The sequence below is a fragment of the Hydrogenophaga sp. IBVHS2 genome (assembly GCF_002127215.1).
In the GTDB taxonomy this organism is placed as follows: domain Bacteria; phylum Pseudomonadota; class Gammaproteobacteria; order Burkholderiales; family Burkholderiaceae_C; genus Hydrogenophaga.
On sequence record NZ_NFUT01000001.1, the window covers coordinates 1 to 55,506 of the forward strand.

General features: G+C 68.1%; 60 protein-coding genes and 1 tRNA gene (1 of these 61 only partly in view). 27 read left to right on the top strand and 34 right to left on the bottom strand.

Annotated elements, in window-relative coordinates:
* From CAP38_RS00005 to CAP38_RS00015, 3 genes are all read left to right on the top strand, one after another.
* The coding region (locus CAP38_RS00005; protein ID WP_256924265.1) for a flagellin at positions 1-106 on the top strand (106 nt) is incomplete at its 5' end.
* A 204-nt stretch (positions 107-310) separates the two neighbouring features.
* On the top strand, positions 311-721 hold the full coding sequence (gene fliS, locus CAP38_RS00010) for a flagellar export chaperone FliS (RefSeq protein ID WP_086118856.1): 411 nt from the start codon (positions 311-313) through the stop codon (positions 719-721).
* Positions 722-723: 2 nt separating this feature from the next.
* Positions 724-1,026, top strand: a complete 303-nt coding sequence (locus CAP38_RS00015; RefSeq protein WP_086118857.1) for a flagellar protein FliT — start codon at positions 724-726, stop codon at positions 1,024-1,026.
* 20 nt (positions 1,027-1,046) lie between these two features.
* Here CAP38_RS00015 and fliE read toward each other — a convergent pair whose 3' ends face one another.
* Positions 1,047-1,376, bottom strand: a complete 330-nt coding sequence (gene fliE / locus CAP38_RS00020; RefSeq protein WP_086118858.1) for a flagellar hook-basal body complex protein FliE — start codon at positions 1,374-1,376, stop codon at positions 1,047-1,049.
* A 172-nt stretch (positions 1,377-1,548) separates the two neighbouring features.
* Between fliE and fliF the strand changes: the two genes are divergently transcribed.
* The 13 genes from fliF (at position 1,549) to fliR (ending at position 12,636) form a co-directional block, all read left to right on the top strand.
* On the top strand, positions 1,549-3,240 hold the full coding sequence (gene fliF, locus CAP38_RS00025; protein WP_086118859.1) for a flagellar basal-body MS-ring/collar protein FliF: 1,692 nt from the start codon (positions 1,549-1,551) through the stop codon (positions 3,238-3,240).
* A gap of 18 nt (positions 3,241-3,258) precedes the next feature.
* Positions 3,259-4,254: a flagellar motor switch protein FliG gene (gene fliG / locus CAP38_RS00030; RefSeq protein WP_086118860.1), complete on the top strand. Its 996-nt coding sequence runs from the start codon at positions 3,259-3,261 to the stop codon at positions 4,252-4,254.
* Positions 4,238-4,969: a flagellar assembly protein FliH gene (locus CAP38_RS00035; protein WP_086118861.1), complete on the top strand. Its 732-nt coding sequence runs from the start codon at positions 4,238-4,240 to the stop codon at positions 4,967-4,969. The genes fliG and CAP38_RS00035 overlap by 17 nt, the downstream gene beginning before the upstream one ends.
* Entirely contained in the window at positions 4,962-6,425 is a 1,464-nt protein-coding gene (fliI, locus tag CAP38_RS00040) for a flagellar protein export ATPase FliI (RefSeq protein WP_086118862.1), read from the top strand. Before CAP38_RS00035 ends, fliI begins: the two co-directional genes overlap by 8 nt.
* Positions 6,422-6,895: a flagellar export protein FliJ gene (gene fliJ, locus CAP38_RS00045; RefSeq protein ID WP_086118863.1), complete on the top strand. Its 474-nt coding sequence runs from the start codon at positions 6,422-6,424 to the stop codon at positions 6,893-6,895. Before fliI ends, fliJ begins: the two co-directional genes overlap by 4 nt.
* On the top strand, positions 6,892-8,232 hold the full coding sequence (locus CAP38_RS00050) for a flagellar hook-length control protein FliK (protein WP_086118864.1): 1,341 nt from the start codon (positions 6,892-6,894) through the stop codon (positions 8,230-8,232). The genes fliJ and CAP38_RS00050 overlap by 4 nt, the downstream gene beginning before the upstream one ends.
* A gap of 153 nt (positions 8,233-8,385) precedes the next feature.
* Positions 8,386-8,970, top strand: coding sequence for a flagellar basal body-associated protein FliL (gene fliL, locus CAP38_RS00055; protein ID WP_086118865.1), 585 nt, complete (start codon positions 8,386-8,388; stop codon positions 8,968-8,970).
* A 27-nt stretch (positions 8,971-8,997) separates the two neighbouring features.
* Complete coding sequence (fliM, locus tag CAP38_RS00060) at positions 8,998-10,002, top strand: flagellar motor switch protein FliM (RefSeq protein ID WP_086118866.1); 1,005 nt, start codon at positions 8,998-9,000, stop codon at positions 10,000-10,002.
* Positions 9,992-10,417, top strand: coding sequence for a flagellar motor switch protein FliN (fliN, locus tag CAP38_RS00065; RefSeq protein ID WP_086118867.1), 426 nt, complete (start codon positions 9,992-9,994; stop codon positions 10,415-10,417). Before fliM ends, fliN begins: the two co-directional genes overlap by 11 nt.
* The gene (locus CAP38_RS00070) at positions 10,414-10,803 is read left to right on the top strand and encodes a flagellar biosynthetic protein FliO (protein ID WP_086118868.1); all 390 of its coding nucleotides are present in this window, start codon (positions 10,414-10,416) and stop codon (positions 10,801-10,803) included. Before fliN ends, CAP38_RS00070 begins: the two co-directional genes overlap by 4 nt.
* Positions 10,790-11,575, top strand: a complete 786-nt coding sequence (fliP, locus tag CAP38_RS00075; RefSeq protein WP_143435721.1) for a flagellar type III secretion system pore protein FliP — start codon at positions 10,790-10,792, stop codon at positions 11,573-11,575. Before CAP38_RS00070 ends, fliP begins: the two co-directional genes overlap by 14 nt.
* 19 nt (positions 11,576-11,594) lie before the next feature.
* Entirely contained in the window at positions 11,595-11,864 is a 270-nt protein-coding gene (gene fliQ / locus CAP38_RS00080) for a flagellar biosynthesis protein FliQ (protein ID WP_086118869.1), read from the top strand.
* A gap of 4 nt (positions 11,865-11,868) precedes the next feature.
* Positions 11,869-12,636 carry a flagellar biosynthetic protein FliR gene (gene fliR / locus CAP38_RS00085; RefSeq protein WP_086118870.1) on the top strand — a complete coding sequence of 256 codons (768 nt, stop codon included), beginning with the start codon at positions 11,869-11,871 and terminating at the stop codon, positions 12,634-12,636.
* Here fliR and CAP38_RS00090 read toward each other — a convergent pair.
* From CAP38_RS00090 to CAP38_RS00100, 3 genes are all read right to left on the bottom strand, one after another.
* Entirely contained in the window at positions 12,623-14,602 is a 1,980-nt protein-coding gene (locus tag CAP38_RS00090) for a ShET2/EspL2 family type III secretion system effector toxin (RefSeq protein WP_086118871.1), read from the bottom strand. The genes fliR and CAP38_RS00090 overlap by 14 nt on opposite strands.
* Positions 14,603-14,731: 129 nt before the next feature.
* Positions 14,732-15,361: a response regulator transcription factor gene (locus CAP38_RS00095; RefSeq protein ID WP_086118872.1), complete on the bottom strand. Its 630-nt coding sequence runs from the start codon at positions 15,359-15,361 to the stop codon at positions 14,732-14,734.
* Positions 15,358-16,464, bottom strand: coding sequence for an ATP-binding protein (locus CAP38_RS00100; protein WP_256924153.1), 1,107 nt, complete (start codon positions 16,462-16,464; stop codon positions 15,358-15,360). The genes CAP38_RS00095 and CAP38_RS00100 overlap by 4 nt, the downstream gene beginning before the upstream one ends.
* 143 nt (positions 16,465-16,607) lie before the next feature.
* Here CAP38_RS00100 and CAP38_RS00105 point away from each other — a divergent pair, with 143 nt between their 5' ends.
* From CAP38_RS00105 to CAP38_RS00140, 8 genes are read left to right on the top strand one after another with little or no spacing between them, the layout of a single operon-like run.
* Entirely contained in the window at positions 16,608-17,009 is a 402-nt protein-coding gene (locus CAP38_RS00105; protein WP_256924154.1) for a hypothetical protein, read from the top strand.
* 60 nt (positions 17,010-17,069) lie between these two features.
* A complete protein-coding gene (locus CAP38_RS00110; RefSeq protein ID WP_086118875.1) occupies positions 17,070-17,432 on the top strand; it encodes a response regulator in 363 nt (120 codons plus the stop codon).
* A 20-nt stretch (positions 17,433-17,452) separates the two neighbouring features.
* On the top strand, positions 17,453-19,654 hold the full coding sequence (locus CAP38_RS00115) for a chemotaxis protein CheA (RefSeq protein WP_086118876.1): 2,202 nt from the start codon (positions 17,453-17,455) through the stop codon (positions 19,652-19,654).
* A 52-nt stretch (positions 19,655-19,706) separates the two neighbouring features.
* Complete coding sequence (locus tag CAP38_RS00120) at positions 19,707-20,591, top strand: CheR family methyltransferase (protein ID WP_086118877.1); 885 nt, start codon at positions 19,707-19,709, stop codon at positions 20,589-20,591.
* Entirely contained in the window at positions 20,578-21,240 is a 663-nt protein-coding gene (gene cheD / locus CAP38_RS00125; protein ID WP_179188406.1) for a chemoreceptor glutamine deamidase CheD, read from the top strand. Before CAP38_RS00120 ends, cheD begins: the two co-directional genes overlap by 14 nt.
* Positions 21,241-21,252: 12 nt before the next feature.
* A complete protein-coding gene (locus CAP38_RS00130; RefSeq protein ID WP_086118878.1) occupies positions 21,253-22,359 on the top strand; it encodes a chemotaxis response regulator protein-glutamate methylesterase in 1,107 nt (368 codons plus the stop codon).
* Between the two features lie 56 nt (positions 22,360-22,415).
* Positions 22,416-22,925 (top strand): hypothetical protein, encoded by a 510-nt coding sequence (locus CAP38_RS00135; RefSeq protein WP_086118879.1) that lies wholly within the window; start codon positions 22,416-22,418, stop codon positions 22,923-22,925.
* Positions 22,922-25,186, top strand: a complete 2,265-nt coding sequence (locus CAP38_RS00140; protein ID WP_086118880.1) for a sensor histidine kinase — start codon at positions 22,922-22,924, stop codon at positions 25,184-25,186. The genes CAP38_RS00135 and CAP38_RS00140 overlap by 4 nt, the downstream gene beginning before the upstream one ends.
* Positions 25,187-25,198: 12 nt before the next feature.
* Here the strand turns inward: CAP38_RS00140 and CAP38_RS00145 are convergent, their stop codons facing one another.
* The 7 genes from CAP38_RS00145 to CAP38_RS00175 form a co-directional block, all read right to left on the bottom strand.
* Complete coding sequence (locus CAP38_RS00145; RefSeq protein WP_143435722.1) at positions 25,199-25,711, bottom strand: hypothetical protein; 513 nt, start codon at positions 25,709-25,711, stop codon at positions 25,199-25,201.
* Between the two features lie 110 nt (positions 25,712-25,821).
* Positions 25,822-26,268, bottom strand: coding sequence for a response regulator (locus tag CAP38_RS00150; RefSeq protein ID WP_086118882.1), 447 nt, complete (start codon positions 26,266-26,268; stop codon positions 25,822-25,824).
* On the bottom strand, positions 26,265-28,913 hold the full coding sequence (locus CAP38_RS00155) for a PAS domain S-box protein (RefSeq protein WP_086118883.1): 2,649 nt from the start codon (positions 28,911-28,913) through the stop codon (positions 26,265-26,267). The genes CAP38_RS00150 and CAP38_RS00155 overlap by 4 nt, the downstream gene beginning before the upstream one ends.
* Positions 28,910-29,911 (bottom strand): ABC transporter substrate-binding protein, encoded by a 1,002-nt coding sequence (locus CAP38_RS00160; RefSeq protein WP_086118884.1) that lies wholly within the window; start codon positions 29,909-29,911, stop codon positions 28,910-28,912. Before CAP38_RS00160 ends, CAP38_RS00155 begins: the two co-directional genes overlap by 4 nt.
* A complete protein-coding gene (locus CAP38_RS00165) occupies positions 29,908-31,125 on the bottom strand; it encodes an ATP-binding protein (RefSeq protein WP_179188407.1) in 1,218 nt (405 codons plus the stop codon). Before CAP38_RS00165 ends, CAP38_RS00160 begins: the two co-directional genes overlap by 4 nt.
* Positions 31,122-37,448 (bottom strand): PAS-domain containing protein, encoded by a 6,327-nt coding sequence (locus CAP38_RS00170; RefSeq protein WP_086118886.1) that lies wholly within the window; start codon positions 37,446-37,448, stop codon positions 31,122-31,124. The genes CAP38_RS00165 and CAP38_RS00170 overlap by 4 nt, the downstream gene beginning before the upstream one ends.
* A gap of 157 nt (positions 37,449-37,605) precedes the next feature.
* Complete coding sequence (locus CAP38_RS00175) at positions 37,606-38,016, bottom strand: response regulator (protein WP_086118887.1); 411 nt, start codon at positions 38,014-38,016, stop codon at positions 37,606-37,608.
* Positions 38,017-38,105: 89 nt separating this feature from the next.
* Between CAP38_RS00175 and CAP38_RS00180 the strand changes: the two genes are divergently transcribed.
* Together CAP38_RS00180 and CAP38_RS15555 are read left to right on the top strand one after the other, a co-directional pair.
* Complete coding sequence (locus CAP38_RS00180; protein ID WP_086118888.1) at positions 38,106-39,083, top strand: NADPH:quinone reductase; 978 nt, start codon at positions 38,106-38,108, stop codon at positions 39,081-39,083.
* A gap of 111 nt (positions 39,084-39,194) precedes the next feature.
* A complete protein-coding gene (locus tag CAP38_RS15555; protein ID WP_086118889.1) occupies positions 39,195-40,763 on the top strand; it encodes a methyl-accepting chemotaxis protein in 1,569 nt (522 codons plus the stop codon).
* A gap of 2 nt (positions 40,764-40,765) precedes the next feature.
* On the opposite strand, the gene CAP38_RS00190 is transcribed toward CAP38_RS15555, so the two are convergent.
* Positions 40,766-42,430, bottom strand: coding sequence for a PAS domain S-box protein (locus CAP38_RS00190; RefSeq protein ID WP_086118890.1), 1,665 nt, complete (start codon positions 42,428-42,430; stop codon positions 40,766-40,768).
* An 88-nt stretch (positions 42,431-42,518) separates the two neighbouring features.
* Here CAP38_RS00190 and CAP38_RS15285 point away from each other — a divergent pair, with 88 nt between their 5' ends.
* Entirely contained in the window at positions 42,519-42,680 is a 162-nt protein-coding gene (locus CAP38_RS15285; RefSeq protein WP_179188408.1) for a hypothetical protein, read from the top strand.
* Here CAP38_RS15285 and CAP38_RS00195 read toward each other — a convergent pair.
* The 22 genes from CAP38_RS00195 to CAP38_RS00300 form a co-directional block, all read right to left on the bottom strand.
* Positions 42,659-42,735 (bottom strand) — tRNA-Met (locus tag CAP38_RS00195). The genes CAP38_RS15285 and CAP38_RS00195 overlap by 22 nt on opposite strands.
* Before the next feature lie 17 nt (positions 42,736-42,752).
* Entirely contained in the window at positions 42,753-43,151 is a 399-nt protein-coding gene (rplQ, locus tag CAP38_RS00200) for a 50S ribosomal protein L17 (RefSeq protein WP_086118891.1), read from the bottom strand.
* Between the two features lie 80 nt (positions 43,152-43,231).
* Positions 43,232-44,215, bottom strand: a complete 984-nt coding sequence (gene rpoA / locus CAP38_RS00205; RefSeq protein ID WP_086118892.1) for a DNA-directed RNA polymerase subunit alpha — start codon at positions 44,213-44,215, stop codon at positions 43,232-43,234.
* 94 nt (positions 44,216-44,309) lie between these two features.
* Positions 44,310-44,933 carry a 30S ribosomal protein S4 gene (gene rpsD / locus CAP38_RS00210; RefSeq protein ID WP_086118893.1) on the bottom strand — a complete coding sequence of 208 codons (624 nt, stop codon included), beginning with the start codon at positions 44,931-44,933 and terminating at the stop codon, positions 44,310-44,312.
* Between the two features lie 183 nt (positions 44,934-45,116).
* Positions 45,117-45,521: a 30S ribosomal protein S11 gene (gene rpsK / locus CAP38_RS00215; protein ID WP_086118894.1), complete on the bottom strand. Its 405-nt coding sequence runs from the start codon at positions 45,519-45,521 to the stop codon at positions 45,117-45,119.
* An 18-nt stretch (positions 45,522-45,539) separates the two neighbouring features.
* The gene (gene rpsM, locus CAP38_RS00220; protein ID WP_086118895.1) at positions 45,540-45,905 is read right to left on the bottom strand and encodes a 30S ribosomal protein S13; all 366 of its coding nucleotides are present in this window, start codon (positions 45,903-45,905) and stop codon (positions 45,540-45,542) included.
* Positions 45,906-45,927: 22 nt separating this feature from the next.
* The gene (gene rpmJ / locus CAP38_RS00225) at positions 45,928-46,041 is read right to left on the bottom strand and encodes a 50S ribosomal protein L36 (RefSeq protein ID WP_084236402.1); all 114 of its coding nucleotides are present in this window, start codon (positions 46,039-46,041) and stop codon (positions 45,928-45,930) included.
* Positions 46,042-46,083: 42 nt separating this feature from the next.
* Entirely contained in the window at positions 46,084-46,302 is a 219-nt protein-coding gene (gene infA / locus CAP38_RS00230; RefSeq protein WP_086118896.1) for a translation initiation factor IF-1, read from the bottom strand.
* A gap of 6 nt (positions 46,303-46,308) precedes the next feature.
* Complete coding sequence (secY, locus tag CAP38_RS00235) at positions 46,309-47,628, bottom strand: preprotein translocase subunit SecY (protein ID WP_086118897.1); 1,320 nt, start codon at positions 47,626-47,628, stop codon at positions 46,309-46,311.
* A 23-nt stretch (positions 47,629-47,651) separates the two neighbouring features.
* Complete coding sequence (gene rplO, locus CAP38_RS00240) at positions 47,652-48,083, bottom strand: 50S ribosomal protein L15 (protein ID WP_086118898.1); 432 nt, start codon at positions 48,081-48,083, stop codon at positions 47,652-47,654.
* A gap of 14 nt (positions 48,084-48,097) precedes the next feature.
* Positions 48,098-48,280 carry a 50S ribosomal protein L30 gene (rpmD, locus tag CAP38_RS00245; RefSeq protein ID WP_086118899.1) on the bottom strand — a complete coding sequence of 61 codons (183 nt, stop codon included), beginning with the start codon at positions 48,278-48,280 and terminating at the stop codon, positions 48,098-48,100.
* A gap of 11 nt (positions 48,281-48,291) precedes the next feature.
* Positions 48,292-48,810 (bottom strand): 30S ribosomal protein S5, encoded by a 519-nt coding sequence (gene rpsE, locus CAP38_RS00250; protein WP_086118900.1) that lies wholly within the window; start codon positions 48,808-48,810, stop codon positions 48,292-48,294.
* A gap of 17 nt (positions 48,811-48,827) precedes the next feature.
* Positions 48,828-49,193, bottom strand: a complete 366-nt coding sequence (gene rplR, locus CAP38_RS00255; protein ID WP_086118901.1) for a 50S ribosomal protein L18 — start codon at positions 49,191-49,193, stop codon at positions 48,828-48,830.
* 11 nt (positions 49,194-49,204) lie between these two features.
* Entirely contained in the window at positions 49,205-49,738 is a 534-nt protein-coding gene (gene rplF / locus CAP38_RS00260) for a 50S ribosomal protein L6 (protein ID WP_086118902.1), read from the bottom strand.
* A 23-nt stretch (positions 49,739-49,761) separates the two neighbouring features.
* Positions 49,762-50,157: a 30S ribosomal protein S8 gene (rpsH, locus tag CAP38_RS00265; RefSeq protein ID WP_086118903.1), complete on the bottom strand. Its 396-nt coding sequence runs from the start codon at positions 50,155-50,157 to the stop codon at positions 49,762-49,764.
* 18 nt (positions 50,158-50,175) lie between these two features.
* The gene (rpsN, locus tag CAP38_RS00270) at positions 50,176-50,481 is read right to left on the bottom strand and encodes a 30S ribosomal protein S14 (protein ID WP_086118904.1); all 306 of its coding nucleotides are present in this window, start codon (positions 50,479-50,481) and stop codon (positions 50,176-50,178) included.
* Between the two features lie 8 nt (positions 50,482-50,489).
* Positions 50,490-51,029 (bottom strand): 50S ribosomal protein L5, encoded by a 540-nt coding sequence (gene rplE, locus CAP38_RS00275; RefSeq protein ID WP_086119684.1) that lies wholly within the window; start codon positions 51,027-51,029, stop codon positions 50,490-50,492.
* Positions 51,030-51,031: 2 nt separating this feature from the next.
* Entirely contained in the window at positions 51,032-51,352 is a 321-nt protein-coding gene (gene rplX / locus CAP38_RS00280; RefSeq protein ID WP_086118905.1) for a 50S ribosomal protein L24, read from the bottom strand.
* Positions 51,353-51,361: 9 nt separating this feature from the next.
* Complete coding sequence (gene rplN, locus CAP38_RS00285) at positions 51,362-51,730, bottom strand: 50S ribosomal protein L14 (RefSeq protein WP_056268999.1); 369 nt, start codon at positions 51,728-51,730, stop codon at positions 51,362-51,364.
* A gap of 175 nt (positions 51,731-51,905) precedes the next feature.
* Complete coding sequence (locus CAP38_RS00290) at positions 51,906-53,468, bottom strand: glycerol-3-phosphate dehydrogenase/oxidase (protein ID WP_086118906.1); 1,563 nt, start codon at positions 53,466-53,468, stop codon at positions 51,906-51,908.
* A gap of 16 nt (positions 53,469-53,484) precedes the next feature.
* The gene (locus CAP38_RS00295) at positions 53,485-55,218 is read right to left on the bottom strand and encodes an ABC transporter substrate-binding protein (protein WP_086118907.1); all 1,734 of its coding nucleotides are present in this window, start codon (positions 55,216-55,218) and stop codon (positions 53,485-53,487) included.
* Positions 55,219-55,321: 103 nt separating this feature from the next.
* Positions 55,322-55,506: the 3' portion of a DUF2160 domain-containing protein gene (locus CAP38_RS00300; protein WP_086118908.1), read on the bottom strand. Its footprint extends 124 nt past the window's final position; the window shows 185 of its 309 coding nt (coding positions 125-309); the start codon falls outside the window, past its right edge; it ends in the stop codon at positions 55,322-55,324.

The window sequence follows — 55,506 nt, forward strand, 5'->3', positions numbered from 1 at the left end:
GGAAACCTCCTCGCTGTCGCGTGCCCAGATCCTGCAGCAGGCCGGCACCGCCATGGTGGCCCAGGCCAACCAGGCCCCGCAGGGCGTGCTGTCCCTGCTGCGCTGATCTCCTCGTGGCTCCATCCGGGTGCAGGGCGCGCCCGGATCATGGCGGCAGTGTCTTCGGGCGCTGCCGCTTTTTTTCGTCCGCAAGCCGCCTGAACAGTGTTCGAAAAGGGGTGTGAAACCGGCTGTTTCCGGGGCGTAGCAGCCCTACAGTCCGCGCGCCGATGGCCGATACATGAAACATCAAGCACAAGGAACCGACGCCATGTACACCCCCGTCAGCACCCGATCCGCCTCCGCCTACAAGCGCGTTGCCGTCGACACCGGCGTGCAGTCGGCCGACCCGCACCAGCTGGTGGGCATGCTGTACGACGGCCTGCTGCAGAGCCTGCACCTGGCGCGCGGCGCCATGGCCCGCCAGGACGTGGCGGCCAAGGGTGCCGCACTGATCAAGGCCATCCGCATCCTCGAAGAAGGCCTGAAGGCCGGCCTGAACCCGGCCGAGGGCGGCGAGCTGGCGCAGAACCTGCGCGCCCTCTACGACTACAGCGTCAAGCGCCTGACCGAAGCCAATCTGCGCAACGACGACGCCGCCGTGGCCGAGATCGTGGCGCTGATCGAACCCCTGGCCCAGTCCTGGAAGGACATCCGCGCCCAGGTGGTCAAGGGAGCCTGAGCATGGAACACGGACTGCTGGACTACTACAAGGCCATCGAGCGCACCAGCCGCGAAATGCTGGAAGCGGCCCAACAGGAAAACTGGGATCAGGTGGTGCGCCTGGAAGGCGCCTGTGCGGTGCTGATCGAGCAGCTGCGCTACCGCTCGCGCAGCCTGCAGCTGGCCCCCCAGGAGCGCAAGGAAAAGGCGCTGATCATGCAGCGCATCCTGCGCACCGATGCCGAGATCCGGCACCTGGCCGAGCCCTGGCTGCAGGACCTGGCCCAGCTCTTCCACAAGAGCAGCCCGGCGCCGATGCACTGAGGCACCAGCGCATGGCCTGCTCAGACGCTCATGTTCATGATGTCGGTGTAGGCCTGCACCATGCGGTTGCGCACATGCAGCGTGGCCTGGAAACCGATCTGGGCCTTCTGCATGGCCAGCATGGTCTCTTCCAGGCTGACCTTGGGGTCGCCCATCTGGACCCGGGTCTGCAGGCTCGATGCCTCGTTCTGGGCCTTGCTGACTTCGCGCAGCGCGCTCTTGAAGCTCTCGGCCACACCGCCGCCGGCGCCGGTGGCACCCAGACTTCCGGCACCGGCTGACTTGCCGGCGGAAAGCGGTTTCAGACCGCCGAGGGTCTGGCTGGAGAGGGGAGAGAGTCGGACGTCCATGGCATGTTCCTTCCGCAAAAGGGAATGCACCGACTCTAGGGAAACGGCCTGCGGCGCGTGGCCGGAATAAGGGGCCAAAGCCGGGGCTTTTCGCCGCTATGGCGCAGGGGGTGGAACTCCATACTCGGTCGCAACGGGGAATGTCTCCCCGATCGATTGCACCCACCCTGCCATGAGCACCACCGTTGCCGAATTGGACATCCAGCCCGCACGCCGCAGCGCGTTCGGCGAGGGGCTGTCCCGCATGGACAACAACCAGAAGATCAAGCTCGGCCTGGGCGCCGTGGCCCTGCTGGCCCTGGCCCTGGCCGCCTTCTTCATGGGCCGCCAGCCGGACTGGAAGGTCCTCTACAGCAACCTGGGCGACAAGGACGGCGGCGCCATCGTGGCGCAGCTCTCGCAGATGAACGTGCCCTACCGCCACGCCGAGGGCGGCGGCGCCATCATGGTGCCGGCCGACAAGGTGCACGACACCCGGCTGCGCCTGGCCTCGCAGGGCCTGCCCAAGGGTTCGGTCAACGGCTTCGAGCTGATGGAGAGCAACCGCTTCGGCATGACCCAGTTCCAGGAGCGCCTGACCTTCCAGCGCGGCCTGGAGGGCGAACTGACCCGCTCCATCCAGTCGCTGTCCTCGGTGCAGAACGCCCGGGTGCACCTGGCCCTGCCGAACCAGAACGGCTTCTTCCGCGAGCAGCAGAAGGCCAGCGCCTCGGTGCTGCTGACCCTGCACCCCGGCCGCACGCTCGACCGCGCCCAGGTGGCCGGCATCGTGCACCTGGTGGCCAGCAGCGTGCCGGAGATGAATCCCAAGGCCGTGAGCATCGTGGACGACGCCGGCAACCTGCTGTCGGCCCCGCCGGATGCCGCCGGCCAGGCCCAGGGTGCCGACGTGCAGAAGCTGCAGTACGTGACCCAGATCGAACAGCTGCACACCCGCCGCATCCTGGACATGCTCGAACCCCTGGTGGGCGCCGGCAACGTCAAGGCGCAGGTGACAGCGGACGTGGACTTCTCGCTGGTGGAGTCCACCTCCGAGCAGCATGCCCCCAACCAGGGTGGCGCCCCCAGCGCCGTGCGCAGCCAGCAGCTGGTGGAGGACGGCACCGGCGCCTCCAGCCAGCCCTCCGGCGTGCCCGGCGCCGTGAGCAACCAGCCGCCAGCCCCCAGCGCCGCGCCCATCAACGGCGCAGCCGCTCCGGTGGGCGTGAACCCGCAGGGCGCCGCCAGCACCGACAAGGGCTCGATGCGCCGCGAGTCCACCGTGAACTACGAGGTGGACAAGACGGTGAAGGTGGTGCGCGAGGCCACCGGCACGGTGCGCCGCCTGAGCGCCGCCGTGGTGGTGAACCACCGCACCTCGGTCAACCCGCAGGGCAAGGCCGTGACCCAGCCCATCCCGCCCGAGCAGCTCGAGCAGATGACCGCCCTGGTGCGCGAGACCATCGGCTTCAACAAGGAGCGCGGCGACTCGGTCAACCTGGTGAACGCCGCCTTCAACGCCGTCAAGCCACCGGAAGCCGAGGACCTGCCGCTGTGGAAGCAGCCCGAGATGATCGACCTGGCCCGCAGCCTGGCCTGGCCGGCCGGCATGGTGGCCGTGGCCCTGCTGGTGCTGCTGGGTCTGGTGCGCCCGGTGCTCAAGCAGATGAAGAACCCCGCGCCGCGCCTGACGCCGCTGGAAGCCCAGCCGCTCAACGCCGTGCTCAATGACACACCGGAGCGCCCGGGCCTGCCGATGCCGGCGACCGAGGAAATCACGGCCGAACAGCAGCGCCTGGCCGATGCCAAGCGGCTGGCGCTGGAGAACCCGGCGGCGGTGGCCAACATCGTCAAGGGTTGGGTCAACGGCGAATCGCCGGCCTGACGCGCAGAGGAACCACACATGGAAGACCAGGGAATCCAGGACGCAGCCATCTTCCTCATGTCGCTGGGCGAAGAGGAAGCGGCCGAGGTGTTCAAGCACCTCAGCCCGAAGGAAGTGCAGAAGCTGGGCGAGACCATCGCCAAGACCCGCGCGGTGTCGCACGACCGGGTCGATCAGGTGATGCAGCGGTTTGCCACCGAAGCCTCGTCGCAGAGCCTGCTGGTGAGCGACACCGACAACTACGTGCGCTCGGTGCTCAAGCGGGCCCTGGGGGACGACAAGGCCTCGCTGCTGATCGACCGCATCCTGCAGGGCGGGGATGTCTCGGGCATCGAGAGCCTGAAGTGGATGGACCCGCTGTCGATTGCCGAACTGCTGCGCAACGAGCATCCGCAGATCGTGGCCGCCATCCTGGTGCACCTGGAGGCCGACCAGACGGCGGGCGTGCTCAAGAACTTCAGCGAACGCACCCGCAACGAGGTGATGCTGCGCATCGCCACGCTGGAGGGCATCCAGCCCACCGCGCTCAAAGACCTCAACGAGGTGCTCTACAAGGTGCTGGCCGGCGGCGACAAGATCCGCAAGACCAGCATGGGCGGCGTGAAGACCGCGGCCGAGATCATCAACATGATGGGCACCCAGATCGAGGGCTCGGTGATCGAGTCGATCCGGGGCTTCGACCCGGACCTGGCCCAGAAGATCATGGACAAGATGTTCACCTTCGAGGACCTGCTCAAGCTCGACGGCAAGTCGATCCAGCTGGTGCTCAAGGAAGTGGCCACCGACCAACTGGTGGTGGCGCTCAAGGGTGCCAGCACCGAGCTGCGCGAACTGGTGCTGGGCAACATGTCCAGCCGGGCCGCCGAGGCGCTGCGCGAGGACCTGGAGTCGCGCGGCCCGGTGCGCCTGTCGGAGGTGGAGACGCAGCAGAAGGACATCCTCAAGGTGGTGCGTCGCCTGTCCGACGAAGGCCAGATCATGATCGGCGGAGGCGAAGATGAAGCCTTTGTCTGAACGCATCGCCGCCATGGAGGCGCAGGCCGCCAAGCCGGCCGGCAGCGTGCACTCGCGCTTCATCCCGCGCGAGGAGATCGACGGCGTGGCCGCCTGGCAGTTCGACGCGGTGGACGGCAGCCAGCCCGCCGCGAGCACCGACAACGGTCCGGGCATCAGCGAGGACGCGCTGCACGAGCTCCGCCAGCAGGCCTATGCCGAGGGCTTTGCCCACGGCCATGACGCCGGCAGCCAGGAGGTGCGCGATGCGCTGGAGGCACCGCTGCGCCACCAGGCCGAAGAAGCCGGCGTGCGCCTGGCCCAGATGCTGCAGAGCACCCGCAACAGCCTGATCCGCAGCGAGCAGCAGATCTCGCAGCACATCCTGGAGCTGGCCTGCGACCTGGCGCGCCAGGTGGTGCGCCGCGAACTGCAGGCCGATCACGCGGCCCTCAAGCCGGTGATCGACGAGGCCCTGCGCGAACTCATCATCGACGGCCTGCCCGCCACCGTGCGCCTGAACCCGGCCGACCTGCAGGCCATGGGCGGCGCCCTGCGCGAGACCCTGGCCAGCCCGGTGCCCGAGCTGGTGGCCGACCCCTCCATCAGCCCCGGCGGCTGCGTGGTCGAGACCGCGGCCACCTCGGTGGACGCCACGGTGGAGAAACGCTGGGCCCGCGCCGTGGGCAACCTCGGCATGAACGTGCCCTGGGACCCGGAGAACGCCGATGTCTGATTCCATCCTGCCCGACCTGGACGGCCCCAACCACTGGGACCGCTACATGGAAGACCTGCGGGCCCATGCCTCGGTGCCGACGTCGCTGGAGGTCAGCGGTACCCTCACCCGCCTGGCCGGGCTGGTGCTCGAGGCGGTGGGCCTGAAGGTGCCGGTGGGTTCGCAGTGCCTGATCGGCAACGGCCAGAAGACGCCGGTGCTGGCCGAGGTGGTGGGCTTCTCCAACGACCGCGCTTACCTCATGCCGGCCGGCGATGTGCACGGCCTCTCGAGCGGGGCCAGCGTGACCCCGCTGCCGCCCTACCGTGCCGTGCCCCGGCTGGGTCAGGAGAACCGTCCGCCGTCGGCCGACGACCGCGGCACCCTGCAGCTGCCCATGGGCCGTGGCCTGCTGGGCCGGGTGGTGGATGCGCACGGCCACCCGCTCGACCACATGGGTCCCATCGTCGATGTGGACATCGCCCCCATGGACCGGGCGCCGCTGAACGCCATGGACCGTGACCCGGTGCGCGAACCGCTGGACACCGGCGTGCGCGCCATCAATGCCCTGCTCACCGTGGGGCGCGGCCAGCGCATCGGCCTCTTCGCCGGCTCGGGCGTGGGCAAGTCGGTGCTGCTGGGCATGATGGCCCGTTACACCAAGGCCGACGTGATCGTGGTGGGCCTCATCGGCGAACGTGGCCGCGAGGTCAAGGAATTCATCGAGGACATCCTGGGCGACGACGGCCGGGCCCGCTCGGTGGTGGTCGCGGCGCCGGCCGACGCCCCCCCGCTGGTGCGCATGCAGGGCGCGGCCTACGCCACCGCCATTGCCGAACGCTTCCGCGACGACGGCCTGCACGTGCTGCTGCTGATGGATTCGCTCACCCGCTATGCCATGGCCCAGCGCGAGATCGCCCTGGCCATCGGCGAGCCGCCGGCCACCAAGGGTTATCCGCCCAGCTGCTTTGCCCGCCTGCCCCAGCTGGTGGAGCGCAGCGGCAACGGCCTCAACGGCGTGGGCTCCATCACCGCGTTCTACACCGTGCTGTCCGAGGGCGACGACCAGCAGGACCCGATCGCCGATGCGGCACGCGCCATCCTGGACGGTCACATCGTGCTCTCGCGGACCCTGGCCGAATCGGGCCACTACCCCGCCATCGACGTGGAGGCCTCGGCCTCCCGGGTGATGCACAACGTGGCCAGCCGAACCCACCTGGAGGCCGCACGCCGCTTCCGCAGCGCGTACTCGCGCTACCAGAAGACCCGCGACCTGATCCAGCTCGGTGCCTATGTGCCGGGCTCCGACCCCGAGACCGACCAGGCCATCGCCCTGTACCCCGCCCTGCAGCGTTTCCTGCAGCAGGGCATGCACGAAGCGGCCACCCTGGGCGACAGCCTGCAGGGCCTGCAGCACGCCCTGACACCCCCGGCCCGGACCCAGCAACGCCCCAACCCTGAAGGCAGGACCTCATGAGCCGCATACAGACACTGACCAAAGTGGTGGAACTGGCCGAACAGCGCCGCGACGAGGCGCTGTCCGAACATGCCCGCCGCGTGCGTGACCTGCAGATGGCCCAGGAGCAGATGGACCAGCTGCAGGGTTACGTGCTGGAAGCGCAGGCCCGCTGGGCCCAGCGCGGCAGCCAGGGCGTGGACGTGACCCTGCTGCTGCACCACCGCCAGTTCATGCAGAAGATCCACCACGCCATCGAATTCCAGACCGGCGTGATCGCCGACAAGCAGGCCCGCATCGACCAGGCCCTGGCCGATCTGCAGACCGCCGAGCGCGAGCTCGCCGGCCTGCGCCGCTTCACCGAGAAGCAGATCGAGGTGCTGCAGAAGCAGGTCCAGCGCCAGGAACAGAAAGCCAGCGACGAAATGGCCCTCAACGTGTACCTGCGTCAGCAGGTGGCACTCGCCCAGGCCGCAGGAGCACGCCCATGAGCCACACCTCAGCCACCGGCGGCAGCCCGTCCACCGCAGCGGTGCAGAACACCCAGAACACGCAGAACGCCCACCACCCGAACAAGCCGCGCCAGGGTGGCGAAGCGGGAGCCGACCTCTTCTCCAGCCTGCTCTCGCTGCTGGCCAGCACCACGCAGCCCGAGGCCGATGTCCGTGCCGACACCCCCCTGGCCGACGGCAACGCGCCGACGGCGTCCGACGCCCCGCAGGACAACCCGCTGGCCGGACTGCTGGCCAACCTGCCCGGCTGGATGCCACCCAACCTGAAGGGCGCCGCCACGAACGCCGGAGCCGAGCCGGTCGACCGCGCAGGCGCCGGCCCGACCCTGACCCCGCCCGGCAAGACCGATGGCGCCACCCCCCTCACGGCCGAGGCCCGCGCCCTGCTGCAGCCGCTGGAGCCCGGTGCCGCCCGCGAGCGCGGCCTGGAAGCCCGGGTGGAACGCAGCCTGACCAGCGACAAGGCCCGTGCGTCGATGGCCACGGCCGGCCTCTCCGCCCAAGGGGTGCACGCCGGCAGCACCGGCCGGGGCAACGAACAGGCGCCCGGCCTGACCTGGGTGCGCGCCGGTGGCGCCGGCGAGACCGCCGCCCAGGCCCTGGCCAGCTCGCGCCCCACCGTGGCCCTGGACGAACGCTTTGCCGGCGCAGCGGCGCCGACCTGGAGTGCGGTGGCGCGGCGGGAAGCCACGGCGGGCAGCGATGAACTCCGCCCGGGCGAGGCCCTGGGTCTGCGCAGCGCCAGCGGCACCGCCTCGACCGACGCCGGCCCCGGCATCGGAGCGGCCGGCGCGGGCAGCGCCACCAGCGGCGACGGCAGCCTGGGAAGCGACGCCGGCCAGGGCGGCAGCAGCGCCAGCGGCAGCGACACCCCGCGCGAGGACAGCGCCCAGCCCTGGGCCGCTGCCACCGAAGAGACCGAAGTCACCCACTGGGGTGCCGGCCATGTGCGCCACGCCAGCCTGCGCGTGGGCGGCGAAGGCGACGACGCCATCGACATCCGGCTGCAGATGCAGGGCCAGGAGGTGCAGGTGGGTTTTGCCACCGACGATGCCCAGACCCGCGAACTGCTGCGCGAGCAGGCCCCCCAGGTGCTGGGCGAGCTGCTGGGGCGCAGCGGGGTGGAGCTGGGCAGCGTGTCGGTGGGTGCGCAGGGTCAGCCCGGCCAGAACGCCGGTTCGGGGGCATCGGCCGAGCGCTCCGGCGCCACCGAGCGGGCCAGCCGTGCGGGCCGCACCGAGGCCGCTGCGGCCCCGGCCCTGGCGCCTCTGCAGCCCCGCACCGACGGCAACCGCCCGCTGGACGTGTTCGCCTGAGCGCCCGGGCAGGTGCCGGACGCACCGCCGGCATGGCAGCGGATTGAGGCGTTTTTCCCCGGTTTATCCGGCGACCGGTCGATGGGGGGGGCACCCACAATGCCTTTCATGCCCCACCCCCTGAGGGCCCCACCGACCTGAGCGAGAAACACCATGTCTGCCGCTGCCGCCTCCGCCTCCGACGCTCCCGAAGCGCCCAAGAAAAAGAGCAAGAAGCTGCTGTTCATCATCATCGGCGTGCTCGTCCTGGGCCTGGCCGGTGCGGGCGGTGCCTTCTACATCATGAAGAAGAACGCCGCCGCGGCCGAAGGTGCGGACGAGGAAGAGGATGCACCGGCCAAGGTGCACAAGGTCGACCCCAAGCACGCACCCACCTTCCTGCCGCTGGACAACATGGTGGTCAACCTGGCCGACCCCGGGGGCAACCGCTTCATCCAGGTGGGTCTGACGCTGCAGCTGCAGGACGCCGCCACCGGCGAGGCGGTCAAGGCCTTCATGCCCAGCATCCGCAGCCAGATCCTGCTGCTGCTCTCGCAGCGCACCGCCGACGAGGTGCTGCAGGTGCAGGGCAAGGAAAAGCTGTCGGCCGACATCATTGCGGCCGTCTCGGAAACCATGGGCTATCCGGTGCCGGAGGCCGAAGACCACGCGGCCGACGGCAAGCCGAAGAAGAAGCGCAAGAAGGCCGAGCCCAGCCCGCTGCAGGGCGTGCTGTTCTCCAGCTTCATCGTCCAGTAAACCGCACCAGAAACACCGGGGACCCCCATGTCCGAATCGTTTCTCTCCCAGGAAGAAGTCGACGCGCTGCTCGAAGGCGTGACCGGCGAGAGCCAGAAGCTGGAGAAGGAAGACACGCCCACCGACGGCGTGCGCACCTACAACCTTTCCAGCCAGGAGCGCATCGTCCGCGGCCGCATGCCGACGATGGAGATCGTCAACGAGCGCTTCTCCCGCAACCTGCGTCTGGGCCTGTTCAACTTCATCCGCCGCAGCCCGGAGATCTCGGTCGGCGCGGTGCAGGTGCAGAAGTACAGCGCCTTCCTGCGCGAGCTGGTGGTGCCGACCAACTTCAACATCATGGCCATCCGTCCGTTGCGCGGCAACGGCCTGGTGGTGTGCGAGCCGACCCTGCTGTTCGGCGTGATCGACAGCCTGTTCGGCGGCAACGGCAAGTTCCACACCCGCATCGAGGGCCGGGACTTCTCGCCCACCGAGCAGCGCGTGATCAACCGCCTGGTGGAGGTGGTGAGCGAGGAATACAAGAAGGCCTGGCGCGGCGTGTACCCGATCGAGCTGGCCTACCAGCGCTCGGAAATGCAGCCGCAGTTCGCCACCATCGCCACGCCGAGCGAGATCGTGGTGTCCACCAGCTTCACACTGGAGATCGGCGACATCTCGGGCTCACTGCACATCTGCATTCCCTACGCCACGCTGGAGCCGATCCGCGACGTGCTGTATTCCAGCGTGCAGGGCGACGCCATCGAGGTCGACCGCCGCTGGGTCAAGCTGCTGAGCCACGAGATCCAGGCCGCCGAAGTCACGATGGTCGCGGAGCTGGCCCAGACCGAGGCCACGGTGGAACAGCTGCTGGCCATGCAGGTGGGCGACTTCATCGAGCTCGACCGCAGCCCCTCCATCACCGCCCATGTGGACGGGGTTCCCATCTTCGAGTGCCAGTACGGCACCCACAAAGGCAAATATGCGCTGCGCGTGGAACGCAACCTGCGCGGCATCGACATGAACTGGCTGGGAGATTCCTATGTCAACTGACACCACCAACCAAGACGCCATCGCCGACGAATGGGCGCAGGCCCTGGAAGAGCAGGCGGCCACGCCGTCGGCCGACGGCGCACCGGCCTTCGACAGCCACCCGGCCATCACCGCCGAAGCCGCCGCCGCCAGCACCGCCGGCAACGCCATGTCCGACATCCAGCGGGTGCTCGACATCCCGGTGCAGCTGTCGGTGGAACTGGGCCGCACGCGCGTGCCCATCAAGTACATCCTGCAGCTGGCCCAGGGCTCCATCGTCGAGCTCGACGCCCTGGCCGGCGAACCCATGGACGTGCTGGTCAACGGCTACCTGATCGCCCAGGGCGAGGTGGTGGTGGTGAACGACAAGTTCGGCATCCGCCTGACCGACATCGTCACCCCGTCCGAGCGCATGCGCCGCGTCAGCCGCACATGAACCCGATGCTGCAGAACGCCCTGCCCGCCGTGCTGCTGCTGGCCATCATGGTCGGCATCGCACTGGCCCTGAAGTGGGCCCGTGGCCGGGTTCCGGGTCTTCCCGGGCTGCCCGGCGCCAGCGCTGCCCGGGGCCCGTCGCTGCAGCTGCTCACCAGCCTGTCGGTGGGGCCGCAGCAGCGCGTGATCACGGTGCAGGTGGACGATGGCCAGAACCGCACCTGCCTGGTGCTCGGCGTGGCGGCCGGCAGCATCACCGCACTGCACAGCCTGCCCATGCCCGCCACGCCGGCCACCGAAGCCCCAGCCGCCACGCCGCTTCCCGGCGGCTTTGCCGCCCGGCTGGCCCAGCTCACCGGTCGCAAGGATGCCCATGGTCCGCAGTGAATGGCTCTCCCGCGCCGGCGTGCGCGCCCTCGCCCTGCTGCTGGCACTCATGCTGCTGAGCCTGGGCGCCTGGGCACAGGCGCCCATCGCCACACCGCAGGGCCCCTCGCTGCCGCTGATGGTGGGACAGGGAGGCGGCAACAGCTTCTCGGTGCCGATCCAGACACTGCTGTTCTTCACCGCACTGTCCTTCCTGCCGGCCGTGCTGCTGCTGATGACCGGCTTCACCCGCATCGTCATCGTGCTGTCGCTGCTGCGCCAGGCGCTGGGCACCCAGGCCTCGCCACCCAACCAGGTGATCGTGGGCCTGTCGCTGTTCCTGACCCTGTTCGTGATGGGTCCCACGCTGGACAAGGTGTACGCCGATGCCTACGGCCCCTACTCGCGCAACGAGATCAGCTTCGAGGTGGCCCTGGAGCGCGGTCAGGCGCCCATGCGCGAGTTCATGCTCAAGCAGACCCGCCAGTCCGACTTCGAGCTCTTCGCCCGGCTGGCCAAGCTGCCGAACGACGTGACCGCCGCGAACGCACCGTTCCGGGTGCTGGTGCCGGCCTTCGTCACCAGCGAACTGAAAACGGCGTTCCAGATCGGCTTCATGATCTTCATCCCCTTCCTGGTCATCGACCTGGTGGTGGCCAGCGTGCTCATGTCGCTGGGCATGATGATGCTGTCGCCGGTGCTGGTGGCCCTTCCCTTCAAGCTCATGCTGTTCGTGCTGGCCGATGGCTGGAACCTGCTGCTGGGCTCGCTGGCGGCCTCGTTCGCCACCTGACCTCACCGATCGGAACACCATGGACCCCCAAGCCGCCCTCACCCTGGGCCAGAACGCCCTCTTCCTGCTGCTCATGGTCTCGGCGCCGGTGCTGGCCGTGGTGCTGGCGGTGGGCCTGGTCATCAGCCTGTTCCAGGCCATCACCCAGATCCACGAGGCCACGCTGTCCTTCGTGCCCAAGCTGATCGCGGCGATTGCGGTGTTCGCGATTGCCGGGCCGTGGATGATGACCACGCTGGTGGAGTTCATCCGCAACACCATCCTGGCCATCCCCAACTACGCGATCTGACGCCGTGCCCACGTTCACCGAAGCGCAGATCATGGCCGTGGTCAGCCCGGTGTTCTGGCCGTTCCTGCGCATCCTGGCGGTGTTCTCGAGTGCGCCGGTGTTCTCCTCCCGCTCGGTGCCGGTGCGCACCCGCGTGGCCCTGGCCATGCTGGTGGCGTTGTGTGCCCAGGCCGGCCTGCCCGAACAGCCGGTGATCGGCCTGACCGACCCGGGCGCATTCGCCGCCGTGGTGCAGCAGGTGGTGGTGGGTCTGGCCATCGGGCTGGCGGTGCGCATCGTGTTCGCCTCGGTGGAGCTGGCCGGCGAACTCATCGGCCTGCAGATGGGCCTGAACTTTGCGGGCTTCTTTGACCCGGCCACCAGCTCGCAGTCGAGTGCCGTGGGCCGCTTCTTCGGCAACATGACCATGCTGCTGTTCGTCGTGATGGGGGGCCACCTGATGCTGCTGCAGGCGGTGATCGCCAGCTTCGAGACCTTCCCGCTGGGCGGCAACGCCATCGAATCGGTCAACCGGCTGCAGCTGCACGAGCTGGGCGCGGTGGTGTTCCGCTACGGTCTGTGGATCGCGCTGCCCATGATCGGCATGCTGATGTTCATCAACACCGTGCTGGGCTTCATCTCGCGGGTGGCGCCGCAGATGAACGCCTTTGCCATCGGCTTCCCGCTCACGCTCTCGGCCGGTCTGGTGGGCATCGCCTTCACCCTGCCCATGCTGGGCACGCCGGTGGCCGCCCTGCTCAAGCTCGCCACCGACCTGTTCATGGGCGGTTGACGACCACCCCGGGCAGGTCCCGCTCGCGCAGCCCCAGCGTGCGCAGGCCGGCCGCCCACACCGCCAGCACATCGGCATGGCCGCGCTCGCGCGCCAGCTGCAGGCCGCAGCGGTCCTCGCCGCCACAGCGGCGCCGCGTCTGCAGCACATCGACCACATCGCCGATCCCCAGCCGTCCGTCATCGAGCAGGCCGCGCAGCCCGAGCATCCAGGCCGACAAGGCGGCACTGCGACCTTCGGCCAGCACCTCGTGCAAGGGCGCGCTGCAGCCCCTGACCGTGGGCAGCGGTGGCGGGCACAGCACGGCGACATGCTCGGCCGGGGTCAGCGGCAGGCGACGCAAGGCCTGCATGAACAGCGGCAGGCGCCCGGGCTGTCCGGTCAGCAGCCGGTGCAGGACCCGCTCCGGCCGTTCGCCCTCCGGACCAAAGGCCCGCACCAGGGTGAGCACCAGGGTCAGCCCGTGCAACCCCAGATCCTGCAGGACGCCCAGGTAGGCCTTGAGGGCGGCCGGCTGCATGGGCGAGCGCATCAGCAGCGAATGGCCCTGGCGGTCGCGCGCCTCCAGGAACGCCAGCGTCAGGGCCAGATCGCCGCGCCGGGCATGCTGGCGCAGCAGCGCCGCACGCCAGCGGTCGTGGCGTCCGGCCTTGAAGAGCTGACCAATGCACGACGGGGCGAGCAGGCCGTCGCCGGACATCCAGTCCTCGTGCACGTCACCGCTGCCGGGCAGGGGGGTCGCCCGCAGGCACGGCTGCCCGCCCGGGCCGAAGGCCAGGTGGGGGCTGACCGGATACAGACGCCACAGCGGATCGGTCACGCCGGGTGCATGGGCGCGCGGACCGGGCCAGACGTCCCGCTGCAGGCCGCCCAGCCGCAGGTGCTGCAGCTCTCGGCGGTCGTGCGCGAACCACTCCAGGTGGACCGTGGTGTGGTCCGGGTCGTACAGGCGCACCACCCAGCGCGGCACCGCCGGCCCGCCCTGCGCATGCACCTCGGTCTCGATGGCCAGCTCCAGCGCCATGGCATGGTGCAACGACCCGAGCCAGTAGTGGCTGCAGCTGCGGCCCTCGGCCGCCATGCGGTCCATGCGCGCCTGCAGCCATTCGCCGCTGCGCGAATCGGCCACCAGATGCACCGGACGGGATTCATGCCGCAGCAGGACCTTGAGCGCCTGGGCGGCGTCGGCACGGGCCAGCAGGGCGTCGGGGCTGGCCATGGCGCGGTAGTCGAAGGCATCGGGCGAGGCCTCGCCCGAGCGGACCCGGTCCCGGTGCTCCATGCGCTCACGCAGCCAGATGCAGACCAGATCCACGCAGGCCAGCGGGCGGCCGGCCGGGGTACGCACCCGCTGGTTGAGGTTCAGGCGCTCGTCCACCCCGGGCCCGGGATCGGGGTGCACCCGCACCGTCTCGGGCACGGCGGCCCGGGCATGCAGCCGTCGGCAGGTGGTCACCGCCGGCGCATGGACATGGATGTCCAGATCGAACGGACCGGGCTCGATCCAGGAGGTGGCCCGGGCCGGCAGATCGATGCGGCGCAGCCGATGGTCCCCCAGCATGCGCACCTGCCGCAGGCGGGTCAGCGGGCGCAGATCCAGTGAGCCGGCCTCGCAGTCCACCAGTTCCAGCCGCTCCAGACGGGGCAAGGCTGTCAGCCAGGCCGGCAGGTGCCGCACCCGGGCCAACCGGACCCCGTGCACCGCCATGCCCTGTTCGGTGGCCAGCGCGGCGTGCCATTTCAACCAGACCGGCTGCAGCAGCATGACCAGACCGATCGGCCAGGCCGTGAGGTCCAGCACGGGCTGGGCTTGCAGCAGACGGTCCAGGCACTGCTGCCACAGCCGCCGGGCCTGTGGGTCGCGGAAAGGATGGCCGCGCACCGCCTCCAGCAGGATCGCCAGCCGCTGATGGGCGGTGGGCACGGCACCGACAAAACCGGAACGGGGGTGGCGGGTGATGGTCATGGCACATGGCGGTAGCCTGAGGTGCCGATGGGTGGCAGGGCGTTGCCGCCGGTTCACCACCGGCCCGCCGTTGACCGGGGCGGGCGCCGGAAGGAAGCAGACCGGGCACGGACGGTGCCCGGCAGGGCGTCAGACCAGTCCGTTGCGGATGGCGTAGACCGTGAGTTCGGCGTTGTTGGTGAGGTGCAGCTTTTCCAGCACCCGGGCCCGGTACACGCTGACCGTCTTGGGGCTGAGCATGAGTTCCTCGGCGATGTCGGAGAGCTTGCGGCCCGAGGCGATCTTCTGCAGCGTCTGCAGCTCGCGTTCGGACAGGCTGGCGTGCAGCTCCTCGGTCTCGGGCGCGTTGAGGGTGTCCACCAGCATTTCGGCCACGGCCGGCGTGACGTACTTGCGCCCCTGCATCACCACCCGGATGGCCTGCACCAGCTCGGCCGGATCACCGGCCTTGTTGAGGTAGCCGCGCGCGCCGGCCCGCAGGCAGCGGATGGCGTACTGGTCTTCCGGGTACATGGAGACCACCAGCGTCTTGACCGGCGAGCCTTCCTCCTTGAGTGCGGCCAGCACCTCCAGGCCCCCGCGGCCGGGCATGTTGAGGTCGAGCACCAGCACGTCGCAGGGCGACTTGCGCATGAGCTCGCGCAGCTCGGGATAACTGCCGGCCTCGCCCACCACCTGGATGTCCACCGCCTCGGCAATGGTGTCCCGGATGCCGCGGCGCACCACGGCATGGTCGTCACACAGAATCACCTTGATCATGCTGCTCCCTGTTCTGCATCGGCCAGATCGGTCGCCGACGGCAGCGGCACCGACAGGATGACCGAGGTGCCACCCGGCGACGAGCTGATGTCCAGCCAGCCGCCCACCTGCGCCGCCCGCTCGCGCAGACCGAGCAGTCCGAAGGATTTGGACTTGCGCAGCGCATCGCTGTGCAGGCCGGTCCCGTTGTCGCTGACTTCCACCGTGAGCACGCCTTCGCGGTCGCTGAGGTCGATGTCGACCGCCGTGGCCTGGGCATGCTTGATGACGTTGGTGAGCGCTTCCTGCGCCGTGCGATAGGCCACCAGCTGCAGGTGGCGCGGCACATCGATGGTCTCGGCCGACTTGCGCAGCACCACGCGGATGCCGGTGCGGCGCTCGAAGCCGCTGGCCAGCCACTGCACCGCCGCCACCAGCCCCTGGTCGAGGATGGGCGGACGCAGGTTGAGCATGATGCGCTGGCTGGCGTCCAGGGCATGCTGGAGCATCTCCAGCGCCGCCGACACGTGGGCCTGCATGTCGGGGTCGGTGGCGCGGCGGCCGACCCAGGCCAGGTCGAGCTTGACCGCCGCCAGCGCGCCGCCGATGTCGTCGTGGATCTCGCGGGCGATGCCGGCCCGCTCCTGTTCGATGCTGGTCTGCAGGTGCTCGGCCAGTTCGGCGATGCGCCGGCGCGACTCGGCCAGCTCGGCATCGGCCCGGGCCTTGGCCCGCCGGGTCTGTGACATTTCCAGCGCCCGCTCGATCACGTGCGAGAGCCGGTGCATGCTGTCCTTGAGCAGGTAGTCGCTCACGCCCTTGTGCATGGCCTCCACCGCGGCGGCCTCGCCGATGGCACCGGAGAGGATGACGAAGGGCAGGTCCGGGCGCAGCTCCCGGGCCACGTCCCAGGCGTCCAGCCCGGTGAAGCCGGGCAGGTGGTAGTCGGCCAGCACCATGTCGAAACGGTCCTGGACAAGCTCACGCCGGAACTCGTCCATGGTGTCCACCAGCACGAGCTCGGTGGCCAGCTTGCTGCGCTGCAGCGCGAACTTCACCAGCGCGTGGTCGACGCGGGAGTCCTCGAGGTGAAGGATGCGGACCGGAGGGGTGTCGGTGGTCACGGGTGGAAAAGGCTCTGAATTCGGCCCGTTTTCAGCCGATAAGGGGTTTCGAGGCTGTTGAAAATTGTAATACCCCCACCCCATCGAACCACCCGACGACCATGGACCCCCAACCGACGATGCCCCCGCCGCCGTCCGTATCGATGCCGGTCGCTCTGGTGGCCGACGTGCAGGACGCCCTGCTGATGGTGATGACCGACCTCCAGCGCCTCGAAGGCCTGCTCGATCACGCCACCGCCAACCTGCTGGATCGTTTCAACCGCGCGGACGCCGCACTGGGCGCACTGGAAGCACCCCAGACCGCCGAGCTGGTCCGCATCCGCCAGAACCTCAACCAGGCCGTGACCGAGCTGCAGTTCCACGACATGGCCACCCAGCTGCTGGTGCACACCGGCCAGATGCTCAAGTCGTGCGCCTGGCGGCTGGGCGCCGAAGTGATCGATGCCGAGGAGGACGAGGTGCCCCTCAAGCTCGACCCGATGCCCGGGCGGCCCAGCCCGGTGACCCAGAACGAGATGGATGCCGGGTCCATCGAGCTTTTCTGACGCTTGCCCATTCAAGCCCTCGCCCCAGCAGTCGATAACAGACGAAACACGGAGTCCCCCATGCGATCCATTCTTGCCGTAGACGACTCGGCTTCCATGCGAAAAATGGTGTCATTCACCCTGACCGGCGCGGGCTACCACGTGGTGGAAGCGGTGGATGGACAGGACGCCTACGAGAAGGCGCAGAACCACACCATCGACCTGGTGCTGACGGACCAGAACATGCCCGGGCTGGACGGCCTGACGCTGACGCGCAAGCTGCGGGAGCACCCGCGCTTCAAGACCATCCCGATCCTGATCCTGACCACCGAGTCCAGCGACCTGATGAAGCAGGCCGGACGCAACGCCGGTGCCACCGGCTGGCTGGTCAAGCCTTTCGACCCGGCCCGGCTGATCGAAGTGATCGAAAAGGTCATCCGCTGAGTGCGGGCAAGGAGCAACCCATGGGTGAACTGATGAACGAGGGCCAGAACCTCGGCAACGATTTCGACCTGACCCAGTTCTATGCCATCTTCTTCGAGGAAGCCGGCGAGAACCTGGACCAGATGGAGCAGATGCTGCTGGCGGTGGACGTCAACGCCGCCGACGACGAAGAGCTCAATGCCATCTTCCGCTGCGCCCACTCCATCAAGGGCGGTGCCGCCACCTTCGGCTTTGCCGACGTGGCCGAGCTCACCCACCAGATGGAGTCGCTGCTGGACAAGCTGCGCCGCCACGAGCTCAAGCCCACCGCCGCCATGGTGGACGTGCTGCTGGAGTCTTCGGACGCGCTGCGCGGCCTGCTCGGCCGGCACCAGACCGGCGGCGGCGAAGGACCGTCCAACCAGGAGCTGGTGGCCCGCATCTACGCCCTGGCCAACGGCGGTGACGCCGCCCTGCCGCCGGAACTGCCGGCCCCGCCCGTCACGCCCGTGGTCGCGCCGGCACCGGTGGTGCAGGCCGTGGCCGAGCTGGTGACCGACCCGGCCCTGTCCGCGCCGCTCACGCCGGCCGGCATGCCGGCGGCCCGCCCCTCGCAGGGCGAACGGCAGCTCGACATCCAGATCGGCCCGCTGTCCAGCCTGTCGCTGGCCGACGGCATTGCCGAACTGTTCCGCGACATCCCGGGCCTGGGCCAGATCGAACGCGAATCGGTCCAGGGCGGCACCCACCGCACCTTCCATGTCCGCACCAGCGCCAGCGATGCGGACCTGATGGACCTGTTCACCTTCCACGTGGGCAAGGACCAGATCCGCATCGACGCCGCCGGCGGCACCGCGCCGGTCGCCCCCGCAGCAGCGGCCGCTCCTGCCGACTTCGGGTTCTTCGAAGGCGCCCCCGGCGTGCCTGCGAGTGCGCAGGCCCCGGCGGGTGCGCCTGCCACCGTGCCCGATGCCGCCGGCAGCGCGCCGAAGGCGGCAGACACTGCGCCGTCCGCCGGCAGCACCGCTGCGGCAGCCGCAGCCAAGCCGGACAACCGCACCGGCGCCGCGGCCGGTCTGGAATCGACCACCCTGCGCGTGTCGGTGAGCAAGGTGGATCAGCTCATCAACCTGGTGGGCGAGCTCGTCATCACCCAGGCCATGCTGGCCCAGAAGAGCCGCGACCTGGAGCCCAGCGTGAACCAGGCGCTGCTGGCCGGCCTGGCCGACCTGGACCGCAACACCCGCGACCTGCAGGAAGCGGTCATGTCGATCCGCATGATCCCCATGTCGGTGGTGTTCAACCGCTTCCCACGCATGCTGCGCGACCTGGCCAGCAAGCTGGGCAAGAAGGTGGAGCTGGTCACCCACGGCGAGGCGACCGAACTCGACAAGGGCCTGGTGGAGAAGATCACCGATCCCCTGACCCACCTGATCCGCAACAGCTGCGACCATGGCATCGAACTGCCGGCCGACCGCCGCGCCAAGGGCAAGAACGAGACCGGCACCATCACCCTGTCGGCCACCCACCAGGGCGGCAGCATCCTGATCGAGGTGCGCGACGACGGCCGTGGCCTGTCGCGCGAGAAGCTGCTGACCAAGGCGCGCGAGAAGGGCATCGACGCGCCGGACTCGATGTCCGACGCCGAGGTCTGGGGCCTGATCTTCGCCCCGGGCTTCTCCACCGCCGCCGAGGTGACCGATGTGTCGGGCCGCGGTGTGGGCATGGACGTGGTCAAGAAGAACATCACCGCCCTGGGCGGCACGGTGGAGATCGACTCCGCCGAGGGCTACGGCATGCGCGTCTCGGTGCGCCTGCCGCTGACCCTGGCCATCATGGACGGCATGTCGGTGCGGGTCAGCGAGGAGGTCTACATCCTGCCGCTGGCCAGCGTCATCGAGTCGTTCCAGATCAAGCCGGCCGACATCAACACCGTGGCGCAGGGCGCCCGCGTGGTGAAGGTGCGGGAGGAATACATGCCGGTGATCGAGCTGGAGCAGGTGTTCCACGTGCCGCGCTTCGAGCACAACGGCAACAGCCCGATCATGGTGGTGGTGGAAGCCGACGGCTCCCGCGTGGCCCTGATGGTCGACGAACTGCTGGGCCAGCAGCAGGTGGTCATCAAGAACCTGGAGTCGAACTACCGCAAGGTGCCCAACGTGTCGGGCGCCACCATCCTGGGCGACGGCAAGGTGGCCCTGATCCTGGATACCTCGGGACTGGTCCGCCGCTCGCGCCACTGAGTCCCCCGACCCGTCATCACCGGGGCCTGGCCCCGGACTTTGAAAGTCTCCGATGCTGCTGCAGACCACCTCCACCCGGCGCCCGGCGGCCCCACCGGCCCCTCGCGCGCCGGCCGGCGCCGACGGTCCGCTGGCCGAAGGACGCGAATTCGTCTGGTCGGACAGCGATTTCACCCGCATCAAGGCGCTGATCTACCGGCACGCGGGCATCAGCCTGCACGACGGCAAGCACGCCATGGTCTACAGCCGGGTGTCGCGCCGGCTGCGCGATACCGGGCACAGCAGCTTCAAGAGCTACCTGGACTGGCTGGAGAACCACGACGGTCCGGAATGGCAGGAGTTCGTCAACGCGCTGACCACCAACCTCACCGCGTTCTTCCGCGAGTCGCACCACTTCGACATCCTGTCCAGCCTGCTGGCCGAGCGCCGCACGCACGACTGGAAGATCTGGTGCTCGGCCGCCTCCACCGGCGAGGAGCCCTACTCGATCGCCATGACCTGCGCCGAGGTGCTGGGCACGACCGGCCACTACGACATCCTCAACAGCGACATCGACACCAAGGTGCTGCAGACGGCGCAGCGCGGGGTGTACAAGGCCGACGCCAAGGGGCTGTCGCCGGAACGCCTGCAGCGCTTCTTCCTGCGCGGCAAGGGCGCCAATGCGGGACTCATGCGGGTCAAGCCCGAACTGCAGAAGCACCTGCGGTTCCAGACGGTCAACCTGATCCAGGAGCTGCCGCTGCGCGATGCCTTCGACGTGGTGTTCTGCCGCAACGTGATGATCTATTTCGATGCGCCCACCCAGCGCGCCGTGCTGGAACGCATCCACCGGGTGATGAAGCCCGGGGGCATGCTGTTCGTGGGCCATGCCGAGAACTTCAGCGACGCACGCAACCTGTTCGTGCTGCGCGGAAAGACCGTCTATGAACGCCTCTGACGCCGGTCTGATCAAGCGGCCGGTCGCCACCGACCGGTCGCGCCTGGACGCCCTGAAGGCGCGCAAGCCCCGTCCGGGCGAGGCCAGCTTCTTCTACCGCGACCACCACTTCAAGCAGGACGCGGTGAAGGTGCTGCCGGGCGAGTACTACGTGACCGGCGACGACATCGTCATCATGACGGTGCTGGGTTCCTGCATCGCCGCCTGCATCTACGACGCGCGCGCCCGGGTGGGCGGCATGAACCATTTCATGCTGCCCGAAGGGGGTGCCGATTCCGGCGGCCGCTACGGGTCGTATGCCATGGAACTGCTGATCAACGAGATGATGAAGCTCGGCGCCCGGCGCGAGACCATGCAGGCCAAGGTGTTCGGCGGCGGCCAGGTGATGCACACCTTCACCACCATGAACGTGGGCGAACGCAACACCAAGTTCGTGCTGGACTACCTGCAGACCGAACGCATTGCCGTGGTGTCCAAGGACGTGCTGGACATCCATCCGCGCAAGGTGGTGTTCTTCCCGGCCACCGGCAAGGCCATGGTCAAGCGCCTGGCCCATTCGCACCCGGAGACCCTGGAAACCCAGGAGCGCAAGGGCAACGCTGCCGTGGTGGTGTCGACCACGGCCGGCGGCTCGATCGATCTTTTCTGACGGAGATTACCCATGGCCAAGATCCGCGTCGTGGTGGTGGACGATTCGGCGCTGGTCCGAAGCCTGCTGACCGAAATCATCAACCGCCAGCCCGACATGACCTGTGTCGGCGCCGCTGCCGACCCGCTGGTGGCCCGCGAGATGATCCGCGAGACCAGCCCGGACGTCATCACGCTGGACGTGGAAATGCCGCGCATGGACGGGCTGGAGTTCCTCTCGCGCCTGATGCGCCTGCGCCCGATGCCGGTGGTGATGGTCTCCACCCTCACCGAGCAGGGCGCCGAGATCACGCTGCGGGCGCTGGAGATGGGCGCGGTCGACTTCGTGGCCAAGCCCCGCATCGGCGTGTCGGCCGGCCTGCAGGAACTGGCCGGCGACATCGTCGACAAGATCCGGGTGGCCGCTGCCGCCCACGTGCGCCGCCTGGCACCGACGCCGGCGGGCAACACCCGCGTGCCGAACGCCACACCGGCGGCCTCCGCGCCGGCCGAACCGGCCCGTGCCCCCTTGCCGCGGCTGTCCACCGAGAAGATCATCTGCATCGGCGCATCCACCGGCGGCACCGAGGCCATCCGGGAGGTGCTGACCCCCATGCCTGCCGACGCCCCCGCCATCGTCATCACCCAGCACATGCCCGCCGGATTCACCACCAGCTTCGCCAACCGGCTGGACTCCCTGTGCAAGATCCGGGTCCAGGAAGCCCGCGACGGGCAGCGCATCCTGCCCGGCCATGCGTACATCGCACCGGGGGGCCGTCACCTGCGCATCGACCGCAGCGGCTCCAACTATGTGGCGGTGGTGGAAGACACCGAACCGGTCAACCGGCACCGACCCTCGGTCGAGGTCTTGTTCCGCTCGGCCGCCCGCATCCTCGGACCGAATGCCATCGGCATCATGCTCACCGGCATGGGCGGCGACGGCGCCGCAGCCATGCGCGAGATGAAGGACGCCGGCAGCTACAACTATGTGCAGGACGAGGCCTCCTGCGTGGTGTTCGGGATGCCACGCATGGCCATCCAGCACGGTGCCGCGCACGAGGTGCTGCCGCTGGGGCAGATTGCGCCGGCCGTGCTCACCCGCCTGGCCAGCGCCCCGGCCGGGGTGCGGCACCGCATCTGAGCCCCAAAGCGTTACATTCATCCCCTGCCCCCGCCCTGTTTCCCGAAGGTTCTGCCATGGACATGTTTCGCCGCTTCGTCTCCCTGTGCCTGCTGTCCGCCGTCCTGCCGGCGATGGCCCAGACCAAACCCCTGCCGGAGCCCAAAGGTCGGGCCATCCTCACGGTGAGCGGCAAGATCGGGGTGAAGAACCGGGCGGACATGGCGGCCTTCGACATGGCCATGCTCGAAGCCCTGCCCCAGCACAGCTTCACCACCCGCACCCCCTGGTACGACCGGCCGGTGAAGTTCACCGGCCCCCTGCTGTCCGATGTGCTGGACGCGGTGCAGGCCAGCGGCTCGACCATCAGCGCCGTGGCCATCAACGACTACAAGATCGCCATCCCGGCCGACGACACCCGCAAGTTCAAGGTGGTCATGGCCCGCCTGATCGACGACAAGCCGATCTCCATCCGCGACAAGGGCCCGCTGTTCATCGTCTACCCCTTCGACAGCGCCGCCGAGCTGCGCTCCTCCACCTACTACGAGCGCTCCATCTGGCAACTCAAGGCCATGGAGATTCAATGAACAGCGAGCCCACCGGGCTGGCCCGCTGGCGAACCGGCCAGTGGCTGCTGGCCATCGGCGCCGTCCTGCTGATCACGCTGACGCCGCTGACCTGGATCCAGTGGAAGCAGTTCCGGCTCATGGAGTCGGCCAACCGCAACCAGGTGGATGCGCTCATGTGGCAGGCCTACCAGCTCGAACGCGAGTTCGGCCGCCTGGGCTACACCCTGCATGCCTCCCTTGACGAGCCCCACGCGCCCGACATGGCAGGCGAGCTGCAGGAGCGCTACGAGGTGTTCGTCAGCCGCATCGGTCTGCTCACCGAACTGCCCCGGCGCGACCTGCTGGAAGGCACCCCGGCCTACGACGACGGCATCGGCAAGGCCCGCGAGTTCGTGCAGCGGGCCGATCCACTGTTTGCCGATCCGGATGCGCTGATGCGCGACAAGGCGGCCCGACTGGCCCTCACCCTGGAAGTGGAGCAGCTCACGCCCAGGTTCGGCGAGCTCACCCGCGAGGCCAACCGGGCCACCGCCCGACTGTTCGATGAACGCAACCAGCTGCTGCACCAGCAGAGCCTGCTGGTGATCGGCCTGGCTGCAGCCCAGACCGCCCTGCTGCTGATTTTCCTGGGGCTGCTGCTGCGCGAGGTGCGCCGCAAGCAGGCCCAGAACAACCACCTGCGCCAGCTCGGGCGGGAACTGATGGTGGCCCGCGACCAGGCCGAAGCGGCCAACCAGGCCAAGAGCGTGTTCCTGGCCAACATGAGCCACGAGATCCGCACCCCGTTCCAGGGTGTGCTGGGCATGCTCAACCTGCTGGAGGAAAGCGCGCTGGACAACCGGCAACGCGACTACGTCGAAACCGCACGCGATTCGGCCCAGCACCTGCTGGGCGTGATCAACGACATCCTGGACGTGTCGTCCATGGAAACCGGCACCCTGCGGCTGGCGCCGGCCCCGGTGGAGGTCGCCTCCATGCTGCACGATGTGGAAGGCCTGATGCAGGTGACCGCCCAGGAGAAGGGCCTGGAACTGCTCATCGAGACCGACCCGTCCGTGCCCGCCTGGGTCATGGCCGATGCCACACGGGTGCGCCAGATCCTGTTCAACCTGATCAGCAACGCACTCAAGTTCACGACCCGGGGCAGGGTCCATGTGCGGATCGACACGCTGCCGCAGCGGCCGGGCATCGTGCGCATCGAGGTCAGCGACACCGGCATGGGCATGGACGCCGCGACCCTGGCCCAGCTGTTCACCCGCTTTTACCAGGCCGACAACTCGCTGCGCCGGCGCATCGGCGGCACCGGTCTGGGGCTGGAGATCTCGCGCAACCTGGCGCGGCTCATGGGGGGCGACATCGAGGTGGTGAGCACGCCCGGCGAGGGCTCCACCTTCACCGTGACCCTGCAGCTGCCGGCCGCCGAGGCGCCGACCGATGTCGTCGACAGCCGCACCAGCGTGCTCACCTCACGCCGCCTCAAGGTGCTGGTGGCCGAAGACCACCCGATCAACCTGAAGTACATCCACATCCTGCTGGAGCAGATGGGGCACGACGCGGTCTTCTGCGAGAACGGTCAGGAAGCCCTGGAACTGTTGCAGCGCGAGCCCTTCGACGTGGTGCTGCTCGACTACCACATGCCGGTGCTCGACGGCCTGGCCACCACCCAGGCGGTACGCGCCTCGGACGGCCCCAACCGCGACGTGAAGATCATTCTGGTCACCGCCGACGTGGTGAACGACACCCGGCGCCGGGCCCAGGAGGTGGGCGTCAACGAGTTCACCACCAAGCCCCTGCAGGCCTCCGACCTGCGCCGTGCCCTCATCCGTTGTGGCCTGATCGACCCGGCCATCGAACCGGACGACGCCACTGCAGCCCCTGCCACGATGCCGGAAGAATCCCTGATGCTGCGCATGGACCAGTTGCCCGAGGAGCTGTTCGACCGCGAGTCGTACGCCGAGATCCGCTCCATGATGCCGGCCGACACGCTCGACGAGTTGCTGGGCACCCTGTTCGATCCGCCGATCGGCACCGTGCCGGTGCTGCTCGCCGCACTCGACCAGGGTGAAGCGGCCGAGATCGCCTATCAGGCCCACAAGCTCAAGGGCACGTCCATGCTGATGGGATTCCGGGCCATCGTGGCCACGGCCGCCTGGATGGAGCGGCTGGCCAACGAAGGGCTGGCGGCCGACGCCGTGGCCCTCAAGCCGCAGCTGGAAGAGGATGTGCGCCGCACCCGGGAAGCCATCGACCGGCTGGAGCCGGTCCAGCAGACCGACTGACCGGGCACAGGCTCACACCCGCCGGCTGATGATCTGGCCGGTCTGCCCGGCCGCCGGATTCAGGGACGCTTCGTCATAGAGGCTGGCGGCGCGCGACGCGCCTTGGGGACCGGCCACATCCTTCTCGCCCAGGGCCTGCTCCACCACCGCGGCGCTGGCGTCCCACGCATCCACCAGGGCCTGACGAAGGCGTTCGATGGCTTCGCGGTCAGCCTGCTCGCGGGCCTCGCGGGCTTCCTGTTCGGCTTTCTGCTGCTCGGCCTTGGCCTGAACCTCGGCCACGGTCGCGGCAATGCCGCTGCCGTTGCGGTCGGCCGCTGCGGAGGTGGCCGGCGTCGATCCATCGGTGACCGGATCGCCCGGTCCACGGCGCCGGGACCGGGCGGGCTCCTCGTCGGAGCCGGCGGCAGTCACCGACCCCACCGGCGCCACCGGCGTCACCGCGGCCACCGGCCGGGCAGGACCGATCAGCGGTGTGCTGGCGCCCGGCCAGCTGGCCGGCGCCGTGGTTGAAATCTGGATCATGGTCGGTTCCCCCATCGACGGCAGCCGGGAGGCTTTCCCGGCTGTCTGATGGTTGATTCGACCAAAAGCGCCGGAACTTGAGCGCTTTTTCGGGGTTCAGGCCGGTTGGGTCAGTAGGCGCGCTCGTTGGCGCTGCACCAGTAGGCCTCGATCTGGGCCGCGATGTCCAGGAAGCGGGAAAAGCTCACCGGCTTCTCGATGTAGGAATTGGCCCCCAGGTCGTAGGTGGTCTGCAGGTCCCGCGACTCGCGCGACGAGGTCAGCATGACCACGGGGATGCGGCGGTAGTGCGGATGCTGCTTGAGCTGCTGGAGGACCTCGATGCCGTTGACCCGGGGCATGTTGATGTCGAGCAGGATGACCGCCGGCTGGGGCTCCCCTGCGTCCCAGCGGTTCAGGTAAGCGAGCGCTTCCTCGCCGTCTCGGGCTACCTGGATGGGATGGGCACAGGCCCGCCGGCTGAAGGCGCGCAGGGTGAGGTCCAGGTCCATGGGGTTGTCCTCCACCACCAGGATGGGGGCCAGCGGCGTGGTGGACGCAACGGTGGGCGCATTCATGCCGGCAACTCCAGGTGGAAGGTGGCGCCCTGCTCGGGCGCACTCTCGGCCCAGACCCGCCCGCCCATGCGCTGGGCGGCCTTGCTCACCAGGGCCAGACCGACCCCGGTGCCGGGGTAGGCGTCCGAGCGCTGCAGGCGCTGGAAGATACCGAAGATCTTGTCGCTGTATTTCATGTCGAAACCCACGCCGTTGTCCTTCACCCAGAGGTGATGTTGCCCGTTTTCAAGTCGGTTGCCCATCACCAGTTCTGGGTAGACACCCGGTCGGTGGAACTTCAGTGCATTGCCGATCAGGTTGCGCAGGATGACCGCCAGGCCTTCGCGGTCGGTGGTGAGCACGGTGGGCTGCAGCGCCGAGAGGTCGATGCGGGCGCCCAGGCGCTCGATGTCGGCGGCGTATTCCTCCAGCACCCGCTCGACCAGGGGCAGCAGCTCCACCGTCTGCTGCTCGACCGACCGCCGCTCCATGCGGGAATACGCCAGCAGGTCGCTGATGAGCAACCCCATCTGGGCCACTCCCCGCCGGATGCGATCCAGGTAAGCCCGCCCGGTGTCGTCCAGCCGCTCGGCATGGTCCTCCTGCAGCAGCTGGCTGTAACCGTCGATGCCTCGCAGCGGCGCCTTGAGGTCGTGCGAGACGGTGTAGGAAAACGCCTCCAGCTCGCGGTTGGCGGCCAGCAGTTCCTCGGTCCGCTGCTCCACCCGCTGCTCCAGCTCGGCATTGGTCTTCTCCAGCGCCGTCTGTGCCTGGCGCAGCGCGGTGATGTCGAGCACCGTGCCGGACAGCCGATGCCCGCCCTGGGCACCGGGCTCCTTGCGCACGCTGACCCGGAACCACTTCTCCGGACCCAGGTCGGGATGGCGGCGGAATTCCAGGCTCTGGGTCTCGCCGGGCGGGCGCCGGGCCGGCACGAAGGCCGCCACGGCGGCGACGTCCTGCGGGTGCACCAGGGCCAGATGGGATTTCAGGTCGGGCGGCGGTCCGTGTGCCGGATCGATCCCCATGTTGCGGTAGAGCTGGCCCGACCACCAGACCGGCTCGCCGGCGTGCGGGTCGAACGACCAGCTGCCCAGCCCGGCGATGGCCTCGGCCTGCTCCAGCAGCTGGGTCTGCCGGCGCAAGGCCTCGTTGGCGCGGCTGCGTTCGGTCACGTCCTGGACCGTGGACAGCAGGCGCAGCAGACGGCCGTGCGAGTCGCGCACGGCGCGGACCTCGATCTCGGCTTCCACCAGCTGCAGGTCCTTGCGCACGAAGCGTTTGTGCATGCCGTAGCTGTCACGCAGGCCGTCCTTCATCTGCTGCAGCAGGACCAGGTTGTTCTGCAGATCCGGGGACGGCGTCATCTCCGACCAGGTCATCTCCAGCAGCTCCTCGCGCGAGTAGCCCAGGATGTCGCAGAGGCGGTCGTTCACCTGCAGCCAGCGCTTGCTCTCGGGCGACGAGATGGCCATGCCGATGAAGGGCAGGTCGTAGAAGAGCCGCAGCTGCTCGGCCTGCTCGCGCTGGGCCAGCAGCGCTTCCTTCTGCACCGTGATGTCGAGCAGGATGCCGGTGATGCCGACCACCTGCCCGGCGGCATCGCGGTCGACCGCGGACCGGTCTTCCACCCAGATCCATCGACCGTCGCCGGTGCGCAGGCGGTATTCCTGCCGGTACTCGTCCGGACCCTGGGTGCGGTGGTGCTCCGACTGCAGCCAGACCGCATGCCAGTCATCGGGATGCACCAGCTCGGAAAAGGACAGCCGCCGGGCAACCAGGTCATGCGGGCTGTGCTGCCACTGCTCGATCGAGGTGCTGACGAAGCGGACCGCCCGATCGGCCGCCGGCGACCATTCCACGAACACCACCGGCGAGCGCGCCACCAGCGAGCCGAGGTGCCGCAGCTCGGCCTGCTGTGCCTGCAGGCGCTGCGCCATGCGGTCGACCTCGTTGCCGATGCTGGCCAGCTCGTCGCGCCCGGGCAGGGCTGCCCGGGCCTGCAGCTGGCCATCGCCCACCTGCTCCAGCGTGCGGACCAGCCGGCTCGCCCGCTTGAACCACAGCCGGTGCATGAGCAGCGCCAGCAGACCGGCCAGGGCCAGCAGCAGCACGCTCTCGCGCACGACCTCGGTGACCAGCGTGGAACGCAGCCGGGCCTTGGGGAAGGTGAGATCCACCAGGGTGACCAGGCGGCGATCCCCTGAGAAAGGGGCGACGCCCACCAGCGTGGTGCGGTCATCGAGCAGGCGCACCTGGATGCCCATGCGGTCGGCCGCAAACAGCTCGGGCCGGCGCGCCGGGACCGGCATCTGCGCCATGACCTCGTCGAAGCCTCGCCCGATGTCGGCGCGGATGATGGAGGCATCGATGCGACCATCCGGGGCCAGCAGGTAGGCCGACTGCATGCCGGTGTGCAGGCTCAGACCACCGATGATGCGCCGCACCTGCTGCGCATCCTCCAGGGTGGACAGGAAGCTCAGGCGGCTCTGCTCGACGCTCAGGCGCTCCCGCAGGCGGCGCGTCTCCTGTTCCACCACGTCGGCCTGCAGCGTGCGCAGCTGGGAGAGGAAGTTGACGCCGGAGGCCAGCATGGCGAACAGCACCATGATCAGGGGTGCCATCCAGCGCCCGGGCAGGCTGACCAGGGACAGGCGTCGGCTCATCGCCCCCCCGCCGTGATCACCCGCCTCGCCGGGCCGGTGTCGATCATTTGCTGCCAGTCCGGTTCGGTCCGGATCAGTCCCAGCTGCGCCATGAGCCGGGCCACCTCGCGGGCTCCGTGGAGCACCGGGCTGGCCGGATCGGACAGCGCGGCCAGCGATTCGTCCGGGGCAAAGAACTGGAGTCCGCCCATGACGGTGCGGTACTCGGCCACCTTCAGGTCGGTGCCCACGCTGAGGGATTCGGCGGCGCCCGCCGGATCCAGCATCAGCAGGGCCAGACCCCGTTGCCACGCCTGCAGCATGGCATCCACCGCCGCCGGCCGGGACTGCAGCACGTCGTGCCGGACGGCCAGCACGTCGAGCACCTGCCCGGGGATCTGGCGGGAATCGAACACCGGACGGAACCCGGCCGCCGCCATGGGCCCTGCCAGCGGCTGGTACGAGATGGCCGCGGCCACCTGCCCCGCCTTGAGGGCCTGCAGGTGCAGGGTGGCCTCGATGTTGACCTCGCGCACATCTCCGGGCGCCAGACCCGCGGCTTCGAGCAGCCGGTGCAGCATGAGCGTGCCCACCGAAGAGTCCTCCACCGCGATCGCCTGGCCCAGCAGGTCACCGAGCTGCCGGATGCGGGGTGCGACCATGACCACGTCGCCGCCACGGGAGGCGTCGAGCAGGGCCACGATGCGCAGGTCCAGGCCGCTGTCGCGCATGCGCAGCACCTCGTCGAAGGTGAGCGCTCCGGCGTCGAGCAGGTTGTTGCGCAGGTGGCGCTGGGTCTCGGCACCGGTGGCCAGCTCCACCACCTGGAGCAGGCCGCTGTCGAACAGCCGACGGTCCCGCGCCAGCACCAGCGGGTCATACCCGACCCAGGCGTTCATGCCCAGTCGGGCCGGCGGCAGCGGCGTCTCCAGGCAGCCCGCCAGGCAGCCGCCCAGGAAGGCCAGCGCGGTCCGCCTCCCGAACCGCAGCGGGTGATCCGCGCTGACCGGCGGAATCACGCCTCGGCTCCGATCGGCAACACCACGGTGAACACCGAGCCCTCACCCGGCACCGATTCGATCTCGATGCGGCCGCCATGGGCTTCGGCGATCTGCCGGGAGATGGTCAGGCCCAGGCCGGAGCCCTCGAACTCGCTGCGCAGGTGCAGGCGTCTGAACGGCTGGAACAGCTGGTCGACGTGCTGCGGTGCGATGCCGATGCCGTTGTCGATCACCCGGATCCGGACCTCGCCGCCGGCCATGCGGGCATCCACCCGCACATGCGGCACACGGCCCGGCGGGACGAACTTCAGGGCGTTGGACAGCAGGTTCTGGAACAGCAGCGACAGCAGGCTGGGCTGACCCTGCACCACCGGCAGCGGCGACAGGTCGAGCCGGGCCCCGGTGGCTGCCAGCCGCGCCGCCAGCACATCGCGCAGCTCGGCCAGCGTGCGGTCCAGCGCCACGGCTTGCGGCGGATCGCCTTCGGCGTTCTGCAGCCTGGCGTAGCGGACCACATCATCGAGCAGCGTGCGCATGCGCCCGCCGGCGCGGGTGGCCAGGCGCAGGAAATGCCGCGCCTCCTCCGGCAGCACCGGACCATGGTCTTCCTCGACGAGACCGACAAACTGCACGATGGTGTTGAGCGGCTCGCGCAGGTCGTGCGAGGCGATGCGCACGAACTGCAGCAGGCTTTCGTTGGCCACCCTGAGCTCGTCGGCCGTGCGCAGGAGCTCGCGGTGGCTCTGCTGCAGGTCGCGCAGGGCCACATCCAGGTTCTGCCGGTCGGCGACCGACGATTGCTTGAGCACGTCGTTGGCCTGCTTCAGGCGCAGCTGAGTGCGGACACGGGCCTGCACGATGGCCGGACGCACCGGCTTGGCGATGAAGTCGGCCGCGCCCTTCTCGAGGCCGGCCTGCTCGAAGCCGTCTTCGCTCAGGCTGGTGACCATGATCACCGGCAGGTCGGCCAGATCGGGCGTGGCCTTGAGCGTTTCCAGCACCTCGAAACCATTGAGGCCCGGCATCTGGGCATCGAGCAGCAGCAGGTCGGGCGGGCTGTCGTTGATCAGCCGCAGGGCATCGGAGCCATTGGTGGAGAACCGCAGGTGCCCCAGATCGCGCAGCGCCTTGCCCAGCGCGCGGATCATCCCCGGATCGTCATCGACGATCAGGATGTCCGGCGCCGTCGTGCTCTCCTTGCCGGAGATGTCCGCCGGATCCGCTCGTTTCATGCCGTCGATTCTCCCTGCAAAAGCCGGGCGGCGGCAGCGAAATCCAGCGCATCCATGAGCTGACCGGCGGCCTCCATGGTGGCATCCCCCAGGCGGGAACGCAGGCCGTCGGCCTGGGTCTCGAACAGCCCCAGGGCCTCCATGTCGTTGTTCGACAGCAGTTTCACCAGCCGCTCCAGGACGGCATCGCTGGCCGGGGGCACGCCCACCGCCACCGGCCGCTGCCCGGCCTGGCGCCCGATCCAGTCGGCCGACGCCGCCATCAGCCCCGAGAGGGCCTGCTGCAGCGCCAGCCAGGGCTCGGCCAGGGCCTCGGTCGGCTCGCCGTCGCGCAGACCGCATTCGATGCGGTCGGCCCACCGGGCCACCTCCACGGCGTCGATCATGCTGGCCGCGCCGCGCAGCTTGTGCAGCCGGGCGGCCAGCGCCGCGCGCTGGGCCTCGTCCGGCGGTGCCGGCCAGGCCTGGACGGCCATGTCGCCGAAGCCATCGGACAGGCGGGTGAGGGACAGGCGCAGCAAGGACACGTCGTGTCCCAGCCGGGCCGCCGCCCGAGGGCCGTCGATGCCCGCGATGTCCGGCCAGTCCTGGCCGTTGCCGGCCGGACGGGCCTCGTCCAGGGTGAGCACCGGCACCTGCAGCCCGGTGGCGCGTTCGATGGCCTGCCGCACCGTCCGCACCATGGTGGTGGGCTCCAGGGGCTTGGTCAGGAACTCGTTCATCCCGGCCTCCATCGCACGCCGCCGTTCCTGGGCCAGCGCGCCCGCGGTAAGGGCCACCACCGGCAGCCCGGCCAGTTCAGGCTCCTTCCGCATGGCACGGGTGGCCTCCAGCCCGTCCATCTCCGGCATCTGGACATCCATGAGGACGACGTCGAATTCGGCCGGGTCCTGCCGCAGCACGGCCAGGGCTTCGCGGCCGTTGCTGGCGGTGGTGACGGTGGCACCCTCGCGCGCCAGCAGGTGGGAGCCGATCTCCAGGTTGATGTCGCTGTCGTCGACCAGCAGGATGCGGACCCCCGGCAGTGACTGCACCTGCCCGCCGCCGGAGAGCACCGGCGAGGGCAGGACCCGGACCTGGCTGCCCTGGCGCCGCACCACGCTGTGGTTGACGGCATTGAACAGCACCGAGGCGTTGACCGGTTTGGTCAGGATGGCATCGGCGAGTCGACCGACGTCGAGGCCGGCCACCCGGTCCCGGTCGCTGGACGACACCATCAGCGTGGCCGGCAGGTTGGCCGCCCCCATCTGGTCGATGACCTGCTGCAGGGCGGTCAGACCGTCGATGCCGGGCAGCATCCAGTCGACCAGCATGGCATCCGGCATGGGCAGCCCCTGGGCCTGGCGACGGGCCATCCAGGCCACCAGGGCTTCGCCCGACTCGCAGACGTCGGTGCGCCAGCCGAAGGCGCGGGCCATGTCGACCAGCGCCTTGCGTTCGGCCGGCACGTCATCGACCACCAGCAGCTCGAGCGCGCCGCGCCCCCCCTGGTCGACGGCCTGCCGCAACGGCAGTTCGAAACGGAACTCGCTGCCCTGGCCTGGCGTGCTGTCGAGCCCGACCGTGCCGCCCATGAGCTCGACCAGCCGGCGCACGATGGACAGGCCCAGCCCGGTTCCCCCGAAGCGCCGGGTGGTGGAGGCGTCGGCCTGCGAGAACGGCGAGAACAGGCGCTCCTGCACCTCGGCCGGAATGCCCACGCCGGTGTCGACCACCCGCACGCCCAGCTGGATGTCGTCGGCGGCGGACTCCGACGGCAGCGGCAGCCGCTCGAAGTGCACCGTCACCGAACCCTGCTCGGTGAACTTCAAGGCATTGCCCACCAGGTTGGTCACCACCTGGCGCAGACGCAGCACATCGCCCAGCAAGGAGGCCGGCAGGGCCGGATCGAGCCGGAACTCCAGCGCCACCCCCTTGCCCTCGGCCTGCTGCAGGAACACGGCCTCCACCTCGGTGATGAGCTCGCGCAGGCGGAAGGGCTCGGCCTCCAGGGGCATCTCGCCGGCCTCGATCTTGGCCAGGTCCAGCACGTTGTTCACGATGGCCAGCAGCGACTGGCTGGCCATCTGCGACTTGCCCAGCAGCTGCTGCTGCCGCAGGCTCAGCGGTGTGTCGCTCAGGAGGTGGGTCAGGCCGATGACCGCATGCAGCGGCGTGCGGATCTCGTGGCTCATGTTGGCCAGGAACTCGCCCTTGGCGCGCGAGGCCTCCTGCGCCGCCTCGGTGGCCCGCACCAGGTCGGTGATGTCCAGCCGGAAGCCCACGGTGTGGCCGTCCGGCATGCGGCGATCGATGACCCGCACCACCTTGCCGCTGTCGAGCCGGTGCACGCTGGTGTGTTCGCCGGCCCGGAAATCGTCCAGCCGCTGGGCGATCCAGCCCGCCGGATCGCCCTGCGCTTCGGGGTACTGGCCGCGGCCCACACCCACCCGCAGGATGTCCTCGAACCGGCTGCCCGGCACGATCAGGTCGGCGACCGTCTCGTACAGCGCCCGGAACTTGTCGTTGCAGAACACCAGCCGCTCCTGTCCGTCGAACAGCACGAAGGCCTCGTCGATGGCGGTGATGGCGCCGCGCAGCAGGGCCTCGTTGCGTTCGCTGCGGCGCTCTGCCTGCTTGCGGTCGGCCAGGTCGGTGTAGGTGGTGACGAAGCCTCCGCCCGGCATCGGAGTGCCGCGCACCTCGATCGGCGTGCCGTCCGGACGCTGGCGCTCGAAGCGGTGTGGCACCGGCGCACGGGCCCTCGCCACGATCTGCTCGACGGCCTCTTCCACATCCACGCTGCCGTACTCGCCGCGCTCGGCATTGAAGCGGATGATGTCCTCGAAGTTGGGCACGCCGTTCTCGAACAGCGGCTCCAGCCCGAGCAGGGTGACGAATTCCTTGTTGCAGGCCACCAGATTGAGCTGGGCATCGAAGGCGCTCAGGCCGCAGGGCAGGTTGTCGAGGATGCTCTGCTGCAGGTCGTTGACGCGCCGCAGCTCGGCTTCCATGAGGTACCGGGCCGTGATGTCCTGCAGGGCCCCGACGATGCGGGTGGGCCGGCCCTGCTCGTCGAGCACCGGTTCGCCCACGGCACGCACCCGGATCTGACGGCCACGGGCCGTGATGAAGGGCAGCTCCAGATCGAAGGGCTCGGCCTCGCGCATGGCGCGGGCGATGGCGGCCCGGATGCGCTCGCGGGCTTCGCCCTCGGGGTAGAAGCTCAGCAGATGTTCGGGGTCGGGGTGGTAGGCATCGTCCACCTCGTGGATCTCGCGGGTCTGCCGGGTCCACTCCACATGGCCCTCGGCGGGGTCGTACTGCCATCCGCCCACGCCGGCCACGCGGCCGGTGCGCCGCAGCAGTGCCTCGCTTTCGGCCAGGCGGATCTGGGCCTCGCGGGCGCGGGTGACGTCCTGATGGGTGCCGTGCATCCATTCCGGCTTCCCGTCGTCGGTCCAGCTGGTCACCCGGCCCCGATCGAGCACCCAGACCCAGTGGCCGTCCTTGTGCCGCATGCGGGCTTCCACCTCGTAGTTGGGCGTTTCGCCGGCAAAGTGGCGCTGCAGGGCCGCTTCGGACAGCTTGAGGTCGTCGGGGTGGGTCAGGCGCTCCCAGGTCTGGATGCTCAAGGGCCCAAGTTCATCGAGGCGGTAGCCCACGATGTCGGCCCAGCGTTCGTTGAACCGGGTCTCGCCCGTCTGCACGTTCCAGGCCCAGGTGCCGGCATTGGTGCCGCGCAGGACGTCCTGCAGCATGCGGCGTTCGTCCATGAGGGACGCGGTGCGCTCCCGTACCGTGGCCTCCAGGTTGGCATTGAGCTCGGCCAGGGCCCGCTGGGCCGCGCGCTCGGCCGTGATGTCGCGCACCATGGCCGACACCCCGGCCACGCTGCCGTCGAGTTCGCGCAGGACCGACAGCGACATCGAGACCTGCAGGCCATCGCCCTTGCGGGTCCGGCAGGCGGCCTCCAGCACGTGGGCACCGGACTGTTCGGCCAGCCCGTCCAGCGGCAGGTAGCCGGTGCCGATGCGGTCGTCGGGCGCGATCAGGGCTTCCAGCAGACGCCCCACCGCCTGCTCGGCGCTGTAGCCGAACAGCTCGCGGGCGCCCCGGTTCCACGACGTCACCCGGCCCTGGGCATCCATGCCGATGATGGCGTCCGACGTCTGGTCCACCAGATCGGCCAGCCGCAGCCGCTGGCTGCGCGCGTCCAGCCGGCGCCGCACACCCACCCAGTACAGGTAAAGCATCACGCCGCCCACGACACCCACCGCCCCGTACAGGGGCAGGCGGGACAGGGCCTCGTTCCAGGCACGGGCCTCCACCTGGCTGACGGGCAGGGTGGCGATGTAGCGCAGGCTGCCGACGTCGGAATCGGGGTTGCTCTGCAGCACCCGCATGGCGAGCACCACCGGCCCCTCGGGACTGTTCCAGCGGGTGCGGCCGGGCTGTCCGTCCAGCACCTCGACCTGGTAGTCGTCGGTCCACCGACGCACCGGCCCGAACTCGTGGGCATAACGGCGGGCCACGTCGGGATGTTCGAGGTAGTCACCCCGGCTGTTGAGCACCATGGAGGTGATCGAGGTCCGCAACTCTTCCTCCATCATGCTGGTCGGCGAGAGCGCGCCCACCGGCAGGAAAGGGACGCTGTTGACCGCCATCACCAGCACCGCCACCGGCTGGCCGGCGGGGTTGAGCACCGGGGTCGAGAACTGGACCAGCGGCCGCAGCGGCCGGCGCACCTCGCCATGCTCGCGCAGCAGCGTGACATCGGAGACGAACACCTCGCCCTGCCCCAGGCGGGCCGCCTGCACGATTTCCTGGGCCTCGGGCTCGGCCCGCAGTTCCTGGGGGGGCACCGCCAGCACCGCCTCGCCCCGGCGCTCGACGCGGAACAGCTCGCGGGCGCCGTTGCGAAGCCCGGTCAGCCGCAAGGAATGCAGCTCGGGATTGGCCTTGAGGTACGCCGCAAACAGCCGCTCCAGCGCCCGCTGGTCCTGCGCACTGCCGGCGCCGTCCGCCGCACGCTCCTGGGCGACCACCTCCACCTCCGAGGTCGACGCCAGGAACACCACGCTCTTGCGCCGGAAAGCCCGCCGGGCATCCACCGCCTCGGCCTGAGCGGACACCAGGGTCTCCAGCTGGGCCCGGGCTTCCCTCAGGCCTGCGTTGAGGCGGCTGTCGTGGTCGAGCCAGACCAGCACCGCCACCACCAGCAGATAGATCGCCAGGACGCTCAGCGTGAGACGCTGGCGCAGGAAGCCGGACAAGCCGAGCCGCCCGGCATCGGCATTGATCGGGGGGTAATCGACCGGGACCAGCGCCTCACTGGTCTGGCGCTGCCGCATCAGCAGCCAGACCATCAGGGCCAGCAGGGTGCTGACCAGCGCGCCCTGCCAGAAGCGGGTCTTTGCCGAGGAGGTCTGCACCGCCTCCAGCAACGGTGTCAGCGCCTGGACCTCCAGCACCCAGTCGCGCCCTGCCACCGTGAGGTCGAGGCGCAGCGGCGCCATGTCCAGTTCCGACACATCCAGGCCGGTCGTGCGCTGCAGGAAGGGCTGGCCGCCGGACTTGTCGCTCAGACGGACCGACACCTCCCCGGCCATCGGGCCCAGGTCGGCGAGGATTTCCTCGGCCACCAGGGGCGCGTAGGCCCAGCCCACGGTCGCTTCGCGCCGCGCACCGGTCTCGACCGGCACTGCGCCGCTGCGGTAGACCGGCAGCAGCATCAGAAACCCGCTGCCGGCCTTGCCCGATGCCTGCACCAGGGTGATGGGGGCGGTGAGCCGGGCCTCCCCGCTGTCCATGGCGGCAATGGCCGCTTCGCGGCGGTGGATTTCGGAAGCGATGTCCAGTCCGGTGGCCCCGGTGTTGTCGGCCAGCGGGTAGATGTACTGGATGACGAAGCGCTCGCCCTCGTGCGGGCCGATCTCCCGGATGCTGAAGCCCGCCGGCCCCTCGGCGCGCGCAGCGGCCAGGAAATCGGCCTCCGCGGCACGCGGCACCTTGCGGATGAAACCGAACCCGCGCGCGCCGGGAAACTCCCGCCGCATGTCCCGGCTGGCCACGTAGGCCTCGAAGGCAGGCCGGTTGATGCCGTCGGCGCCCGCCGCCATCACCGCGCCGCGGGTGCCCTTGAGCCCGTATTCGTAGATCAGGAACCGGTCGCGGACGTGCTGGGCCACGCTGGTGGCGGCTTCCTGCAGCCGGCGTTCGGCCGCGCGGCGGTTGTCCTGCTGGGTGGACCAGCCCAGTCCTGCCGAGACGAGCAGTCCCAGGATCCACAACAGGATCGCCCAGCGGCGTGGCCCGGCCAGTCGCCCCATCGAATTCGCCATCCTCCGGACCTCCACCCACGAACGGACACGGGCACACCCCGAATGGCCGCCCTCACCAACCCATGCTAGCACCCGTATAGGGGACGCCTGCACCGAAGAACAGGTGATTCGTGGTCTATTTCCTGCCGGTGTCTCGTACCGGTGTCGCCGTCCGCCTTCAGGCGGCGGACCCGCCCGTCACCAGCCCGGCCAGTGCCGGCAGGGCAGCCGCCACCTGGCGTTCCAGGGGTTTGGTCAGGTAGCCCTTGACCGAGGCATGGCGGGCGGCGCGTTCCCGGTCGGTCGGGTCGGACGAGGAGGACAGCATCAGCACCACCGCCCCGCCCTGCTGGGCCGGGGTGAGCGCCTCGAATGCCTCCAGGAACTCGAAGCCGTTCATGACCGGCATGTTGATGTCGAGCAGGATGATGGAGACGCCATGGCACGGCGTGTCGCGCAGGTGGTCCAGGGCCTGTGCGGCGCGTTCGAAGCCCAGGATGTCGTAATCGACCCCGCAACGCTGCAGGATCAGCCGCGTGAACAGCAGGTCGTTGTCGTTGTCGTCGACCATCATCACTCGCAACGTCATGGCTTCTCCGGGGGAACTGGGGGTGGCTCTTGTCTGGGGTATGGTATTGCGGTTTGGGCCGGCGCAGACCGGCTTTCTGGAGACCCGTCATGCAAGCAGCCTGGTATGAACGCAATGGCCCCGCCGAGGAGGTGCTGCAGGTCGGCGAATGGCCGACCCCGGAGCCGGGTCCGGGCGAGGTGCGGGTCCGGCTGGCCTGGTCGGGGGTCAACCCGTCCGATGTGAAGTCCCGTGCGCGGCGCCCCCTGATCGCCCCCCGCATCGTGCCCCACAGCGACGGCAGCGGCGTGATCGACGCCGTGGGAGCGGGCGTGCCGGCCGAGCGGCTGGGTCAGCGGGTCTGGACCTGGAACGGGCAGTGGCAGCGTCCCTTCGGCACCGCCGCCGGCTGCATCACCCTGCCTTCGGAACAGGCGGTGGACCTGCCCCCTTCGGTGTCGCTGGAGGCGGGCGCCTGCCTGGGCATTCCCGGGCTCACCGCGGTGCAGGCGGTTCGGCTGGCCCGGCCGATGGCCGGGCAGACGGTTCTGGTCACGGGCGCGGGCAACGCGGTCGGGCACCTGGTGGTGCAGCTGGTACGCCGGCTGGGCGCCCGCGTGATCGGCACCGCAGGCTCGGCCGCCCGACGGGAACTGGCGCTGCGCTCGGGTGCGACCGAGGTGCTGGACTACCGCCAGGCCGACACGCCGCGTCGGATCCGCGACCTCACCGGTGGCGCCGGGGTGGATCTCGTGATCGACATGGACTTCTCCGGCACGGCGGCCTGGCTGCCGCAGGGCATCCTGCGCCCGCACGGGCAACTGGTCTGCTACGGCTCCAACCAGCCCGGCGAGGTGACGGTCGACTTCCGCACCCTGCTGTTCCAGTCCATCGCCTGCCGGTTCTTCGTGGTCTATGAGCTGACGCCGGCCGATCGGGCCGCCTGCATCGCGGAACTGACATCGCTGCTGGAGGCCGGTGCGCTCGGCATCCAGCCCGGCGACCGTTTCGAGCTGTCGGCCATCGCCGACGCCCACCGGTGCGTGGAGGGCGGCGCATCGCTGGGCACCGTGCTGGTGGCCCCCTGAGCGGCGAAAAGCGGAAGAAACGCACACGGCATCCCCTGTTTGCCGTTTTGTCCCCTCAAGTGGGGACGACGACATCCGACATACCGGCATCACTTCTGGAGGGGATGCCCCATGTTCCGCAACATGAGTCTGGCCCAGCGCCTGCTGGCCATCAATGCCGTGATGATGCTCACCCTGCTCGGCACGGCGCTGACCGTGTGGGTGCTGATGGGCAACCTCAGCGCCGCGGCCAACCGGATCAACACGGTCAACGTGCCGCAGCTGCAGCGCATCGCCGACATCGAGCTCAACGTCACCCGGGTGTCGCTGCAGTTGCGGCACGCCATCCTCTCCCGCAATCCCGCCGAGATGGAAACGACCCTGGCCGACATTGCCGCCAAGCGGACCTTGCTGGAGCGTGAGCTGGAGCGGTTCGGCCAGGCCATGAACGACGAGGCCGGGCGCCAGGCCTTTGCCCCGCTGCCGGGCCTCATGGCGTCGTTCTGGAAGGCCGGCGAAGCCAATCTGGCGCTGATCCGTTCCGGCCAGCGGGCCGAGGCGTTTGCCTATCTGGTCGACACCACCATCCCGGCCCGCAACGCGCTGCTCGCACCGCTGGGTGAGGAGAAGGTGCGTCAGGGTCGCCAGCTGTCGGAGCGGGTTCAGGACATTGATGATTTCGCCGGCCTGGACCGGCTCATGGTGGTGGGTGCCGTGGGGTTCGCCTCGGTGGTGCTGGCCGGCCTGACGCTGTACCTGCGCCGCGTGACCCGGGATCTGGGCGCCGATCCGGCCGTGCTCAAGCAGGTGGCCCGGTCGGTCGCGGCAGGCGACCTGTCCATCGACATACCGCTGCGACCCGGCGACCAGGACAGCACGCTCGCCAACCTGAAGGCCATGGTCAACCAGCTCGAGATCTCGGTGCGGACGGTGCGGCAATGCGCCGATGCGGTGTCGCTGGGCAGCAGCGAGATCGCCAGCGGCAACAGCGACCTGTCCCAGCGCACCGAGAGCCAGGCCAGTGCACTGGAGGAAACCTCGGCCTCCATGGAACAGGTCGGCAGCACCGTGCAGCAGAACGCCGACAACGCCCAGACGGCCAACCAGCTGGCGGTCAACGCCTCCAGCATCACGGCCGAAGGGGGCCAGGTGGTCAACGAGGTGGTCGGCACCATGCGCGACATCGAACAGAGCGCGCGCCGCATCGGCGAGATCATCGGCGTCATCGACGGCATCGCCTTCCAGACCAACATCCTGGCCCTGAATGCCGCGGTGGAAGCGGCCCGTGCCGGCGAGCAGGGTCGGGGCTTTGCCGTGGTGGCCGGCGAGGTGCGCAACCTGGCCCAGCGCAGTGCAGAGGCAGCGAAGGAAGTGCGCAAGCTGATCATCGACAGCGTGGACCGTGTCGAAAAAGGCACGGCACTGGCCGACCGCGCCGGCGCCACCATGCAGGAGATCGTTGCCAGCATCCGCCGGGTGTCCGACATCGTCGGGGAGATCAGCGCGGCCAGCGCCGAACAGAGTTCGGGCGTGTCCCAGGTGGGCGAAGCCATCACCCAGATGGACCAGGCCACGCAGCAGAACGCGGCATTGGTGGAAGAGATGGCCGCCGCTGCCAGCAGCCTGCGCACCCAGGCCCGGCAGATGGTCGATGCGGTCGCCGTGTTCCGGCTGCGCGAGGCCGGCGCCCGCGCGGTCTGATCTCAGCGCAGCAGGTCGGCGATTTCCTTGGCCGACTCGGCGGAACGCCGTGACAGGCTGCGCACCTCCGCAGCCACCACCGAAAAGCCGCGGCCATGCTCCCCGGCACGGGCGGCCTCGATCGCGGCATTGAGCGACAGCAGGTTGGTCTGCATCGCCAGGCCGTTGATGCGGTCGACGGCGGTCTGGATGCGCTCCAGGGTCTGCTTGGTGGCGGTGATGTCGCTGGCATAGAGCACCAGCTTGCGCAGGCTGCCATCCATGTCCAGGGTCGGGTTGAAGCGGCCCGCCAGCCAGATCTTGCGTCCGGTCACCGTGCTGAGTTCCAGCTCCTGGGTGAGGGTGCCCTCCCGCATCAGGCGCGCACGGGCATCGCCGGACAACAGGGATGTGGCGATGCCCTCGAGCAACCGGCGCACCGGCTCGATCGATTCGGTCTGCAGCACGGCCAGCAGCATCGGGCTCACATCGATCAGGCGACCGCGCTCGTCCCAGTCGGCCGTGACCGAGGAGGCGCGGATCGCGGACAGGCGGGTGGCATCTTCCTGGGCCCGCATCTTGGTGGCGGTGATGTTGGCATTGACCGACACGTAGCGCTGCACCTGTCCCTGGGCATCCCGTATCGGGTTCACGGCCAGGGAGACCCAGTGCGGGGTTCCCTGCTTGTCGTAGTTGAGGATTTCTTCGTAAAAGGGTTTGCCCTGGGCCAGCATGGAGCGGATGCGCGCCACGGTGGCGGGATCGGTGCCGCGCCCCTGAAGCACGCTGCCCGGTTTGCGTCCCAGAATTTCCTGTGGCCCGTAACCGGTCAGCCGGGTGAATCCGGGATTGACGTATTCGGTCAGGCCCTGTGCGTCACAGATCAGCACCGCGTTGTCGGTTTCGTTCGCCACCAGCGACAACAGCTCCACCTGCTGACGCTGCACCACCATGCCGGTGATGTCGCTGGCGTACTTCACCACCTTGTACGGCTGGCCTGCCACGTCCCGGATCGGGGTGTAACTGGCCTGGATCCACACATCGCGTCCCGACTTGTGGCGCCGGCAGAACTCTCCCGAACGCGGCTCTCCGTGCCCGAGCTCCGACCAGAAGCGCCCGTACTCAGGACTGCGGGCTTCCTCCGGGTGCACGAACATGCGGTGGTGCTTCCCGATGACCTCATCCGCGGTGTAGCCCAGGGCCGCCAGGAAGTTGTCGTTGGCCTGGAGTATGGTCCCGTCCAGGGCGAACTCGATCACGGCCTGGGTCCGGTGGATGGCCGCCAGCTGGCTCTCGAGGTCATCGTCGCGCTGTTTGCGCAGGGTCGTGTCCTGCGCGAGCTTGATCACCCGGACCACCCGCCCGGTCGCCGAGCGCACCGGTATGTAGCTGGCCTGCAGCCAGACCACCCGGCCCTCGCGGGTGCGGCGTCTGAACTCGGCGCTCTGCGGCTGGCCGGCGGCCAGCGCCTCCCAGAAGCGACGGTAGTCCTCGCTCTCGCGCTCCTGGGGCTCGACGAACATCCGGTGGTGCTGACCCCGGATTTCCTCGATGCGGTATCCCATGAAATCCAGAAAGGCGGCATTGGCGTCCAGGATCACACCCTGCGGCGTGAACTGGATGGACGGCTGTGCGGCCATGATGGCGTCGAGCATGCGGCCGCTCAGGCCGATCGGATTCCAGGACATGGATGGCTCCTTGCAGAAGCCGTGGCTGCGAAGGAAGACGCGCCATGGACTCAGTGCTCATCGACCGGGACGATCCGGAAATGAAGCCTTGTCCGACATCCTGCAGCGCACGATCCGCATACGTCCTGTCATCGGGGGACACGACGGCCCGCCTCGCACCATGGGCGAGCGGGCACAAAAAAGCCCTCGTTTCCGAGGGCTTCATGCCAAGCTGCTGCTTGTCTGGTTTGGTTGCGCGGGCAAGATTTGAACTTGCGACCTTTGGGTTATGAGCCCAACGAGCTACCAGGCTGCTCCACCGCGCGTCAAGCCTTCTAGTATATCACGCCTTTTCGGCTTCACCGGCTGCATCGGCCTTTTCTTCGGCACGATCCACCAGTTCGATGTAGGCCATCGGGGCGTTGTCGCCCACGCGGAAGCCCATCTTCAGGATGCGGGTGTAGCCGCCCGGACGCGCCTTGAAGCGCGGGCCCAGCTCGTCGAACAGCTTGACCACGACATCGCGGTCACGCAGACGGTCGAAGGCCAGGCGGCGGTTGGCCACCGTGGGCACCTTGGCCAGGGTGATCATGCGCTCGACGACGCGGCGCAGTTCCTTGGCCTTGGGCACCGTGGTCTTGATGGCCTCGTGCGTGAGCAGCGAGTTCATCATGTTGCGCAGCATCGCCTGGCGGTGCTCGCTGGTGCGGTTGAGTTTGCGAAGTCCGTGTCCGTGACGCATGGTGATGTCCTTTCAGTGTTTTGCCCCCAGCCGGATCAGGTACTGGGGGGACGTCAGGTGGGGGCGGAAACCCCCGTCTTTCAGTGTTTGTCGAGGCCGGCCGGCGGCCAGTTCTCGAGCTTCATGCCCAAGGTCAGGCCGCGCGAGGCGAGCACTTCCTTGATCTCGTTGAGCGACTTGCGACCCAGGTTGGGGGTCTTGAGCAGCTCGTTCTCGGTGCGCTGGATCAGGTCACCGATGTAATAGATGTTCTCGGCCTTCAGGCAGTTGGCCGAACGCACGGTGAGCTCCAGCTCGTCGACCGGGCGCAGCAGGATCGGATCGAACTGCTGCGGGTTGCGGGTGGGCTCGGACGAGGGGAAGATCTCGGCGCCTTCCAGGTGGGCGAACACGGCCAGCTGCTCGACCAGGATCTTGGCCGATGCGCGCACGGCTTCTTCCGGGCCGATGGAACCGTTGGTCTCGATCTCGAGCACCAGCTTGTCCAGATCGGTGCGCTGCTCCACGCGGGCGCTTTCCACGGTGTAGCTCACCCGCTTGACCGGCGAGAACGACGCGTCGAGGATGATGCGGCCGATGGAACGTGACTGCTCGTCGCCACGGCGCAGGCTGCCAGGCACATAGCCACGGCCCTTTTCCACCTTGATCTGCATGTCCAGCTTGGCGCCGGCCGACAGGGTGGCGATCACGTGACCGGGATTGACGATCTCGACATCGTGCGGCGTCTGGATGTCGGCCGCCGTCACGACGCCCTCACCGTCCTTGCGCAGGCTCAGCGTCACCTCGTCGCGGTTGTGGAGCTTGAACACCACGCCCTTGAGGTTGAGCAGCATGTTGACGACGTCTTCCTGCACGCCGTCGATGGAGGAGTACTCGTGCACCACACCGGCGATCGTCACCTCGGTCGGGGCGTGACCCACCATCGACGACAGCAGCACGCGGCGCAGCGCGTTGCCCAGCGTGTGGCCGTAGCCACGCTCGAAGGGCTCCAGGGTCACCTTGGCGCGGTTGGCCGAGACTTGCTCGACATTGATGGTTTTGGGCTTGAGCAGATTGTTCAGCATTCAGACTTCCTTCAGGACCCTCGGCTCGTTACACCGATAAGGCAGACGGAGCATGGCCCGCCAGGCACCACCGGGGCGCCCGCCGGGAACGGGATTAACGCGAATACAGTTCGACGATCAGCGATTCGTTGATGTCCGAACCGAACTCGTCGCGGTCGGGCGACTTCTTGAACACGCCTTCGACCTTGTCGACCGACACGTCGACCCAGCCGGGGAAGCCGATCTGCTTGGCCAGCTCGAGGGCTTCGACCACGCGCGCCTGCTTCTTGGACTTCTCGCGCACGGCGATGACGTCACCGGCCTTGACGCTGAACGACGGGATGTTGACCGACTTGCCGTTCACGGTGATCGCCTTGTGCGACACCATCTGGCGGGCTTCGGCGCGGGTGGAGGCAAAACCCATGCGGAACACGACGTTGTCCAGGCGGGACTCGAGCAGCTCCAGCAGGTTGGAGCCGGTGTTGCCGCGGCGGCGGTCGGCTTCGGCGAAGTAGCGGCGGAACTGGCGCTCCAGCACGCCATAGGTGCGCTTGACCTTCTGCTTCTCACGGAGCTGCAGGCCGAAATCGGAGGTGCGCTGACCGGAGGTGCGGCCGTGCTGGCCGGGCTTGGAGTCGAACTTGGCCTTGTCGCTGATCGAGCGGCGCGCGCTCTTGAGCAGCAGGTCGGAGCCTTCACGGCGGGAAAGTTTGGCCTTGGGGCCGAGGTAACGTGCCACGTGGATATCCTTGGTTTAATCTGCCGCGACCGGCCCGACACAAGGTCAGAGGTCATCGCGGGAGCCTTCCGCTGAGTGCGGGGGCGGTGGGCTTAACAACAACACCACCGCAGGGGACTGCGGTGGTGATCGGGAAAACCCCGGAGTATAGCGCGGCGACGCGCCACAACCCGGGATGGGGGATCAGATGCGGCGGCGCTTCTGGGGGCGGCAGCCGTTGTGCGGCACCGGGGTCACGTCGGAGATGGACGTGATGCGGATGCCCAGGGCGCCGAGGGCGCGCACGGACGACTCGCGGCCCGGACCGGGACCCTTGATCTCGACGTCCAGGTTCTTGATGCCCTGTTCCTGTGCAGCACGGCCGGCCACCTCGGAGGCCACCTGGGCGGCAAAGGGCGTCGACTTGCGCGAACCCTTGAAGCCCTGACCACCCGAAGAGGCCCACGACAGTGCGTTGCCCTGGCGGTCGGTGATGGTGATGATGGTGTTGTTGAACGAGGCGTGAACGTGCGCGATGCCGTCAGCAATGTTCTTGCGAACCTTCTTGCGGACGCGGGCGGCTGCGCTGCTGGAGGGAGACTTGGCCATGGGGATCCTTCAATCCAATTATTTCTTCAGCGACTGGGCGGCTTTGCGCGGACCCTTGCGCGTACGGGCGTTGGTCTTGGTCCGCTGACCACGCAGCGGCAGACCACGGCGGTGACGGAAGCCGCGGTAGCAGCCAATGTCCATCAGACGCTTGATGTTCATGGTGGTCTCGCGACGCAGGTCACCTTCGATGGTGAAGGTGCCGACCTGTTCACGAACCTTTTCGAGTTCGGCGTCGGTCAGATCCTTGATCTTCTTGTCGTAGGCAATGCCGCAGGCTTCGCAGATCTTGCGAGCACGGGTGCGGCCGATGCCGAAAATGGCCGTCAAGCCGATCTCGGCGTGCTTGTGCGGCGGAATGTTGATACCTGCAATACGAGCCATGATGGTCCTCTAACTTAACCTGTCAGCCTTGACGCTGCTTGTGACGCGGGTCGGTGCAAATCACACGCACGATGCCGTGGCGCTTGATGATCTTACAGTTGCGGCACATTTTCTTGACCGAAGCCGAAACTCTCATTGTCTTCTCCTAGAAATTCAAAAACATTCGTTGCCGAAGCGCTCATTTCGAGCGGAATACGATCCTTGCCCGGGTGAGGTCGTAGGGCGTGAGCTCGACTTTCACCTTGTCCCCCGGCAGGATGCGGATGTAATGCATGCGCATCTTGCCGGATATGTGTCCCAGAACCACGTGGCCGTTTTCGAGCTTGACCCGAAAAGTTGCGTTGGGGAGGTTTTCAATCACCTCACCCTGCATCTCGATCACATCATCCTTGGCCATAACAAATCAATTGCCGAGGGAGGTTTTGAAATTGGCCTTTTTCAACAGCGATTCGTATTGCTGGGACATCAGGTAGTTCTGCACCTGGGCCATGAAGTCCATGGTCACCACCACGATGATCAGCAGGGACGTACCGCCAAAATAGAAAGGCACGTTGTATTCGAGGATCAGGAACTCCGGCAGCAGACACACCGCCGTGATGTAGACCGCTCCGGCCAGCGTCAGACGCAGCAGGATCTTGTCGATGTAGCGGGCCGTCTGGTCGCCGGGACGAATGCCGGGGATGAAGGCGCCGCTCTTCTTCAGGTTGTCGGCGGTTTCCCGGCTGTTGAAGACCAGGGCCGTGTAGAAGAAGCAGAAGAAAACGATGGCGGCAGCGTACAGGGCCACATAGATCGGCTGGCCCGGCGACAGCGCCGACGCGATGTCGCGCAACCAGCGGGTGGAGTCACCGGTGCTGACCCAGCTGACGATGGTGGTCGGCAGCAGGATGATCGACGATGCGAAGATGGGCGGGATCACGCCGGCCATGTTGAGCTTGAGCGGCAGGTGCGACGATTGACCGCCATACACCTTGTTGCCCACCTGACGGCGTGCGTAGTTCACCAGGATCTTGCGCTGGCCACGCTCGACGAACACCACGAAGTAGGTGACCAGGATCACCAGTGCGATGATGAACAGCGACACCAGGATGCTCATGGCGCCGGTGCGCACCAGCTCCAGAAGGCCGCCGATGGCATTGGGCAAGCCCGCAGCAATGCCGGCAAAGATCAGGATGGAGATGCCGTTGCCCAGACCACGCTCGGTGATCTGCTCGCCCAGCCACATCAGGAACATGGTGCCAGCGACCAGGCTGACCACGGCAGTGAGGCGGAAGCCCATGCCGGGGTCGATCACCAGGCCGGCCTGGCCTTCGAGGGCCAGGGCGATGCCCATGGCCTGGAAGATCGCCAGACCCAGGGTGCCGAAACGCGTGTACTGCGTGATCTTGCGGCGACCGGCCTCGCCCTCTTTCTTCAGCTGCTCGAATGCGGGGACCACATAGGTCATGAGCTGCATGATGATCGAGGCCGAGATGTACGGCATGATGCCGAGCGCGAACACCGTGAACCGGGACAGCGCGCCGCCCGAGAACATGTTGAACAGGCTCAGGATGCCGCCCTGCTGCCCCTTGAACAGCTGCTCCAGCTGCGCCGGGTCGATGCCCGGCACAGGGATGTGGGCGCCAATGCGGTACACCACCAGCGCCAGCAACAGGAATACCAGCCGGCGACGCAGGTCACCGAACTTTCCGGTCTTGGCGAGAGAGGGGTTGCCAGTAGCCACAGATGGGTTCCGTCAGATCGGTATCAGGCCACGCTGCCGCCGGCTGCCTCGATGGCGGCCTTGGCACCTGCGGTGGCGGCGATGTCCTTGAGGGTCACGGCGCGGGTGATCTCGCCGGTCTTGATGACCTTCACGCGCTTGGCGAGGTTGGCCACCAAGCCAGCCTGCTTCAGCACGAGCACGTCGATCTCGGCGACATCCAGACCGTTCAGGTCGGACAGGGTCACTTCCGCATTGAACTGCAGCAGGGCGGACTTGAAACCGCGCTTGGGCAGACGCCGCTGCAGCGGCATCTGACCGCCTTCGAAGCCGACCTTGTGGTAGCCGCCCGAGCGGGATTTCTGGCCCTTGTGACCGCGACCGGCGGTCTTGCCCAGGCCGGAGCCGATGCCACGACCCACGCGACGCTTGGCGTGCTTGGCGCCGCTGGCGGGCTTGATGGTGTTGAGTTGCATGTCAGGGGCTCCGATCAGAGGACTTTGACCAGGTAGCTGATCTTGTTGATCATGCCGCGCACGGCCGGGGTGTCCTGCAGCTCGCTCACGCTGTTGAGCTTGCGCAGACCCAGGCCGCGCACGGTGGCGCGGTGGTCCTGCTTGCAGCCGATGGGGCTGCGGACCAGCTGGACTTTGACGGTGGTTTGGGTGGTCATGGTCGTTCCTATCAACCCAGGATGTCTTCCACCGACTTGCCGCGCTTGGCAGCGACGTCGGCGGGAGTGGTCGAGTTCTTCAGGGCGTCCAGGGTGGCGCGCACGAGGTTGTACGGGTTGCTCGAGCCATGGCTCTTGGCCACGACGTCGGTCACACCCAGCACCTCGAACACGGCACGCATCGGACCGCCGGCGATGATGCCGGTACCCTTGACGGCGGGCAGCATCATGACGTTGGCGGCACCGTGCTCACCGGTCACGCTGTGGTGCAGCGAACCGTTGCGCAGGGACACCTTGATCATGTTGCGGCGGGCCTGCTCCATGGCCTTCTGCACGGCCACGGGCACTTCGCGGGCCTTGCCCTTGCCCATGCCGACGCGGCCGTCGCCGTCACCGACCACGGTCAGTGCTGCGAAACCGAGGATGCGACCGCCCTTGACCACCTTGGTCACGCGGTTGATCGCGATCATCTTCTCGCGCAGACCGTCGTCGTTCGCTTCGTTCTTGATGTTTGCCTGAAATTTAGCCATTTTGGTATCCCGTCCGATCAGAACTGCAGGCCGGCTTCACGGGCTGCGTCGGCCAGAGCCTTGACGCGACCGTGGTAGGCGAAGCCGGAGCGGTCGAAGGCGACCTTCTCGATGCCGGCAGCCTTGGCCTTTTCAGCGATGCGCTTGCCGATCAGTGCTGCGGCAGCGGCGTTGCCGCCCTTGCCGGAGGCACCCAGCTGGGCGCGGACTTCGGCTTCGGCGGTCGAGGCCGAAGCCAGCACACGGGAACCGTCGTCGGAAATGACGTTGGCGTAGATGTGCAGGTTGGTGCGGTTGACCGTCAGACGCACGGCGCCCTGCTGGGCGATGCGGATGCGGGTCTGACGGGCGCGGCGCAGGCGTTGCTCTTTTTTGGTCAACATGATCGGCGTCCTTATTTCTTCTTGGTTTCCTTGATCACGACCTTCTCATCCGCATAACGGATGCCCTTGCCCTTGTAGGGCTCGGGAGGACGGACCGCACGGACCTCGGAAGCCACCTGACCCACGCGCTGGCGGTCGGCACCCTTGATGACGATTTCGGTGGGCGTCGGGGTTGCCACCTGGATGCCGGCCGGCATATCGATGACCACCGGGTGGGAATAGCCCACGTTCAGGTTGAGCTTGGTGCCCTGGGCCTGGGCCTTGTAGCCCACGCCGATCAGGGTCAGCTTCTTCTCGAAGCCCTTGCTCACACCGTTGACCATGTTGTTCACCAGCTGGCGCAGGGTGCCGGACATGGCATTGGCCTCGCGGGACTCGTCGACCGGGACGAAGGTCAGCGAACCTGCCTTGTTCTCGATCTTCACCAGCGGGTTCAGGTTCAGGCTGAGGGCGCCCAGGGCACCCTTGACGTTCACCTGCGTGTCGTTCACCGCGACGTCGATCCCTGCGGGAACGACGACGGGCAGTTTTCCAATACGTGACATTCAGTCTCTCCTCAATGCCCGCGTCAGGCGACGTAACACAGGACTTCGCCACCCACGCCGGAGGCGCGGGCCTTGCGATCGGTCATCACGCCCTTCGGGGTGGTGACGATAGCGACGCCCAGACCGTTCATGACCTGGGGGATGGCGTCACGGCCGCGGTAGATGCGCAGGCCGGGACGGCTCACGCGCTCGATGCGCTCGATGACGGGACGGCCGGCGTAGTACTTGAGGGAAATCTCGAGTTCGCTCTTGCCGCCGTCGGTCTTGACCTGGAAGCCGTCGATGTAGCCTTCGTCCTTCAGGACCTGGGCAATGGCAGCCTTGACTTTGGAAGACGGCATCGAAACGGAGGCCTTTTCAACGGCCTGCGCATTCCGGATGCGGGTCAACATGTCGGCGATAGGATCACTCATGCTCATGTGGGTTTCTCCTATGGCTTACCAGCTGGCTTTGGTCACGCCAGGGATCTCGCCGGCAAATGCCATCTCGCGAACCTTGGCACGGGCCAGACCGAAGTAGTTGAAGGTGCCGCGCGGACGACCGGTGATCTCGCAGCGGTTGCGCTGGCGGGTCGGGTTGGCGTTGCGGGGCAGTTTCTGCAGAGCCAGGCGAGCGGCGTCGCGCTCCTCGTCGGAACGCTTGGCGTCGCCGGCGATGGCCTTGAGCTCGTTGTATTTGTTGGCGAACTTGGCGGCGAGCTTCTCGCGCTTGAGTTCACGTTGGAGTAGTGCTTGTTTAGCCACGCGCCACCTCAGTTCTTGAACGGGAAACGGAAACCAGCCAGCAGTGCCTTGCACTCTTCGTCGGTCTTGGCGGTTGTCGTGATGCTGATGTTCAGGCCGCGCAGGGCATCGACCTTGTCGTACTCGATCTCGGGGAAGATGATCTGTTCCTTGACGCCGATGTTGTAGTTGCCACGGCCATCGAAGGAACGACCCGAGATGCCGCGGAAGTCGCGCACGCGGGGCAGGGCCACGGTGACGAAGCGGTCCAGGAATTCGTACATGCGGGCGCCACGCAGGGTGACCATGCAGCCGATGGGCTGCTGCTCGCGGATCTTGAAGCCGGCGATGGCCTTCTTGGCCTTGGTGACCACCGGCTTCTGGCCGGAGATCTTGGTCAGGTCGCCCACGGCGTTGTCCATGACCTTCTTGTCGGCCACGGCCTCGCTCACGCCCATGTTCAGCGTGATCTTGGTGATGCGAGGCACCTCCATGACCGACTTGTAGCCAAACTTGGTGACCAGCTCGGGTGCGACCTTGTCGCGGTAGATGTCTTGAAAGCGTGCCATGGTCATGCCACCTTGATCTCTTCGCCGCTGGACTTGAAGACGCGCACTTTCTTGCCGTCAGCCAGGAGCTTGATGCCCACGCGATCTGCCTTGCCCGTGGCACCATTGAAGATGGCGATGTTGGACTGGTGGATGGGCATGGTTTTTTCGATGATGCCGCCGGTCACACCCTTCATGGGGTTCGGCTTGGCGTGCTTCTTGACGATGTTCACGCCTTCGACGACCAGCTTGCTGTCGTCGGCACGGAGCACGACCTTGCCGCGCTTGCCCTTGTCGCGTCCTGCGATCACGATGACTTCGTCACCACTGCGAATCTTGTTCATGATGATTCCTCAGAGAACCTCGGGCGCCAGCGACACGATCTTCATGAACTTTTCGGTGCGCAGCTCGCGCGTCACCGGTCCGAAGATGCGGGTGCCGATGGGCTCCAGCTTGGCGTTGAGCAACACAGCGGCGTTGCCATCGAATTTGATCAGGGCGCCGTCCTGACGACGGATGCCCTTGGCGGTGCGGACCACCACAGCGTTGTAAACCTCGCCTTTTTTGACGCGGCCACGGGGCGCTGCTTCTTTGATGGTGACCTTGATGACGTCGCCCACGCTGGCGTAACGCCGCTTGGAGCCGCCGAGCACCTTGATGCACATCACGGACTTGGCACCCGTGTTGTCAGCAACATCGAGTCGAGATTGCGTTTGGATCATTTGATTTAAGTCCCAACTTGAATCCCTACAGCCACCGTGGCCGGAGGTGATCAGTCTTGGGCCCGTCGTACAGGCAGCAACCGGTGTTTGACGCCGGCCACCACCCTTCGGTGGGCAGAAAGCTATCCGCTTTTTAAAGCGAAGCCGCGCAGTATGGCATGCCCGCCAGCGGCTGTCAAGCGATGGGCAGGTAGCGCCGGCACAACGCGAGGAAGTCCTCGAGATCGGCCGCCGGCCGGGCCGGCAGGCCGGCACGGGCGGCCTCCGCGGCCAGCAGCGCAGCCACGGCAGGGGCCATGCGGGCGGCTTCGGTCGCGTCCAGGAAGAGGGACCGCCAGCGGCGGGCCAGCACGTCCTCGACGGTGCGGGCATGCTCGTGCCGGAAGGCGTAGCGCACCATGGCGTCGGTGAGGCCCATGCCCAGAGGGGTCGAGTCGCCACAGGCGCTCACCGCCGGCGCTTCTGCACCAAAAATGTGCATTCCGGGTTCGGCATGCAGCGGCATGGCGGGAGCGCCGACGTCGGGAGCCCCCATCAGGGCATGGCGCTGCGTCTGGCCACCGGCGCGGGCGGGCAGCAGGCCGGCCTGGAAGCACCGGGTCATCACATCGTCGGCCATGGCCCGGTAGGTGGTCCATTTGCCGCCGGTGACCGTGACCATGCGCCCGTCGATGACGATGGTGTGCTCCCGGGACAGGGTCCGGGTCTCGCCCTCGTCGGCCGCAGGCGGGGCGACCAGCGGGCGCAGACCGACCCACAGACTGCGGATGTCGCGGCGGCGCACCGGGCGGCTCAGGGCCTTGCCGGCCTCGCTGAGGATGAAATCCAGTTCTTCGGCAAACGCATCGGGCTCCCGGGGCAGATCGCTGCGGGGTGTGTCGGTGGTGCCCAGGATCAGCTTGCCCAGCCAGGGCACGGCGAACAGCACGCGGCCATCTCGGGTCCGGGGCACCAGCAGGGCGTGGCGGCCGGGCATGAAATCGCGGTCGACCACCACGTGCACGCCCTGGCTGGGACTGACCATGCGCGACGGCGTGCCGGCGGCGCTGCGCAAGGCGTCGACCCAGACGCCGGTGGCATTGACGACGCAGCGGGCGCGCACGCTGCGCTCGGCGCCGCCCAGGCGGTCTTTCAGGGTGGCCCGGGTCAGGTCGGCGTCGGGCCGCAGGCCGGTGACCTCCAGGTAATTGAACAGGCGGCCGCCGGCCGCCTCGGCGGTGCGGGCCAGGGCCAGCGCCAGCCGGGCATCGTCGAACTGACCGTCCCAGTACTGCACGCCGCCGCGCAGGCCGCGCTCCTGCACCCCCGGCAGGGCCTGCAGCGCCTCGGCGCGCGAGAGGAATTCGGTGCGGCCCAGACCGGCCTTGCCGGCCAGCAGGTCATAGAGCTTGAGGCCCAGGCCATAAAAAGGCGTCTGCCACCAGCGGTACGACGGCATGACGAAGGGCAGCGGCTGCGCCAGATGGGGCGCCACGCTGAGCACGGTGGCGCGTTCGGCCAGGGCTTCCCGCACCAGCGAGAGGTTGCCCTGGGCCAGGTAACGCACGCCGCCGTGCAGCAATTTGGTGGAGCGGGAGGACGTGCCGCCCGCAAAGTCGTGCGACTCGGCCAGCACGACCGAAAAACCCCGCAGGACCGCGTCGAGCGCCACGCCCAGCCCGGTCGCACCGCCGCCGACGACCAGCAGGTCGACGGGCTCGTCGGGCGACAGGGTGGCGAGGCGCTCTTCGCGGATCATGCGGGTCCCGTGCGGATCAACGGGCCTTGCCGGCCTTCCAGGCGTTGAGCAGCTGCTCGTAGGCGATGGTCTCGCCCTTGGGCTTCTCGTTGGCCAGCTTCTTCCACGGCGCGGCCTTGTCGCTCAGCCACTTGTCCGGGCTTTCCTTCTTGTTGAGCTTGGGCGCGCAACGCTCCATGCCGGCGCGCTCCAGACGTCCCATCACCTGGTCCATCTGCTCGGCCAGGTTGTCCATGGCGGCCTGGGGCGTCTTCTCGCCGGTCACGGCCTGGGCCACGTTCTGCCACCAGAGCTGGGCCAGCTTGGGGTAGTCGGGCACGTTGGTGCCGGTCGGGCTCCAGGCCACGCGGGCGGGCGAGCGGTAGAACTCGACCAGGCCACCCAGCTTGGGCGCCATGTCGGTCATGGCCTTGCTCTGGATGTCGGACTCGCGGATCGGGGTCAGGCCGACCAGGGTCTTCTTGAGCGACACCGTCTTGGCGGTCACGAACTGGGCGTACAGCCAGGCCGCGGCCGTCCTGTTGGCATCGTGGTTCTTGAAGAAGGTCCAGCTGCCCACGTCCTGGTAGCCGTTCTGCATGCCCTGCTTCCAGTACGGGCCGTTGGGGCCGGGGGCCATGCGCCACTTGGGCGTGCCGTCGGCATTGACCACCGGCAGGCCGGGCTTGGTCATGTCGGCGGTGAAGGCCGTGTACCAGAAGATCTGCTGCGCGATCTGACCCTGGGCGGGCACCGGGCCAGCTTCGCCAAAGGTCATGCCGGTGGCCTCTTTCGGTGCGTACTTCTTCATCCAGTCGACGTACTTGGTCAGCGCGTAGACGGCGGCCGGTGAGTTGGTGGCACCGCCGCGCGAGACGCTTGCACCCAGCGGGTTGCAACCGTCGGCCGAGGCACGGATGCCCCATTCGTCGACCGGGCGGCCGTTGGGGATGCCGATGTCGGCGGTGCCGGCCATGGACAGCCAAGCGTCGGTGAAGCGCCAGCCCAGCGACGGGTCCTTCTTGCCGTAGTCCATGTGGCCGTAGATGGGCTTGCCGTCGATGGTCTTCACGTCGTTGGAGAAGAACTCGGCGATGTCTTCGTAGGCGCTCCAGTTCAGCGGCACGCCCAGGTCATAACCGAACTTGGCCTTGAACTTGTCCTTCAGGTCCTGGCGTGCGAACAGGTCGGCGCGGAACCAGTACAGGTTGGCGAACTGCTGGTCGGGCAGCTGGTAGAGCTTGCCATCCGGACCGGTGGTGAACTTGGTGCCGATGTAGTCCTTGATGTCGATGCCGGGGTTGGTGAACTCCTTGCCCGCACCGGCCATGTAGTCGGTCAGGTTCATGATCTTGCCGTAGCGGTAGTGGGTACCGATCAGGTCGGAGTCGGAGATCCAGCCGTCGTAGATGCTCTTGCCCGACTGCATGGAGGTCTGCAGCTTCTCGACCACGTCGCCTTCCTGGATCAGGTCGTGCTTGACCTTGATGCCGGTGATCTCCTCGAAGGCCTTGGCCAGGGTCTTGGACTCGTACTCATGGGTGGTGATGGTCTCGGAGACCACCGAAATTTCCTTGACGCCCTTGGCCTTGAGCTTGGCCGCGGCATCGATGAACCACTTGAGCTCGGCCGTCTGCTGGGCCTTGTTCAGGGTGGAGGGCTGGAACTCGCTGTCGATCCACTTCTTGGCGGCGGCTTCGTCGGCCCAGGCGGGCAGCGAACCCAGGGCCAGCAGCGATGCCAGCGCCAGGGCGGTGTGACGCACTTTCATGAATGTCTCCTCTGTGTAGGCTGCCCCGGACGGGAACGCAGGCTCGGCCCCGGGGCAGCGATCGGGCCGAATCGGAAGGAAAGGAATGCGGAACGGCGGCGGATCAGCCCTTGCGCATGACCAGCAGCAGCCAGACGACCGAGATGCCGAAGCTGACCCACACGCTGGGCTCCTCGGCCATCGACAGGCGCTCGGCGATCCAGCCGGCCAGGCCGACAAACGCCAGGTTGATGTAGGCCGCGCCCAGCAGGCCCACGAACAGGCGGTCGCCGCGCGTGGTCTTCATGG

Bases quoted from the DNA above. Each gene is read 5' to 3' on its own strand.
- fliS (WP_086118856.1), top strand. From the start codon at position 311: ATGTACACCCCCGTCAGCACCCGATCCGCCTCCGCCTACAAGCGCGTT.
- CAP38_RS00015 (WP_086118857.1), top strand. From the start codon at position 724: ATGGAACACGGACTGCTGGACTACTACAAGGCCATCGAGCGCACCAGC.
- fliE (WP_086118858.1), bottom strand. From the start codon at position 1,376: ATGGACGTCCGACTCTCTCCCCTCTCCAGCCAGACCCTCGGCGGTCTG.
- fliF (WP_086118859.1), top strand. From the start codon at position 1,549: ATGAGCACCACCGTTGCCGAATTGGACATCCAGCCCGCACGCCGCAGC.
- fliG (WP_086118860.1), top strand. From the start codon at position 3,259: ATGGAAGACCAGGGAATCCAGGACGCAGCCATCTTCCTCATGTCGCTG.
- CAP38_RS00035 (WP_086118861.1), top strand. From the start codon at position 4,238: ATGAAGCCTTTGTCTGAACGCATCGCCGCCATGGAGGCGCAGGCCGCC.
- fliI (WP_086118862.1), top strand. From the start codon at position 4,962: ATGTCTGATTCCATCCTGCCCGACCTGGACGGCCCCAACCACTGGGAC.
- fliJ (WP_086118863.1), top strand. From the start codon at position 6,422: ATGAGCCGCATACAGACACTGACCAAAGTGGTGGAACTGGCCGAACAG.
- CAP38_RS00050 (WP_086118864.1), top strand. From the start codon at position 6,892: ATGAGCCACACCTCAGCCACCGGCGGCAGCCCGTCCACCGCAGCGGTG.
- fliL (WP_086118865.1), top strand. From the start codon at position 8,386: ATGTCTGCCGCTGCCGCCTCCGCCTCCGACGCTCCCGAAGCGCCCAAG.
- fliM (WP_086118866.1), top strand. From the start codon at position 8,998: ATGTCCGAATCGTTTCTCTCCCAGGAAGAAGTCGACGCGCTGCTCGAA.
- fliN (WP_086118867.1), top strand. From the start codon at position 9,992: ATGTCAACTGACACCACCAACCAAGACGCCATCGCCGACGAATGGGCG.
- CAP38_RS00070 (WP_086118868.1), top strand. From the start codon at position 10,414: ATGAACCCGATGCTGCAGAACGCCCTGCCCGCCGTGCTGCTGCTGGCC.
- fliP (WP_143435721.1), top strand. From the start codon at position 10,790: ATGGTCCGCAGTGAATGGCTCTCCCGCGCCGGCGTGCGCGCCCTCGCC.
- fliQ (WP_086118869.1), top strand. From the start codon at position 11,595: ATGGACCCCCAAGCCGCCCTCACCCTGGGCCAGAACGCCCTCTTCCTG.
- CAP38_RS00090 (WP_086118871.1), bottom strand. From the start codon at position 14,602: ATGACCATCACCCGCCACCCCCGTTCCGGTTTTGTCGGTGCCGTGCCC.
- CAP38_RS00095 (WP_086118872.1), bottom strand. From the start codon at position 15,361: ATGATCAAGGTGATTCTGTGTGACGACCATGCCGTGGTGCGCCGCGGC.
- CAP38_RS00105 (WP_256924154.1), top strand. From the start codon at position 16,608: ATGCCGGTCGCTCTGGTGGCCGACGTGCAGGACGCCCTGCTGATGGTG.
- CAP38_RS00110 (WP_086118875.1), top strand. From the start codon at position 17,070: ATGCGATCCATTCTTGCCGTAGACGACTCGGCTTCCATGCGAAAAATG.
- CAP38_RS00115 (WP_086118876.1), top strand. From the start codon at position 17,453: ATGGGTGAACTGATGAACGAGGGCCAGAACCTCGGCAACGATTTCGAC.
- CAP38_RS00120 (WP_086118877.1), top strand. From the start codon at position 19,707: ATGCTGCTGCAGACCACCTCCACCCGGCGCCCGGCGGCCCCACCGGCC.
- cheD (WP_179188406.1), top strand. From the start codon at position 20,578: ATGAACGCCTCTGACGCCGGTCTGATCAAGCGGCCGGTCGCCACCGAC.
- CAP38_RS00130 (WP_086118878.1), top strand. From the start codon at position 21,253: ATGGCCAAGATCCGCGTCGTGGTGGTGGACGATTCGGCGCTGGTCCGA.
- CAP38_RS00135 (WP_086118879.1), top strand. From the start codon at position 22,416: ATGGACATGTTTCGCCGCTTCGTCTCCCTGTGCCTGCTGTCCGCCGTC.
- CAP38_RS00140 (WP_086118880.1), top strand. From the start codon at position 22,922: ATGAACAGCGAGCCCACCGGGCTGGCCCGCTGGCGAACCGGCCAGTGG.
- CAP38_RS00145 (WP_143435722.1), bottom strand. From the start codon at position 25,711: ATGATCCAGATTTCAACCACGGCGCCGGCCAGCTGGCCGGGCGCCAGC.
- CAP38_RS00150 (WP_086118882.1), bottom strand. From the start codon at position 26,268: ATGAATGCGCCCACCGTTGCGTCCACCACGCCGCTGGCCCCCATCCTG.
- CAP38_RS00155 (WP_086118883.1), bottom strand. From the start codon at position 28,913: ATGAGCCGACGCCTGTCCCTGGTCAGCCTGCCCGGGCGCTGGATGGCA.
- CAP38_RS00165 (WP_179188407.1), bottom strand. From the start codon at position 31,125: ATGAAACGAGCGGATCCGGCGGACATCTCCGGCAAGGAGAGCACGACG.
- CAP38_RS00170 (WP_086118886.1), bottom strand. From the start codon at position 37,448: ATGGCGAATTCGATGGGGCGACTGGCCGGGCCACGCCGCTGGGCGATC.
- CAP38_RS00175 (WP_086118887.1), bottom strand. From the start codon at position 38,016: ATGACGTTGCGAGTGATGATGGTCGACGACAACGACAACGACCTGCTG.
- CAP38_RS00180 (WP_086118888.1), top strand. From the start codon at position 38,106: ATGCAAGCAGCCTGGTATGAACGCAATGGCCCCGCCGAGGAGGTGCTG.
- CAP38_RS15555 (WP_086118889.1), top strand. From the start codon at position 39,195: ATGTTCCGCAACATGAGTCTGGCCCAGCGCCTGCTGGCCATCAATGCC.
- CAP38_RS00190 (WP_086118890.1), bottom strand. From the start codon at position 42,430: ATGTCCTGGAATCCGATCGGCCTGAGCGGCCGCATGCTCGACGCCATC.
- rplQ (WP_086118891.1), bottom strand. From the start codon at position 43,151: ATGCGTCACGGACACGGACTTCGCAAACTCAACCGCACCAGCGAGCAC.
- rpoA (WP_086118892.1), bottom strand. From the start codon at position 44,215: ATGCTGAACAATCTGCTCAAGCCCAAAACCATCAATGTCGAGCAAGTC.
- rpsK (WP_086118894.1), bottom strand. From the start codon at position 45,521: ATGGCCAAGTCTCCCTCCAGCAGCGCAGCCGCCCGCGTCCGCAAGAAG.
- rpsM (WP_086118895.1), bottom strand. From the start codon at position 45,905: ATGGCTCGTATTGCAGGTATCAACATTCCGCCGCACAAGCACGCCGAG.
- rpmJ (WP_084236402.1), bottom strand. From the start codon at position 46,041: ATGAGAGTTTCGGCTTCGGTCAAGAAAATGTGCCGCAACTGTAAGATC.
- infA (WP_086118896.1), bottom strand. From the start codon at position 46,302: ATGGCCAAGGATGATGTGATCGAGATGCAGGGTGAGGTGATTGAAAAC.
- rplO (WP_086118898.1), bottom strand. From the start codon at position 48,083: ATGCAACTCAACACCATCAAGCCCGCCAGCGGCGCCAAGCACGCCAAG.
- rpmD (WP_086118899.1), bottom strand. From the start codon at position 48,280: ATGACCACCCAAACCACCGTCAAAGTCCAGCTGGTCCGCAGCCCCATC.
- rpsE (WP_086118900.1), bottom strand. From the start codon at position 48,810: ATGGCTAAATTTCAGGCAAACATCAAGAACGAAGCGAACGACGACGGT.
- rplR (WP_086118901.1), bottom strand. From the start codon at position 49,193: ATGTTGACCAAAAAAGAGCAACGCCTGCGCCGCGCCCGTCAGACCCGC.
- rplF (WP_086118902.1), bottom strand. From the start codon at position 49,738: ATGTCACGTATTGGAAAACTGCCCGTCGTCGTTCCCGCAGGGATCGAC.
- rpsH (WP_086118903.1), bottom strand. From the start codon at position 50,157: ATGAGCATGAGTGATCCTATCGCCGACATGTTGACCCGCATCCGGAAT.
- rplE (WP_086119684.1), bottom strand. From the start codon at position 51,029: ATGGCACGCTTTCAAGACATCTACCGCGACAAGGTCGCACCCGAGCTG.
- rplX (WP_086118905.1), bottom strand. From the start codon at position 51,352: ATGAACAAGATTCGCAGTGGTGACGAAGTCATCGTGATCGCAGGACGC.
- rplN (WP_056268999.1), bottom strand. From the start codon at position 51,730: ATGATCCAAACGCAATCTCGACTCGATGTTGCTGACAACACGGGTGCC.
- CAP38_RS00290 (WP_086118906.1), bottom strand. From the start codon at position 53,468: ATGATCCGCGAAGAGCGCCTCGCCACCCTGTCGCCCGACGAGCCCGTC.
- CAP38_RS00295 (WP_086118907.1), bottom strand. From the start codon at position 55,218: ATGAAAGTGCGTCACACCGCCCTGGCGCTGGCATCGCTGCTGGCCCTG.